Origin of the sequence: Kitasatospora sp. NPDC001261, assembly GCF_042896795.1 — a bacterium.
Classification (GTDB): domain Bacteria; phylum Actinomycetota; class Actinomycetes; order Streptomycetales; family Streptomycetaceae; genus Kitasatospora.
Map to the genome: position 1 here is coordinate 275663 of NZ_JBIAXP010000005.1, position 57671 is coordinate 333333.

Sequence of the window (57671 nt, forward strand, 5' to 3'; positions counted from 1 at the left end):
GAGGTCGTCCATGGTCATCGACCTGCGATCAGCCGAATCCCGGGACACCCACTTCTCACCGGGCTTCCCGTCCAACGTGGACCCGGAACCCCGGTCGACCAGCGGCTTCTCCCCCGACGATCCGCCCTTCGCCGAGCCGCCCGCCCCGTGTTCGCTCGGGAGGTCGTTGAGGGTCCTCACGTTGGAACTGCCGGGTCGCATCCCCGGTTCCGGGGCGCCACTCTTCGGCCCCGCCCCCTCCGGGGGGAGGTCGGCGATGGTCATCACCTTCCTGGCACCGAACGGCCGCGTCGAGGGCTTCTTCGACGCCACACCCTCCGACTTCCCGGTCGTCCCCTCCTGCTGGCCGTTCTGCCGGGTCTGCTCCGAGGTCGGCCGGTCCCCCTTGCCCGGGGCCGTGCTCTCGGAGGTGGTCTGCTTCGTCCCGTTGGTGCTGCCCTCGTGCTCCCGCGCCGAGGAGGCGGTCGACTGCCGGTTGCTGTTCTCCGGTGCCTGGGGCTCCAGTTCCCTCGTCAGGGGCTTCTGCCCCCCGGTCGACTGGTTGGTCCGCTCGTTGCCCTTGGGCGCGGAACCGGAGGAGCCGCCGGACTTCCCGTTGTCCCGCATCGGCTCCAGCGGGGTGTCGCGGGGGGTGGTGCCGCCTCCGGTGGCGGTCCGCTGGTTGTTCGCGGGCGCCTCCGCCCCCTCCTTGAGGGGCTGCTTCACGCCCTCGGGCCGGTTGTTGTTGCCCCCGGGGAGGCCGTCGTGGTTTCCGGGGGTCTTCGCGGAGAGCGAGTTGCGGTCCGTGGCCACAACGGCGTTGTCGCCCTCGACGCGGGCGGAGGCCGAGGACGGCCGGCCGTTGGCGCCGACGTCGCTGCCGGGCCGCGTTCCGCCGGGCTGCCGGTCGAAGGAGGCCTTGTAGGTCTGGTTGTCGACGGGCGTCTCGGACTGCGAGTGGCCGGGGGTCTGCTCGTTCGGGCCGGGCCGGGTGACGTTGCCGGTGCCGTTGCCGTTGCCGGTGCCGCGCGAACCGCCGTTCCCGCCCGTCTCGTTGACGGAGCGCGAGGTGGCGTCGGGCAGCGAGCCGTCCTTGCCGCCCAGCGGCCCGTGCGTCTCCTGGCCGCCGATCTGGCCGCCGGTGCTCTTCGGCGGGGCGACGTTGCCGATCCCGCCCGCCCCGGGCTCGTGCACTCCGGTCCCGGGCTTCACCTGACCGCCGGGGGTCGGCTGGTGGGTTCCCGACGGGTCGAGCTGGCCGGGCTCCCGGGTCACCGGCTCGGGGCCCCGGCCGGGCGTCGTGGTCCTGGGCGGGCCGGGCGGGGTGCTGCCGGGGGCCTCGTGGGGGATCCCGGTCTTGGGGGGCTCCACCCCGCCGGGGGCGACGGGCGAGCGTCCCGGCGGCACGCTGCCCGGTTCGGCGCCCAGCGGCTTGCCGCCGCCCGGGAACAGCTCCGGCGGCGGGACCTTGCCGATGCCGCCCGGGGTGACTCCGCCGATGGACCCCGGCCCTTCCGGAAGCGGCACGGAGCCGCGCCCCGGCAGCGGGACGTGCTCGGTGACCGGGGGCTTCACACCCGGCGGGTCGACCTTCGGCGGGGTCACGCCCTTGCCCCCGACCCCCTTGGGGCCGCCGCCGATCCCGACCTCCTTGGGTCCGCGCAGACCGGCCAGGCCCCCGAGGCCGCCGAAGACGGCCCCGAAGCCCATGCTCATGCCCTCGGCGGCCCAGTCGATCTCGAACGGGACGTCGTAGATCTTGTCGGCGATCAGCTGGGCCAGCAGGTCGGTGCCCAGCTGGAGCAGGCCGCCGGCCACGGCGCCGCCGATGAAGGCGCCGATGTTGAGGATGGTCTGCAGGCTCTCGCCGATCGTCCTCAGGATGTTGGTGATGAGGGTGATGAGGCCTTCGAGGAGCGGCGCGATCAGCCTGGCCAGCAGGCCCAGGCCGAAGGGGAGGACGAACCCGAGGATGGTGGCGATGATGCTGGCCAGCCCGGCCGCGTTGGCGGCCTTCTGCTCGGCGGCCATGATCTTCTCCAGCGCCCGGCCGTAGTCGTTGATGGCGTCGCCGATCTTCCAGCAGGTGGTGACCGCCGGGTCGAGCACGCTGTTGCCGACGAGGTTCCAGGCGTCGTGCGCGGCCACCATGCCGTCACCGGTCCACTGGAACTTGTCCATGGCCATGCTGGTGCCGTACCGGGCCGCGTACACCGTGTTGCCCAGCTCGATCCACTGGTTGCCCAGGGCGTAGATGTCGCTGATGCTGAAGCCGTTGTCGGCCATCGGGGATCCACCTCGAAGCAACTGCCGCGGAGAGCGCGGGCGGGAAGGTACGAACGGGCCGGGGGCTGCGAGAGCCCCCGGCCCGGTGGGAGGAGCCCGGCTGGTCAGGCCGGCTCCTCCTCGCGGAGCGCGACCTGGAGCAGCCTGGCCGGTCCGGAGCGCCGGACGAGGACGCCGCGGCCCGGGGGGCGCTGGGCCGCGCGCTGGTCGCCCAGCAGGACGCCCTCGCGCGGGTCGCCGGAGAGGATCAGGCCGCCGGTGCCGAGGTCCTTGAGCCGGGAGAGCAGCGGGTCGGACATCAGCGGGCGTCCGACCCCGGCCACCCGGCGGGCCAGCACCACGTGCAGGCCGATCTCACGGGCCTGGGTGACGTAGTCGGCGAGCCTGGCCAGCGGGGACTGGTGGCCGACCGCGACCAGGTCGTAGTCGTCCACCACCACGTACAGCTCGGGACCGTCCCACCAGTCCCGGGCGCGGAGCTGGGCGGCCGTGATGCCGGGCGGCGGCATCCGCTCGGCCAGCTTGGCGACCAGCTGGTCGACGTAGGCCTCGGCGGCGGCCGCGTCGCCCGCGTAGGCGCCGATGTAGTCCTCCGGCACCGCGTCCAGCAGGCTGCGCCGGTAGTCGATCACCATGAACCGGGACTCCCAGGCGGTGCTCCGGGCGGCCGTGGCGGCCATCCAGGTGCGCAGGAAGGCGGACTTGCCGCTGCCGGCGTCGCCGAACACCAGGAAGTGCGGGTCGCCCGGCCCCATCGCCAGGCCGACCGGCGCCAGGTCGCGCTCGCCGACGCCGATCGGCACCTCGTCCGCGGCGAATCCGGCCGTCCCCGCGGGGTCGAGGTCCTCGAGCAGCACCCGGTCGGGCAGCATCAGCACCGGCGGGGCGCCGGCGCCCGGCCAGGAGGCGGCGATCTTGCCGAGCGCGTCCTCCTGGGCCTCGGCCAGGCCGTCGGTACCCTCGCGGCCGTCCAGCCGGGGCAGCACGGCCTGGTACAGCACGCCGGGCGACACGATGCCGCGGCCCTGGATGTTGGGGACCTGCCGGCTCGCCTGGCGGCTGACCTCCGACTCGGTGGGCTCGTTCAGCCGCAGCTCCAGGCGCCCGGAGAAGCTGTCGCGCAGGTTCGGCCGGATGTCGGCCCAGCGGTTGGCGGTGACGATCACGTGCACGCCCACGCCCAGGCCGCGGGAGGCGATGTCCAGCACCGAGGCCTCGGCGCCCTCCAGTTCGGTGCGGATCGCGCCCCAGTTGTCCAGCAGCAGGAAGACGTCGGCGGCCCGGGTCCCGGCCGGCAGCCGGTCGGCCTTGCGCAGCGCCCGGAAGGCCGCCACCGAGTCGACGCCCAGCTCCCCGAAGAGCTGCTCGCGGGCGGCGACCAGGAGGCCGAGCTCGGCCAGCACCCGGCGGGCCCGCTGCTCGTCGCGGCGCCCGGCCACGGCGCCCACGTGCGGGGCGGCCTCCAGCGGGCCGAGGCTGCCGCCGCCGTAGTCCAGTCCGTAGAACTGCACCTCGTCGGGGGTGTGGGTGAGCATCGCGGACAGCACCGTGGTGCGCAGCAGGGTGCTCTTGCCGGTCTGCGGCGCGCCCACCAGGGCGAGGTTGCCGTGGACGCGTTCGAAGTCGAACTGGAGCGGCAGCTGCTGCTGCTGGAGGGGCAGGTCGAGCACGCCGACGGGGAAGGCGAGCCGGCCGGTGCCGGGCCACAGGCCGGCCTGGCGGCCGCGCCCCGGCTGCTCGGAGACCGGGCCGATCAGGCTGTCCAGCGGGATCGCGGCGGGCAGCGGGGCGAGCCAGACCTGGTGCACGGACTGCCCGAACCGGCAGACCTGGTCGACCGCCACCTCCATCTCGGTGGGGCCGGCGGGCAGGGCCGGCGGCTGGGACTCGGCGGGCTCCTCGGGCTCCTCCTGCGGCGCGGTGCGCAGCTCGAAGGGCACGACCGGGAGGCCGGCCGCGGCGCCGTCCTCGCCCGCGCCGGGCTCCTGGTACGGGCCGGAGATGTGGGCGACCCGGAAGCGCTGGTAGACCGACTCGTCCACCTTGAGGTAGGCGGAGCCGGGGATCGGGGGCAGCTGGTAGGCGTCGGGGGTGCCGATCACCGCGCGGCTCTCGGCGGCGCTGAAGGTGCGCAGGCAGACGCGGTACGACAGGTGCGACTCCAGGCCGCGCAGCCGGCCCTCCTCCAGCCGCTGGGTGGCCAGCAGCAGGTGCATGCCCAGGCTGCGGCCGACCCGGCCGATCTGGACGAACAGGTCGATGAAGTCGGAGCGCTGGGAGAGCAGTTCGCCGAACTCGTCGACCACGATCAGCAGGTAGGGCAGCGGCTCCAGCGGCTTGCCGTCCACGTCGCACTGCCCGGCCGCCTGGCGCAGCTGGTACTCGCGCAGCGAGTCGACGTTCCCGGCCGCGCGCAGCAGCCGCTGCCGGCGCTGCTGTTCGCCCTGGAGGGCGGCGCGGACCCGGTCCACCAGCGAGAGGTCGTCGGCGAGGTTGGTGATCAGGCCGGCCACGTGCGGCAGTCCGGTGACGCCGGCGAAGGTGGCGCCGCCCTTGAAGTCGACCAGCACCAGGCTGAGCAGCTCCGGGGAGTGGGTCATCGCCAGCCCGGTGACCATGGTGCGCAGCAGTTCGCTCTTGCCGGAGCCGGTGGCCCCGACGATCAGGCCGTGCGGGCCCATGCCGCCCTGGGCGGACTCCTTGAGGTCGAGCAGCACCGGGTCGCCCTCGCCGGACAGGCCGATCGGCAGGCGCAGCAGCCGCTCGTCGCCGGCCGGGATCCAGCTGACGGACGGGTCGAAGGCGGCCACGTCGGGGGTGCCGAGCATCTCGGGCAGGGTGATGGTGCGGGCCAGCAGCTGCTCGGGCTCCTCGGACAGGCTCAGCGGGGCCAGCGCCCGCGCGGTGAGCTCGCAGAGCTCCGGGGCGGGGGCGTCCGCGACGGCCCCCTCGACCCGGCTGTACAGCTCGGTGTTGCGGCCCTCCAGGACCAGCGAGCCGTCCTCGCCCACCCGGGCGCGCACCTCGGTGCGGGTGGGCTCGTCGCGCTCGGCGCCGACCAGGCAGATCACGGTGATGCCCAGGTCGGGCCCGGCCGATTCGAGCAGGGAGGTGGCCACCGGGCCGCGGGCCCAGGCGGCGGCCGGGTCGTACGGGTCGAGCAGGACGACGAGCCGTCGCATCACCGGGGCGGGGGCGCCCGCCAGGACGGGCCGGCGGGTGGTCCGCTCGGCCTGGGCGCGGGTGATCGCGCCCTCCAGGGCGTCGGCGAGCGCCTCGAACTCGGCGGCGACCAGCGGGACCACACCGGCCGGGCTCGGGGCGCCGGCCTCGTGGGTGTGCGGGAGCCACTTGGCCCACTCCCAGTCGGGGTCGCCGCCGGTGCAGACCACGACGGTGACGTCGTCGGGGGCGTGCAGCACCGCGAGCTGGCAGAGCAGCGAGCGGGCCAGCGCCCTGGTCCGGTCGGCGGGGCCGAGCAGGCTGAGCACGCCGGTCCTGACCAGGTCGACCAGGGCGGGCTGGCGGCCGACCGTACCGGCCTGGTCGACCACCCGCTGCGCGGCGGCGTGGGTCTGCTCGTCGTACTCCGCGAGCGGGTCGTTGCGGGTGCCGAGCTGGATCGGGGTGGCCAGCGGGCCCTGCCCCTGGCCCAGGCGCAGCTGGAGGAAGTCCTTGTCGGTGGCGCGCCGTTCCCAGACCCGGCGGCGGCGCTCGGCGAGCGCCCAGAGCCGCTCCGGCGAGGGGTGCAGCCAGCCGGCTGCCAGCCGCTGGCTGTCGGCGACCTGGCGGGCCGTCTTCTTGACGTCGGTCAGGTAGCGCAGGTAGCGCTCGCGCTGGCGGTCCTTGGTCTGCCGGGTCGCGCTGCGCATCTGGTGGCGGACGGCGAGGGTGGCGGCGATCGAGATCAGCACGAAGCCGACGCCCAGCGCGATCAGCAGCGGGTTGCGGTACATCACCATGTAGGCGGCCATGCTGATGCTGCTCATCAGCGGCAGCAGCAGGGAGAGCCAGGTGCTGGCCGAGGAGTTGGCGCCCTGCGGGGTCTGCGGCGGGGCGGGCAGCACCACGCGCTGGTCGGGCAGGGCCGGCGGCAGGGCGCGGGTGGGCCGGTGGAAGGGGATCCTGCTCACCTGGTTGTGCCTCTCGGTGCTCGACTGCGGCGGTGGTGCGGCGGGCCCTGGCGCGGGGGCGCGCCGGGGCCGGGGCGGGGGTCGGGCGGGGTCAGAAGATCTCGGCGACCACGGTGTTGCTCTTGTCGTTGACGAGGTCCTTCGGCGGCGGGTTGTAGGCGTTCGGGTCGCCGGAGCCCGTCGAGGGGGCGCCGATGGCGGCGGTGAGCGGCGCGAAGAGCTTGGTGACGATGAAGTCCTCGGCGTGGTCGTAGTTGGCGGCCGCGCTGCCCACGGCGATCATCAGCCGCTGGAAGACCCCGTCCGCGCCGTCGGGCTTGGCCTTGGTCTTGGTCCCGACCAGTTCCGCCATGCAGGCGTTCCACTGGTCGAAGATCGCTTTGGCCTGGTCCGCGGTCTGTCCCGCCCAGCCCAGCTTGAGGTCGGCGAGGGTCTGCTCGATCGTGACCAGGCTGTCCAGGATGTTGTTCAGGGAGGCCTCGACGGTGGCCTTGGCGGCCGCCATCTCGTGCAGCGGGATGGTGAGCTTGACCGTGTCGTAGTCGGGCGTGACCGGAGCGGGGGTGCCGGGGTTGGGTTCGACGCTCATCAGGCGCGCACGTTGTTGTAGTTGGCCAGTTCCATGTCGTGGTACATCCGGTAGGCCGACCGCATCCGCCTGGTCATCTCGTCGAGCAGGTTCTGCAGGTCGACCATGTCGTCCTTGTAGACCTTGGTGATGGCGGCGAAGGAGGTTCCGGCCGGGCCGATCCAGCCGGTCTCCAGGGGTGCCAGGGCCGTCGCGATCGCGTCGATCTCCCCCTTGATGTTCTCGCTCTCGGCGCCCAGCGTGCCGGACGCTTCGAGCAGTTGCTGCAGGTCGACCTTGAATTCCTGCAAGGTGTAGGCCACGGCAGGCGCTCCCCGGGGGCTCGTCGTTCGGCCGGTCCGCACCGGTCCGGCCCGGCCCGATCCGCGTACGGCTGGTCCACGTACGCACGTCGGCCCTGCGGAGTCTAGGCAGCGGCCGGACGGGCGGGACAGACCCGCTTTCTGTCCCCCCGGCGTCCCCGAACGGGGACCTCCCGCCCCGGGCGGCCGGTGGGCGAGGATGGCCCTGTTCACTGCCCGCTCCCTGCTCCGGAGGTCCGCGTGGTCGCCCCGATCAACTCCCCGATCTACGTCCCGTCGCCCGAGGACGGCGGCGGCGGAGACCCCAAGCCGGGCGGGGGCGCGGCCGACCCGACCCTGAAGATGCTGTGGGAGAACGGCTACGTCCCGGGCTTCAACGAGGGCTTCACGAACCCCGCCAACGCCCCGTCCGGGACCGGCCCGTCCGGGACCGCCCCCGCGCCGCCCAGCCACGCGTCCTTCTCGGTGGACCTGTCGACGGTCTACTCCGTCATCGTCAGCGGGGCGTCCACCACCTCCGGGGTGGTGGACGCCTACAACGCCCTGAAGGCCAAGGTGGACGCCGTGGTCGCCAGCGGCACCTTCTGGGGCCAGGAGTTCGCCCCCGTCGGGACCTGGTACGACAACTCGGGGATGGCCGGCGGGATGGGTCCGATCGCGCGGACGGGGCCCATCCCGGACAAGGGCGTCCAGAAGGCCGCCCAGAAGTTCGCGCCGATCATCAACCCCGAGCTGCAGACGGCGCTGCGCCAGGTGGCCGACGCCGTCGAGATCTACGGCGTCTACCTGGCCCGGCTGGACCTGGCGGGCCAGGCCTACGCGTCCGCCGACCACGGGTCGATCCTCCCGGAGGTCGCGCCGAGGCCGACGGCCTGACCGGTCGCCGGCGCCGTGCCCCGGGGCGGGGAGCCCCGGGGCGCCGTGCGCCGTGCGCCGGACCGCCGTGCCCCGGACCGCCGCGCCTCAGACCGCCGTGCTCAACTCCGGCAGGTCCTCCGGCAGGACGGTGGTCAGGTCCTCGGCCGTCGGGGCGTCGAGGTCGGCGATCCGCTGGGCGTGCCGCTCCGTGATCCACTGGAAGACCTGGCGGGCGGTGCGGCCGTTGCCGAAGCCCTCGTCGCGCGGCAGCTCCGTGAAGTACCCGGCCAGCGCGGCCAGGGTCGGCTCCGGCAGGTCGTAGCGGTGCTGCTCGGCCTGGTGGGCGACGATGTCGACCAGCTCCGGGCCGAGGTAGTCGTCGAAGGTCAGCGTACGGGTGAACCGGGAGGCCAGGCCCGGGTTGGCGTCGATGAAGCGCTGCATGTCCCCGGGGTAGCCGGCCACGATCACCACGACCTCGTCGCGGTGGTCCTCCATCAGCTTGACCAGCGTCGAGATGGCCTCCTGGCCGAAGTCGCCGCCCTGGCCGTGCGGCACCAGCGCGTAGGCCTCGTCGATGAAGAGCACCCCGCCCAGCGCCCGGCGGAACACCGCCGTGGTCTTGGGCGCGGTGTGCCCGACGTACTCGCCGACCAGGTCGCCGCGGTCCGCCTCGACCAGGTGGCCGCTGGAGAGCATGCCCAGCGCGTGCAGGATCCGCCCGTACAGCCGGGCCACGGTGGTCTTGCCGGTGCCCGGGTTCCCCGCGAAGACCACGTGGCGGCTGGTGGGCGGCGGCGGCAGGCCCAGCTCCTTGCGGCGCCGGACCAACTGCATCAGCTTGACCATGGTCTCGACGTCGCGCTTGACCCGCTCCAGGCCGACCAGCCGGTGCAACTCCGCGAGCAGGGCCGCCAGTTCGGCCTCGGCGCGGTCCCGCTCCTCCGTCCCGCCCGCCTCGCCGTCGCCCGCCGGGGCGCCGGCCCCCGCCGTCGCCCCGGCTGTCGCTCCGGCCGTCGTTCCCGGCAGCGACCAGGGCCGGGCGATCCCGGCCGGGGTGCCCGGGGCGACCGGCTCGCCGACGGCCGGCAGGGTGGCCTGCTCGACCCGCTCCGTCCGGCAGTCCTCCAGCACGGCGGCGGCCCGCTCGGCCAGCGCGACGTCCTCGGCGGTGTCGTGGACGAGGCAGCGGCGCAGCACCGGATCGGCGCCCGCGCCGACGTACAGGGCCGGGTAGCCGGTCTCGGACAGCGCGCAGTCCTCCAGCAGGCCGTGCGCGCCCTCGTCCAGGTACAGGCCGTTCTTGGCGGTGCGCGCGATCGTGCTGGCCCGCACCCGCGGGTCGGCGCCCGCCCGCACCACGATGCCGCTGCCCGCCGTGTCGGTGATCTCGCAGCCGTCCAGCACGGGGGTGCTCCGCTCGGCCGCGAGCAGGCCGGAGCCGCCGGTGTCGTGGATCCTAGTGCGGTTCAGCAGCACGCCGGTGCGCTCGCCGACCTCCACGCCCGCGCCCGCCGTGGCGGCGATCTCGCAGTCCTCCAGCAGCGGGCGGTGGCGGGTGTCCAGGCGTACGCCGACGCCGGTGGCCCGTACGGTGCAGCCGCGCAGCACCGCGTCGGCCCGCTCCTCCACCGAGACCCCGGCCATCCGGGCCTGCTCGACGGTGGTGCCCTCGGCGCTCAGCAGGGAGTTGCCGGTGACCCTGATGCCGTGCTCCGGCGTGCCGTGCAGGCGGCAGTCGGCCAGGTCGGCGGAGCCGCCCTCGCCCAGGTGCAGGCAGCTGAAGCCCGCGTCCGCCACCTCGCTGCCGTTCAGCGCCAGTTCGGCCTCGCCCGCCACGTACACGCCGTTGCCGGTGGCGCGCAGGAAGCCGCCGCCCTCGACCCGCGCCGAGGCGCTCTGGCCCAGGGCCAGCCCGGTGTCGCCGGTGTCGGTGGTGACGGTGTCGTACAGGCGCAGGCGGCTGCGGTCCACGGCCACGATCCCGGCCCCGCCGGTCCGCGAGACCCGGCAGTCCCGCAGCAGCACCCGGGCGTCCTCGTCGGCGAGGACGCCCACGGTGGCGGCGCCCGTGATCTCGCAGTCCGTCAGCACGGTGCCGCCCTCGGCCGGCTCGGCCGACCCGGCCGCGAGCGGCTCGTGGGTGTCGGCCGAGACGTGCAGGCCCGCCGCGTGGTTGCCGTGCAGGCGGCAGGCGCGCAGCACCGGGGCCGCCGCGTCGGCCACCCGGACGGCCGCGCCACCGCTGCCGGTCACCTCGCAGCCCTCGAACGAGCCGCCGCCGGTGCCGCCGACGTACAGGCCCTGGGCGCTGCTCGGGCCGATCCTGGTGCTCCGCACCTCGGGGACGGCGCCCTCGGCGACCAGCAGCCCGACGCCCTCGGTGTCGGCCACCGCGCAGCCCTCGACCACGGCCCGGCTGTCCCCGCCCAGGCGCAGGCCGACGCCGACCGCCCCGCGGACGGCGCAGTCGCGCAGCACCGGCGCGGCCCGCCCGGCCACCTCGACCCGGCCGCCGACCACCTCGCAGTGCTCCAGCACGGGTGCGCCGCCGCCGATCAGCACGGCCGGCTCCCGCGGGTCGGCGCCGCGCAGCAGCAGCCCCCGCACGGTGGGGCTGCCGCCGGCCACGGTGAGCGCGGGCCCGCGCGCCGGGGCGATCGTGACCGTCCCCGGCCCCTCGGCCGCCTCCAGGCTGACCCCGCGCTCCAGCAGCACGCTCTCCGCGTACTCGCCCGGCATCACCGAGACGACCCCGCCGTCGGCGGCCGTGCGCACCGCCGCGCCGATGCTGCGCTGGACGCCCCAGCCCCGCTGGGCGACCTTGACCCACGTCTTGCTCATGCGCGCACCCCTTCGGGGCCTGGTACCGCACCCACAGGGCTCAATTGCAGGTCGCCCGCATCTGGGCGACCGCCAGGTGGGCGTTGGTCTTCGTCTTCCCGTGCCAGTCCAGGCCCCGGCTGTCCAGCTTGATCATCAGCACCCCGGTCGTGGTCCTGAAGGTGCCGACGTCCTTCCACTCGCCGAGGTGGCCCCGCTGGTCGACGTCGAAGGCGTTCAGCATCCCGGAGGAGAGGCTGGACGACCCGTAGGCCTCGAAGTGCGCCGGCTCCCCGCCGACGTGCGTGATGTCACCGTCCTTGGGCGTGTACACCTGGACCTGGCAGGTGGCCGTGCGCAGGCCCGCCGCGCCCGGGGAGAAGGTCCACAGGGCGTAGTTGCTCCGGTCGTCCTCCTTCGCGTCGCCCGACATCGGCATCGCGTCGAACTGGCCCTTGCAGCCGTCCTGCGCCCAGCCGGCGCTGCCCACGCTGACCCAGCCGGCGCTGCCGTTGGAGTACCGGCCGGCCTCGGAGAAGCCCTGGAGGCTGTTGGACGGGCAGCCGTAGCCGGCCACCGCCGTGTAGGCGGCGGACTTGGCCGCCGCCAGGTTGGGCGCCGGGACCGCCGGGGCCGGCGCCGCGGGGGCGGGAGCGGCCGGGGCGGGAGCCGCCGGCGCCGGGGCCGCCTGGTTGTTCCGGGGCGCGAGCGGCGCGCCGCCGGCCGGGGCGGGCGCGTTGTCGCCCGAGGGCGCGGGCGCGTTGTCGCCGGGCGCGGGGGCCGGCCGGCCCTGCGGGTTGCCGCCCGAACCGCCGGAGCCGGTGTCGGTGTTCGCCAGGGGCGGGGCCGCGTTGCCCGGGGTGCCGGGCGCCGGCTGGCCGGAGCCGGTCGAGGCGCTCGGCGAGGGGGTGGCCGTCACCGGGTGCTCGGCGGCCGCCTTCGCCGGCCCGTGCTGACCGCCCTTGGCCAGCATGCCGACGCCGACCGCGCCCGCACCGACGACGAGCACGGTGAGGCCCACCGCCCAGGCGCGCGGCACCACCTTCGAAGGGCCGCCGTCCCCGCCCCGGACCTCCTTGACGAAGGCCGCCACCATGTTCCGCCGGTCCGTACCGTCCTGCTCGGCCTCAGCCATGATCAACCTCCACGGGCGCGGGCGGGCGCGCGGCCCCCCGACCGAATACGACATGTTCCGGTGCGGGCGCCCGGACGAACAGCCCGTGCCGCTCCGCACACTGATGGTTCGACGGAGCGTGCGCGAGCGGGCGCCGTCGCCGTCTCGCAACCGATCCGAACATCTCAGGCCCCGGCTGCGTAGAACGGAGTGACGGCACGTGACGCAGACCTCCCGACGCGGCTCAGCTGGCGCGACCGCACGGGAGACGGAGAGAGGGAAGGCCGGTTATGCCGACCATAGGCATCGTCGAGGACCACCGCATGACACGCATGGGGATCGAGCAGGTCCTGGCCCGCAGCCCCCGGCTGGAAGTGATCGCCTCGGTGGACACCGTGCACGACCTGGCCGAGAGCGGGCTCCGCCCCGACGTGGTGGTGCTGGACCCCACCCCCTACTCCGGCACGTCCGTCCTGCACGTGATCGGCGCCCTGAGCGCCACCAGCGCGGTCCTGGTCCTCTCCCCGTCGGCCGAGCCCAGGGACCTGCTGACCGCGCTCAAGGCCGGCGCGTACGGCTTCGTCACCAAGCACGCCGACGACACCGAGTTCCTGTCCGCCGTCGAGGCGGTCGCCCGCGGCAGCTTCTACCTGGCGGCGGGCCTGGGCGGCCACCTCCACTCCGAGCTGAGCCGTCGCAGCCCCGGCGAGAGCCAGGGCCTGGCCCGCCGCGAGGTGGAGACGCTGCGGCTGATCGCCCAGGGCTACACCCACGGCCAGATCGCCCGGCTGATGGCGCTCAGCGAAGCCACCGTCAACACCTACGTGAAGCGGATCCGGGCCAAGCTCAACGCCGGCAACAAGGCGGAGCTGACCCGCAAGGCGATCGAACTGGGCTACGTCGACGAGACCGGCCCCGAGCCGGCGGCCTCCCCCGGCCCGACGGCTCCCGCCGCGGTGGCGGACCCCCTCCGGTTCGGCGTCCCGGAGCAGTTGAGGGTCCACCAGCTCAGCGGGCGCTAGGCCCTCCGACCAGCCGTCCGACCGGCCGCCCGGGACCGGCCGGGGCAGGACCGGGCGGCAGGCCGTCCGGCTCACAGGTGGTGTCCGAACGCGGCGAGGTTCTGGAACACGCCGAACACCCCGAGCGCCAGCGGCACCGCGGCCACCCCGCAGAGCGTGCCCAGCACGTTCAGCGCCGGCGCCCGCGCGGCCTCGCGGGCCGCCGTACGGCGGAAGGACAGCGCCACCCCGGTGCCCGCCATCAGCACCCCGACCACGCAGAGCGCCACCGGGCCGACCCAGCCGGGAGCCGCCATCGCCTCGGGCGCGAACAGCAGGGTGGTGGCCAGGCCGACGGCGCCGGCCACCACCACGGGGGCCGCCTCGGCGAGCAGCCGGAAGGTTCCCGCCCGCAGCAGCGCGGCGACCGCCAGGCAGCCGGCCAGCGCCGGCGGGTAGCCGCCGTGCGCCGAGCCGAGCACGGCCAGCGCGACGGCCAGCAGCAGGGAGACCGCGGCGGTCCAGCAGAGCAGCAGGGTCCGTGCCCGGTGCACCATCACGCGGACCGCGCCGTCCTCCGACCCGCGCTCGGTGGGCCACAGCGCGGCCAGCTGGCCGGCCAGCCACGGCGCGATCAGCAGCATCCCGTAGCCGACCACGGCCACCGCGGCCGCGCCCTGGGCGAGGTCCGCGTGCACCGCCTCCAGCAGCCCCACCACGGCCGCCCCGGCCACGCCGAACAGCAGCACGGCGGCGGCGACCACCGAGGGCGCCGCCCAGAGCGCGGCCCCGGCGCCGACCATCGCCCCCAGCGCCGCCGCGGTGGCGTTGCCGTCCACGGGGTCGGGCAGGAACCAGCCGGCCACCGCCGCGCAGGGCACGGCGGCCAGCGCGATCGGCAGGCCCAGCCGGGACGGCAGGTCCAACGTGGAACGGCCCAGCAGCCAGCCGGTGATGACCAGGACGAACGCGGCGCCGACCGCCACCGGGCCGGCCACCGCCCCGGACCAGCCGCCGCGCGAGGCGGCCGTCACACAGGCGGCGGCCAGGCCGAGCGCGCCCAGGACCGTCGCGCAGACCGCGCGGGCGCGCGAGGTCCAGCGCAGGTCGCCGAAGGAGTCGGCGACGTCGGCGACCAGCTCGTCGACGTCGCGGACCAGCGGTTCCTCGAACTCGCCCTCGGCGGCATCCCGCAGGTACAGCAGCTGGCCGTCCTGCACCCCGGCCTCGCGCAGCGAGGAGACGGGGTGGAGCGTCGGCCCGCCCGGCACCGCCAGCGACCACGCCGCCGGCAGCGCCTCCAGCTCCTCCTGGCCGACCAGCCGGGCCAGCGTCGTGACGTATTCCGCGATCGGGGCGGCGGCGGGGACCGCGAGGTCCACCCGCTTGTGTTCGCCGACCACTGTCACTCGGCAGTGCCCGTCAGCCATGCGTAGCTCTCTTGCCCTCGTTCATGCGGAATGTCGTACGGATGACGGCCGACCGCGACGGCGGAGGCGGCCCCGGCCTCAGCGCCGGCCGGCGGTGTTGTTCCAGGTCTGCGAGTTGGCCCACTCGGCGCTGCTGTAGTTCGCCCAGTTGACGTTCATGGCGTGCGCGATCTGGCCGAGCACGCCGTCGGGGCCGAACAGCCCCTCGGCCGCGATGTTCCACTCGGCCTGGAGCCCCTGGTAGTAGCCGGAGGCCGCGCCCTGCCAGAGCTCCGGCAGCTGGTTCAGGTACATGGCCAGCTCGTGCAGCTGCTGGGCGATGTCGGCCGCCTGCGCGTTGAGGTAGGGGCCGGCGTGCTCCAGGTCCTGCTGGACGCTGATCGGGACGGCGTCGGAGAAACTCATCGCGGTGCTCCTGGGAGGGGGTGGGGAGGGACGCGGCGTCAGAACTTGGCGGCGGGCAGCGTCACCTTGCGGAGGTTGGCGAGGTTCGCCTGCTCCGACTCGACGTAGTTGACGTAGTTGCCGCGCAGCCCGGAGGCGATGTCGGTGAGCGCGTCGTGCATCATGCGCGCGTAGATGTCGTAGTCGGCCATCAGCACCTCGAAGGCGCCGTGCGCCGAGCCCTGCCAGCAGCCGCTCAGCCCCGCGACGTACGTCCGGAGCGTGGCGATCTTGGTGTCGATCTCGCCGGCCTGGTTGGTCACGTAGACGGACGCCGCGGAGACGTCGTCGGGCGTGACCTTGTAGCCGCTCATCGACGGACCGCCACTGCCCGTGGTGTTGCCCGGCGTCGTCATCCCTGGCCCCTTCGACGTCTGCTGACGGAGAGCGAGCGGCGGCCGGCCGCCACCCGTCGGGGCGCGGCCGCGAGCACCACGCCCGGATTGTCGCCGCCAGCCTCCCCCACCACCCCGGGACGCCTCCAGTCACCGTTTCGGATGTCCCTCGCCCCCGCCCCGCCCCCGCCCCGCCGCGGCCCCGCCCCCGCCCCGCCGCGGCCTCGCCCCCTCCCCGCCGCGGCCCCGGCCGGGAGCCCGGTCCCGGCCGGGGCGGCTCCCGGGAGCCCGCTCCCGGGTGCGCTCTCGTCCTGGGAACCGATGAACTCCCTTGCCCCTGAATGGTCTTCTTGCCGCAGGCCGGGAATCCCCGGCGCCAACCACCAGAGGGGACCCCCGTGTACGAGCACGCACCGCACCACCGCCTTCCGCTCCGCCGCCGCAACGGCCGGCACCGGGTGGCGGTAGCCGTGGCGGCGGCCGCCGCCGTGGCCGCCGGCGTTCTGGCACCGACCGCGGCGTTCGCGGGCGGCAGGCCCGACAGCGTCCAGTCGAGCCTGGACACCCTGGCCAAGGACGACGGCGTGCCCGCCGCGCTGGCCGCCGTCAAGGGCCGCGACGGCCGCACCCGCACCTACACCGCCGGCGTCGGCGACCTCGCCACCGGGGCCAAGGTCCCCACGGACGGCCAGATACGGATCGGCAGCAACACCAAGCCCTTCACCGCCGTCGTCGTCCTCCAGCTCGTTGCCGAAGGAAAGGTGGGCCTGGACTCGCCCGTCGAGACCTACCTGCCGGGCCTGCTGCGCGGCGACGGCATCGACGGACGCGGCATCACCGTCCGCCAGCTGCTCCAGCACACCAGCGGCCTGCCCGAGTACGTGGACAAGGGCGCCATCCTCGCCAACCCGAACCGGTACTACGAACCGCGTGAGCTCCTCGACGCGGCCCTGGCCCAGAAGGCCCACTTCGCCCCGGGTACGCGGTGGGAGTACAACAATACCAACTACCTGGTGGCCGGCCTGATCATCCAGAAGGTCACCGGGCGGCCGCTCGGCGAGGAGATCAACCGGCGCGTCGTCGACCGCATCGGCCTGCGCCACACCTACTTCCCCACCCCCGGCGACACCACCGTCCGCGAGGCCCACCCCAAGGGCTACCACCAGGAAGCCGACGGCTCGTTCCGCGAGTACACGGACCTGGACCCGTCCTGGGGCTGGGCGGCGGGCGCCGTCGTCTCCACCACGAGCGACCTCAGCCGCTTCTACGCCGCGCTCCTCGGCGGCCGGCTCCTGCCCGCGGCGCAGCTCGCCGAGATGCGCACCACCGTCCCCGCCGACTCGGTGGGTCCCGGCGTCCGCTACGGGCTGGGCCTGATGAGCAACCCGCTGTCCTGCGGCGGCCTGTACTGGGGCCACCTCGGGACCATCCCGGGCTACTTCAGCTCCGGGGGCGCCACCGACGACGGCCGCGCCGCCGGCGTCGCGGTGACCATGATCCCGGGCGACGCGGCCGAGCAGCACGTCAAGGCCGCGGTGGACACGGCCCTCTGCCGCTGACCCGGTCCGAGCGTCCGCACCGGCACGACCACGACCAGCGGGTTCCGCGCGCCTCGGCGCGCGGAACCCGCCCGCCCCGCCAATTCCCGCCTCCAGCAGAGGAGTTCCTCCATGAACGAGCACGTACAGCACAACCGAACCCATCGCGGACGCCGTGGCCGGCACCGGGTGGTGGCGGCCGTGGCGACCGTCACCGCCGTGGCCGCCGGCGTCCTGGCGCCGACCACGGCGTTCGCCGGCGGCAGGCCCGACACCGTCCAACAGAGCCTGGACGCCCTGGTCAAGGACGACGGCCTGCCCGCCGCACTGGCCGCCGTCAAGGGCCGCGACGGCCGCACCCGCAACTACACCGCCGGCGTCGGCGACCTCGCCACCGGGGCCAAGGTCCCCGTGGACGGGCAGATCCGCGCCGGCAGCAATACCAAGACCTTCACCGCCGTCGTCGTCCTCCAGCTCGTCGCCGAAGGAAAGGTGGGCCTGGACTCCCCCATCGAGACCTACCTGCCGGGCCTGCTGCGCGGCGACGGCATCGACGGACGCGAGATCACCGTCCGCCAACTGCTCCAGCACACCAGCGGCCTGCCCGACTACATGGACTCCCCCGAGCTCTCGGACTTCACCACGGTGCAGTACCGCTACTTCGAGCCCCGCGACCTCCTCGACGGCGCCCTCGCCCAGAAGGCCCTCTTCCCCGCGGGTACCGGCTGGGCGTACAGCAACACCAACTACATCGTCGCCGGGCTCCTCGTCCAGAAGATCACCGGCCGGCCCGTCGGCGAGGAGATCACCAAGCGCGTCATCGACCGCATCGGCCTGCGCCACACCTACTTCCCCGCCGTCGGTGACACCACCGTCCACGAGGCCCACCCCCACGGCTACCTCCCCAGCACACCGGGCGCGCCCCGGTTCGACTACACCGAGATGGACTCCTCGATGGCCTGGGCGACGGGGGCGATCGTCTCGACCAACACCGACCTCAACACGTTCTTCACCGCGCTCCTCGGCGGCCGGCTCCTGCCCCCGGCGCAGCTCGCCGAGATGCGCACCACCGTCCCCGCCGATCTGATCGGCCAGGGGATCCGCTACGGACTGGGCCTGCAGAGCAGGCCGCTCTCCTGCGGCGGCCTCGTCTGGGGCCACGGCGGCACCGCCCCCGGCTACCGGACCCGCGGCGGCGTCACCGAGGACGGTCGCGCCGCCACCATCACCGTCACCACCGTTCCGGGCGAGGTCGGCGCGCAGCACATGACGGACGCCCTGGACGCGGCCCTCTGCCGCTGACCCGGGCCTCGGGCCGGCCCCCTGCCCACGCCGGGGGCCGGCCCGACCCTGCTCGCTTCCGCCTGGTCCGACCCGCTTCAGCCCGACTCCAGCCCTGCTCGGCCCGCTTCAGCCGGCCGGGTTCGCGGACCGGGCCTCGACCAGACCGGACTCGTAGGCCGCGATCACCGCCTGGGCACGGTCGCGGACGCTCAGCTTGGCGAAGACGCTGGTGATGTAGTTCTTGACCGTGGAGACGCTGATGCCCATCGCCGAGGCGATCTCGGCGTTGTCGAGGCCGGTGGCCAGCAGGTGCCACACCTCGATCTCACGGGGCGTCAGTTCACCCGGAGCGGAGACCGGCACCGGCGCCGACACCGGCGGCCGCGGCAGCCGGGGCGAGGTGACGTAGGTGGAGATCAGCCGGGTGAGCAGGCGCGGCGCCACCACCGCCTCCCCGCCGTGCACCGTCCGCACGGCCGCCGAAAGCTCCTCCGGGGAGACGTCCTTGGGCAGGAACCCGGAGGCGCCGGCGCGCAGGGCGGCGACCACGTACTCGTCCATGTCGAAGGTGCTCAACGCCAGGACCCGGCACGCGGGCAGCTCCTGGGAGAGCCGCTCGGTCGCCTGGACCCCGTCGAGGACCGGCATCCGGATGTCCATCACCACGACGTCGGGCCGGTGCTGGTGCGCGAGGTCCACCGCCCGCTGCCCGTTGTCCGCCTCGGCCACCACCTCGAACGCCGGGTCGGGGGCCAGGATCAGCGCCAGGCCTCGCCGCACCAGCGGCTGGTCGTCCGCGATCAGCACCCTGATCCGTTCCGTGGTTCCCGTCATCCGAGCCGTTCCTCTCCGTCCGCCGGCGCCACCGGCAGACTGGCCACCACCCGGAAGCCACCACCGTCGATGCCCCCGGCCACCATGCTGCCGCCCTGCAGCGCGACGCGCTCGCGCATGCCCATCAGACCGTACCCGGTGCGGCCCGCCCGCGGTCCGGGCGCACCACCCGCCCCCACCAGGGCGTCCGCCGGGGAGTCGGGCGGCGCGGCGGTGCCGTTGTCGGACACCTCGACGGTGACCCGGTCCGGGTGGTAGGTCAGCCGGACCCTCGCCCGGGCGGCCCGGCCCGCGTGCTTGCGGGTGTTGGTGAGGGCCTCCTGGACGATCCGGAACACCGCCAGGCCGGCGCTCGGCGGCAGCGGGCGCTCCTCCCCCAGGACCGCGAAGTCGGTGGGCAGGCCAGCCCTGCGGGACTCCTCGACGAGCTGTCCGAGCTGCCCGACCCCGGGTTGCGGCGCGGACGGCGCCCCGCCCGGCGCCTTGCCCGGAGCCTTGCCCGGAGCCCGGTCCGCCCCGTCCGGCTCGTCGTCGGCCCGCAGCACGTCGAGCAGGTGGCGCATCTCGCGCAGCGCCATCCGGCCGGAGCCCTCCAGGGTGGCCAGGGCCTCGCGCACCACCTCGGTGTCACCGCCGAGGTTGGCCCTGGCACCGGCGGCCATCAGCTGCATGGTGGTGATGTGGTGGGCGACGATGTCGTGCAGCTCCCGCGCGATGCGGCGCCGTTCCTGCGCCACCGCGCGGTCGGCCAGCAGCCCGCGCCTGACCTCCGCCTCGTGCTGCCACCACGTCAGCCCCTCGGCCGTGACGACGACCAGCGCCGCGGCGACCACGTTGCCCGCCACGTCCCCCACCGCGGGCGGCAGCGGATACCCCCGGCCCACCAGCGGTACGGCGGCCGCCACGAGGCCGGCCGGCACGGCCACCGCGACGCCGCGGGACCGGGCCACGGCGAACAGCGCGACGCAGAGCGTGCCGGTGAAGTGCGGCGGCATCGACACACTCAGGTTCAGCGCCAGGCCGAGGACCAGCACCCCCGCCAGCGACGCCAGCGGGTGGCGGCGCCTGGTGAGCAGCGGCACGGCCGCCAGTACCAGCAGGACCAGCGCGGTCGCGGCGATCGGCGGTCTTCCGTCCGAGCCGCCGATCGTGTAGCCGAGGAGGTCCAGGACGGCCACCCCGACGGCCACCAGCGCGTCACCGGCCGTCCAGGGCAGGCCGGCGCCGCTCGGCTCCGGCGACGGCCGAAGTGGCAGTGGCAGTGGCAGCAGTGGCCCGTGGTGCGTCGACATGCTGTGGCGCTCCTCTCTACGGCCGGTCGGCCGCCCCGGGCCTCGCCGGTCCACCGAGACCGCCGCCCGTGAGCCGTCCCCTCGCGGCGGCCCGCGGCCCGGGGAGCGCTCCGGCGTCCCCGGTCGATCCTCCCAGCGGCCCCCGGCCCCGGGCAGGCTCCCGGGACCGATCCCGGACCGGGCCCCTGGTCCTGGCCGGGGCCGTACCCCGGGGCCCCGGTCCTGATCGCGTTCCCGCCCCCGGCGCCGCCGTCGTCGCCGTTACTGCCGGGCCGGGGCCTGCTCCCAGGCCTGCCCGCCCGCCGGGTAGGCGTACAGCGGCCGGTCCTTCACCGCGCTGGTGCGGAACGGGGTGCCGTGGCCGAGGTCGACGGGCAGCATCCCCTTCCGGTTGCCGCTGGTCCACTCCAGTTCCAGGTACCAGCTGACGTCGTGGGTGGTGGTCTCGGCGGTGACCTCGATGACCGCCGGTTCGCTCTGGGTCACGACCACCGGCAGGCTGCCGCTGCCGTCGGCCACGACCGGGACGGGGCGGGCCGCGTCCAGGTCGATGCGGTAGGAGCGGGCGCCGACTCCACCGGCGCAGCCCTCGCCCATGGAGTAGGCGTTCCAGGCGAGCGGGGCCGCGACCCGGGTGACCCGGACGTTGAGACCCGTCAGCAGCACGGTGTCCCAGCCAGTGCCCTGCACGGTGAGCTTGACCGACCGGGAGTGGCCCGGCACCGCGCCGACCTGGGAGGCCCAGCCCGCCGCCTCCGGCACGGCGGGCGGTCGGGGGACCTCGGACGGCGGGCGGTTGACGACGTACTGGTCGCACTTGGCGTCCCAGCCGGACGGGTGGACGGCGACGCTGATCGGTGCGCTGGTGCTCGGGTCCGCCCCGCCGGTCGCCCCGGACGGGCTCGCCCCGGCAGCGGCGACGGCGGCGGCGACGGCGGCCGCGGACAGCTGCGGGGACAGGGACGGGGCCGGGGATCCGGTGGACGACCCGGCGTCGGCGGCGCGGGCGGGGTCGGTCTCCCCGTCCGGACGGAGCCTCAGACCGGTGGCGACGACCCCGACGGCGACCAGCAGCGCGATGACCGTCACCGCGGCGAGGACGCCCCGGCGGCGGGTGCGCCGCCGGGGCGACACCGCGGGGGCGCGGTCCGGGACGGGCTCCGGTGCCGGGGCCGCCTCTGGTACCGCAGTCGCGGGCGGTGCGGGTGCCACCGGCTCAGGGGCGGCGGTCGGCCTGTTCCCACGCGTCGCACGGACGACGACCCACAGCCGGTACAGCTCGACGCGTTCCTGCGGCGTCGCCTCGCACACCCGCGAGAAGTGGTCCAGCGGGGCGAACTCCGTCGGCATCACATCGCCGTTGCAGTAGCGGTGCAGGGCCGACGTGCTCAGGTGCAGCCGCTTCGCCAGCGCTCCGTAACTGAGCCCCGACCGGCTCTTCAGCTCCTGCAGCAGCCGGGCGACCTCGTCCGTCTCCCTCAACTTCCCGATTCCCTTCGGCACTGTTCCTTCACCCGCCCCCGGCAGTCGGGCTCGGCACCGTCACGTCCCCCGCCCCGACCCCGCCGGGTGTGGCGCGGGCTCCGGCAGACAAGCACGCGGCACGCCGTCCCACGGTTCCGCCATCCCGCGAACGCGTCCCAGGAAGCTTACGTCTTCCCAGCTCAGAGCAGGTACGGGCGTCCCCGGGTCCCTGATCGCCGGCTCACCGTTGTGGCCGGGACGAGCGGGCGGACAAGCTGGCGACCAACACCGAGAAGGAGCACCTGTGAGCACTGTTCGGGCGGCCCGTTCCGCCATACGCACCACCGACCGTTTCAACCGCGGCGCGGTGGCACTGACGATGGGCGGGGTCCTGCTGATGACCGCGGCCTGCGGTGACGAGCAGGGCAAGGGCGGTGAAGCGGCCGGCCCGGCGGGCGCCTCCGCCACCGCCGCCCCCGGCGCCACCGGGGACGGGAACGCGAACACGACCACCTCGAAGACGTCCGCCGCCGTGCTGGACGTCGAGCCGAAGGACGGCGCCCGCGGCGTCGCGCCGAACGCCCTGCGGGTGTCCGTCTCCAAGGGCAGGCTCACCACCGTCGACGTGACCGACAAGGACGGCAAGCCCGTCCAGGGCTCGATCACCCCGGACGGCACCGGCTGGAAGCCCGCCGCCGCGCTCACCCCCGGCACGGCGTACACGGTGAACGCCCAGGCGGCGGACGCCGACGGCCTGGTGGCCGCGTCCACCTCCGCCTTCACCACGCTCACGCCCGAGAAGCAGGTGTCCACCAACGACAACATCGGCGACGGCCAGACGTACGGCGTGGGCATGATCGTCAAGGTGGACTTCAGCACGAAGGTCGTGAACAAGGACGCCGTCGCCAAGGCGATCACCTTCGAGACGGACAACGGCACCGAGGTGAAGGGGCACTGGTTCGACGACAACCGGCTGGACTTCCGCCCGGCCGACTACTGGAAGCCGGGCACCAGGGTGACCATCCACTACCGGCTGAAGAACGTCGAGGTCGCCCCGGGCGTGTGGGGCGACGTCGACAAGGACGAGCCGTTCAGCATCGGCCGCTCCCAGGTCTCCACCGCCGACGCCGCCACCCACCAGATGACGGTCGTCCGGGACGGCAAGAGCACCATCGTGCCCGCCACGCTCGGCGACGCGAAGCACCCGTCGTGGGGCGGCACCATGGTGATCATGTCCAAGGAGAAGGTCACCCACATGAACTCCCAGACCGTCGGCCTCGGCAACGAGTACGACATCCCCGCCGTCCCGCACGCGATGCGGCTGACCAGGAGCGGCACCTACCTCCACGGCAACTACTGGTACGAGGGCGACCCCTTCGGCAAGGCGAACACCAGCCACGGCTGCGTCGCGCTCAAAGACACCGAGGGCGGCAGCGACACCTCCAGCGCGGGGGCGTTCTTCAACAGCTCGCTGATCGGCGACGTCGTCACGATCGTGAACACCAAGGAGAAGACCGTCGCCCCCGACAACGGCCTGGGCGGCTGGAACCTCCCCTGGGCGAACTGGTAGCCCCCGGCGGCACCGACCGGCTCCGGAAGCCGACGGACTGCCACCGACCGCGACAGCGACAGCGGAGCCGCCGTGGAAGAGGCCCCGGGCCCCTCCTCACCACGGCGGCTCCACCACGCCCGGGTACGGCCTCGGGCAGGCGTCAGGCGTCAGGCGTCAGGCGTCAGGCGTCAGGCGTCAGGCGGGCATACCCGGCTCGGCGAGACCGCTCTCGTAGGCGATGATGACCAGTTGGGCCCGGTCGCGGACGTTCAGCTTGGCCAGAAGGCTGCTCACATGCGTCTTCACGGTGGGCAGGCTGATCACCAGCCGCTGGGCGATCTCGGCGTTCGACAGCCCGTTCGCGATCAGCACGAGCACCTCCTGCTCCCGCCTGGTGAGCCCGACGAGCCGCGGAGCCGGCCGCGCCGTCGGCCGGGTGCGGGAGACGGTCTCGATCAGGCGGCGTGTGACCGTGGGCGCCAGGACGGCCTCGCCGGTGGCGATGACGCGGATGCCGGCGACCAGGTCCGAGGGCGAGGCGTCCTTCAGCATGAATCCGCTCGCGCCCGCCTGGAGGGCCGGGTAGACGTACTCGTCCATGTCGAACATCGTCAGGGCCAGCACCCGTACGCCGGCCATGGTCTCGTCGGAGCAGATCTCCCGGGTGGCCGCGATGCCGTCCATGACAGGCATCCGCAGGTCCATCAGGACGACGTCGGGCCTGAGCTCCCGGGCGAGCTCCACCGCCCGGGCGCCGTCACCGGCCTCGCCGACAGTCTCCATCCCCGGTGTCGAGTCGACGAGGACACGGAAGCTCCCGCGCAACAGCGCCTGATCGTCCGCGATCAGCACCCGGACCGCCTCGGCCATCCCGCATTCCCCGCAAACTGCTCATCGAGCCTTGGAAGTCCGCGATTCTAGCAGCAGCGCCCGTTCCGTCCCCTCAACTGCCGTTGAGCATACGGCCTGTTGAGGGCGGTCCGGCCGGGGCTGAAGGACCCCGGCCGGCCGCGCCCGTCACGAGCCGTCGAGCACCAGCTCGCCCGTCCCGGCCTCCCCGACCGTCACCCCGGTGCCGTAGGGCTCCGCGAGCCGGACGACGTCGGCGAGGATCTCCCCGGCGACGACGGAGTCCGCCAGCCGGGGGCGGCCCCGGTGGTGGACCGGCCGGCCGAAGCCCAGGTCGACCGGGTGGAGGCGGGCGCCCACCAGGACGCCGTCGTCGAAGGTGAGCACCGGCACGAGCGACTGCCAGTACCGGCGATGCGGGGCGAACATCCGGCGGCCGTGGCCGCCGAGTTCGTCGAAGTACCGGCCCGGGGTGAGCTGCTCACCGGCGGAGACCTTCGCGTAGTCCTCGGCCGGCACCCGGTCGGCGAGTTCGATCTGGCTGACGATGTTCCCCAGGCTGTAGAAGATCGGCTTCCCCCGGTGGAGCTCCACTCCGCGCAGGTGGTGCGGGCCGTGCCCGACCACGATGTCGGCGCCCTCGTCGATCATCCGGTGGGCGAACTCGCGGAGGAACTCGCCGGGTGTCTCCGGCGTCAGTCCGGGCTCGTGGGAGTGCACGCTGACCAGGACGAGGTCCGCGCGGCGCCGGGCCTCGGCCACCCACCGGGAGATCCCGTCGAGGTCCGCCGGATCGCACCGGGTGGTGAAGCCCGGCGCGTCCGCGGTCTCGAAGCGGGTGCCGAACAGGTTGAGCCGGCCGGGCGAGGGCATGGCGGGATCGAAGCCGAGCAGGGTGCGCGCCTCGGCCCGCCGGTCCCGCAGCCCCGTATCGCCGTCGATCCCGCGCAGGACGTCCATCTGCGCCGGCGTCACCCGCAGCGTCGCGCTGTGCCGCAGCGGGCTCAGCCCGGGCCGGCCCGGCAGGTCCGGTGACGGGGCGGCCGCCTCCTGCCCGGGCAGGAACGTGGAGCTGCATGAGATCACGGCCAGGCTGCCGGCGGGACGGTCGACGTAGACCGGCCGGCGGGCGGCGGCGAGGTCGGCGCCGATCCCGGCGAACGGGACGCCCTTCGCGCGCAACAGGTCCACTGTGCCGAGCAGTCCGTCCGTGCCCAGGTCCAGCGCGTGGTTGTTGGCGCAGCCGAGCACCGTGAAGCCGGCCGCCGCGACCTCGTCGACCACGCCCTGGTCCGCGACCAGACAGCCGCCGCCCGCCGCGTTGTGCACCGGGTGCCCGCGTCCGGTGGCGGGGACGACCTCCAGGTTGGTGAAGGCGAAGTCCGCTGCGCGCAGGGTCTCGCGCAGCCCGGCGGCGGCCGGTTCGGAGCTGATCAGCGCTCCCCGGGTCGCCATGCAGTCCCCGGAGAGCGCCACGGTCAGCCGGGTCATCCGCGGGCCTCCGTCACCGCGCGGGTGAGGGTGGCGACCGCGTCAGCCCCGGTGACCTCGACGCGTTTGCCGTTCACCGTGACGGTCGGGGTCAGCGCGACCTTGCGGGACGCGGCGACGTCGGAGACGTACCGCACCCAGGGCGTGTACGTGCCGGCCCGGACGCACTCCTCGAAGGCGGCGCCGGTGATCCCGGCATCCTGCCCGGCCGCGATCAGCTGGGCCTCGCTCAGGCCCGGCCCGCGTTCGGCGGGCTGCCGGTCGAACAGCACCGCGGTGTACTCCTCGAACCTGCCCTGCTCGACGGCGCAGGCCGCGGCGGAGGCCGCCCGGGTCGAGTAGCCCGCGGGGCTGCTGCGGTTGTCGAGGAAGGTGACCGGGTGGTAGACGACGCTCACGTCGCCGCTCGCCTGGAGGGTCTTCAGCTCGCCGGCCAGCGCCTTCTCCGTGTTGCGGCACTCGGGGCAGAGGTAGTCGAGGTAGAGGTCGACGCGCACCTTGCCCCTGGAGGCGAGCAGCCCCGCCTTGTCGTCCGTCGCCTGGGCGGGGACGGTGCCCGGCACCTTGTCCGGCATGGTGTTGCTCGCCCGGACGAGGCCGACGCCCACCAGCGCGGCCCCGACCACCACGACCGCGGCCAGGAGCGACACCAGCAGGGTGCGCCGCCGGCGGTGCCGTTTCCGCACCATCTCCCGCACCATGGCGTCCGTTGCCTGCATGGCCTATCGCTCCTTCGTGTCCAGGACCCAGGGGTCCAGCGCGTAGCGGGTTCGCGGATTCCGGATCAGGAGGACGGCCGCGGCGAGCAGGACCAGGTCGCGCGCGATGTCGATGACATAGCCGCGCACGGCTCCGTCCGTCACGGTGCCTCCGCTGCTGAAGCAGCCGCAGTCGATGGACAGTCCCCGGGCCCAGACCGAGGTGATGGCCGCGATGTACACCACCATCAGCACGGCTGCGCCGGCCGCCACCACCCTGGTCGCCAGCCCCGCGAGCAGCAGCACGGCGAGCGAGACCTCGATGAACGGCAGTACGCCGCCGACGAGTTGGGCGGTGTCATCGGGCAGAATCCGGTACAGGACGACCGTGCGGCCGGCCTCCGTGAGGTCCTGGACCTTCAGCAGGCCCGCGTAGCCGAGGACCGCCGCCAGCAGGAGCCGGGCCGCGGTCCCCGTCCACTCCCATGCCCGTACGGCACGCGCCGGGTGCACTCCGGTTCCGTTCACGGTCCCGCTCACCGCGACCGCGCGAACCGGTGGGTGGCCACGCCGAGCGCGGCGGCGGTGATCGCCACCAGCAGCCCGAGTTCCGCGACCACGGGCGGGTGCCAGTGCCCGAGCATCAGCCGGGTCTGCTCCGAGGTGAGGATGTCGGGCCCGGGCAGGGTCCGGCGGACCGCGTCGACGCCGTAGGTGAGGGGGTTCAGTTTGACCACGGTGTCGAGCCAGCCCGGCAGCCCGTTCGGCGGGAACATCGCGCCGGAGAAGAACATCAGCGGCATCAGGCTCAGGTTCACCACGATCTGGAACGTCTCGACCTGTCGGATCGTGACCGCGGCGAGCAGCCCGATCGAGGTGAACATCAGCGAGACGAGCAGCGTCTCCAGCAGGACGACCAGCAGCATCGGCGTGTACCGGATGCTCGCGATGCCTCCGACCGACAGGAGCATGAGGCCGTAGACCGCGCCCGTGGTGGCCCCGCCGAACGCGAGGCCGAGCACGATGCTGGAGCGCGGGAACGGCGAGACGAGCATCTGCCGGAGCATGCCGAGCTTGCGGTCCCACACGAGCGAGATGCCCACGGCGACCGCCGGCGCCTGGACAGACATGATCAGCGTGCCGGGGAACAGGAAGGCCCGGTAGTCGTTCAGCTGGGCCTTGCCGAGGCTGGAGGACGCCGCGTCGAGGCCGGTGCCCAGGACGACGAGGAACAGCAGCGGCGTCACCAGACCCATGATCAGGCGCACCGGGTTGTGCCGCAGTCGCGTCATCTCCCGCCGCCAGAGCAGCGCGTACGGCCTGAGGGCGAATCCCCGGCGGCCGGCGGTCGGGCCGGCTGGGGCCGCCTTCCCGGCGGGAGCGTCCAGTACGGTGTCCAGACCGCTCATCGCATTCCCTCCCCGATATCGCTGAGTGTGCGGGTCTTCGTCCCGCTCTCCCGGATCTCGGACCCGGTGTGGTGCAGGAAGACGTCGTCCAGGGTCGGCGAGGTGGTGGTCACCGAGAGCACGGTCACCCCGAGTCCGGCGCACAGCCGCGGCACCAGGGTGGGGCCGTGGGGGACCCTCAGGCGCAGTCCGTCGGGCGCGGGCTCCGTCGTCAGGCCGAAGCGCTCGGAGAGCTGTTCCGCCGCGAGCGCGTCGTCCTCGGTGCGCAGCACGACGAGGTCGGACCCGATGATGGACTTCAGTTCCGCGGGCGACCCCTCGGTGACGACCTTGCCCTTGTCGAAGATCGCGATCCGGTCGCAGTGCTCCGCCTCCTCCAGCTGGTGCGTGGTGAAGAAGACGGTGATGCCCTGCTCCTGGCGCCGCCTGCCCAGGTACTCCCAGACGGCCGCGCGGGTCTGCGCGTCGAGGCCGGTGGTCGGCTCGTCGAGGAAGAGGACCCTGGGGGAGCCGAGCAGGCCCCGGGCGATCTCCAGGCGGCGGCGCAGACCGGTGGAGAACTGCCCCACGGGGACGTTGCTGCGTCCGGACAGTTCCATCATGTCGAGCATCTCGGCGATCATTCCGCGTGCCTCGCGACGGCCGAGCCCGCACAGGTCGGCCTGGAAGCGGAGGTTCTCGGCCGCGGTGAGGTCCTGGTCGAGCGTCGACTCCTGGAAGACGATGCCGATCCGGCGGCGCACCTCGGCGGGCCGGCTCACCACGTCGACACCGGCCACCTCCGCCCGGCCCGCCGTGGGCTTGAGGAGCGTGGTCAGCATGCTGATCGTGGTCGTCTTGCCGGCGCCGTTGGGCCCCAGGAAGCCGAACGTCGCGCCGTCGGGGACGGTCAGGTCGAGGCCGTTGACGGCCGCGTTCGTACCGTAGTAGGCGTAGAGGCCCTCGGCCCGGATCGCCGTCATCGGAGGTTTCTCCTCTCGGGGCGGCGCACGGCCAGCACGGTCTGGAACACGCCCATCTCACCCGGTTCGTCCACCGGCCGTCCGTCGATCTCGACCCAGGCGTGGGCGGCGAAAGGCTGGGTGCGGAACCCCGTGCACCAGTCCGCCCATCTGCCCCGGGCCCTGCACAACAGGACGGTGGCGACGGACCGTTGGAGGCAGCCGAGGCCGGCGCAGCGCGTGCTGACCGAGACGACCGACCGTCTGGCCCGCGCTGTCTCGGCGTACCCGGCGGGCCGGGTGCCCCGGCTGATCACGCGCAGCACCCGCTGGAGCCGGGCCGGAGGCAGCCTGACCAGCAGCCGGGCCGCGCCGGCCGCGCACCTGGGCGCGATCTGGCGGTGCAGCGGAAGTCGCGGGGCCTGTTCCGCGACGGCGGGGGTGGTCACCGCGAGACCTCCACGAGGTTGGCCGCGCTCAGTCCGTCGACGAGGTCCATCACGTCCTGGTGGGCCTGGTCCCGGCTCACGGGGGCGGCCTCGGACATGAGTACGGCGAGCGTGTCGGGGGAGTCCCCGTCGAGCAGCTTGCGCAGGATGGCGGAGCCGGTCGCGTTCAACTGCCAGTAGCGACCCCGGCGTCCGTCGAGCAGTACCGCCCCGGTCTCGATCGGGGTGAGGGTGACGTCGCGGGCAAGGCTCAGCTTCATCTGCGTTCTCCCGTGTCCTGGAGGTGGGGCCGAAGGTGCGTCCTGAGCCAGCTCTCGCAGGCCACGGTGGTCTCGATCGGCTGGATGTGATGGGCCATCGGCCCGGGGTTGAGCACCGCGGACCGGAACTTCGCCGGGTCGATGAGGCCGAGCCGGGCGAGCTGCGAGTCCTCGCAGAGTTCCAGGAGCCGGGCCCGGTTGCGGGCAATGCCCCGGAACGCCTCGGCGCTGAACTCGCCCTTGTCGCGGCGGTCGAGGATGTCCGCGGGTACGAGACCCCGGACTGCGTCGATCAGCAGCGGCTTGAACCGCCCGGTCGCCAGTCGCTCGTCGATCCGGGTGGACATCGCCGCCTCCAGGACGCGGTCGTCGAGGAAGGGGGCGTCCCAGACGATGCCGCTTGCGGCGACGACGGTGTTGACCTGACGGACCGTCTTGCCCTCGAAGGCGATCGAGGCGAGCGCCTGGTGCCGGGCCCGGTCCGCGTCGAGCGGCTCGGGGGTCTCCCGAGCGGCGTCGGTGAGCAGCTTCCGGACGGCCGCCGCGGCGTCCGGCGTGGCCCAGGCCGGCAGGCGGGGCGCGAACACCCAGCCGAAGTCGGGCTCGTCGAGCGGCGGGGGCGGGTCGCTGATCCGGGCGGCGACCCGGGCGAGGCTCTGGGCGAACGTCGACCGGTCCGTGAGCGCCCGCACGGTCCCGCCCAGGGACCAGCGGTTGGCGAGCCGGTAGCGATTGAGCAGCTTCAGGCCGTTGACCGGCTGGGCACGGGCCAGCGACCAGGCGCAGGCGGGCATCCTTCCGAACAGCTCGTCCCCTCCGAAGCCCGTCAGGTGCAGGGTCGCGCCCTCGCCGGTGGCCCGTGTCGCCAGGTCCCGGATGTGTGCGAGCCCGGAGGCCCAGGTCGACGGCCCTTCCGGGGCCAGGTCCGCGTAGTCGGCGGTGTAGCCGACGTCGAGCAGGTTCTCGGCGCGGTCCGAGGAGAGCATGTGGTGCTGGGCCGACGGGAGCATGGCGGCGGCCTTGCGCGCCCAGGCGGTGTCCTCGTTGGCGCCGTCGATCGGCATGACGTGGTACGTGACCAGGTCGGCGCCGGCCGCGTCGGCGAGGAAGCAGAGCGAGGTCGAGTCCAGGCCGCCGGACAGGTCGGCGCTGATCGTCCGGTCCGGACGGATCCGGGTGGCGACCGCCTCGGACAGCGCGGTGCGCACGGCTCGCGCGCCCTCCGCGAGCGGGAGGCGGGCCTCCGGCAGGTTCCACCAGCGGATCTGCCGCGACCGACCGGCCGCGTCCAGTTCGAGCCAGTGCCCGGTGGCGAGCGCGTCGACACCCCGGCGGACCGGGCGCAGGGACAGCGGCCACGGCGCTCCGCCGGGTGCCAGGAGGCGGGCGGCCAGCAGCGTCTCGTCGAGGCCCGCGCCGGTGAGGCGCAGCAGCGGCCCCACGGCGCCGGCCGCCACGGTCACCCCGTCCACCACGGCGGTGAAGACCTGGCGCACACCGGAGACCGAGCCCTGCACTCGGACCTTGCCGTCCATCGAGGCCATCAGGTGGACGAGGCCCGGCAGGCGGGACGCGACGGCGTCGATGTCGTGGAGGGAGCGCATCCGCCCGAGTGCGGCCGTGGTGGCCTGCTCGTCGAGCCGGGTGCGTCCCAGGAGCGCCAGGCGCCGTGGACCGGCCTGGAGCACCGTCATCTCGTCCTGCTGCCAGTCGCCCACGATCCAGGGCCGCCCCGACGCGTGGTCGATCCGGTGTGTCGCCCGCAGCCGCGCGGCCGCCTCGGCGCCGGCCGCGCTGTCCGGAAGAACTACGAATTCCATGTCGTCTCGCTCCCTGGGGTGGTGCCGGTGCGCCTGAGCGCACCGGCACCCCTTGTGATCAGAAGAAGCAGACGACGGCGTAGCCGCAGCCGACGAAGTCCTGGCAGCTGCCGATGCCGAGGCACTTGGTGAGCTCGTCGAAGTCGCCGACCTCGTGCAGTGCCGGGGGCTCGTAAATGGCGGACATGGTTCCTCCCAGATGGGGATCGTCCGGGCCGACCAGTTCGGCCCGTGACATGTCTGGGAATCTACGCAGCGTCATGTCCCACGGTCATGGGTCAGGTGCCTCACGACCGTCCCGCCGCCCGTCCCGTCAACCGTCCCAACGCCGGTGGCGCAGCCAGCCGGCCGCCAGTGCCACGACGGTCCACGCGAGGAGAACGGCGAACCCGGTGGGCGCGTCGTCCGAGCCGACCGTGAGCATCCGCATGCCGGCCCGGTCGGGGAGGTACCGGACCATCTCCTTGGTCGCGCCGATGGTGGACAGGATCTGGGAGCCGGCGAGCACCATCGGGAGCAGGACGGCCAGCGGGACGACGGCGCCGCGGGCCGTCGAGGCCACGCCCGCCGCGAACAGGCTCATCATCGTCAGATAGACCACGGCGCCGGCGAGGGCGCGGGGGACACCACTCGTGTCGATGCCGGCGCCGTGGGGACCGAGGGCGAACTGCGTGAGCAGGTAGCCGAGGACGGTGACGGGGATCGCGACGGCCACCGCGGCGGCGGCGGTGACGGCCGCCTTCGCCAGGTAGAGCTGACCGCGCCTGGGTACGGCGAGCAGCGAGACCCGCATCATGCCGGACGAGTACTCGCTCGAGACGAGGAGCACGGCGAACACGATCAGCGCCAGCTGGCCGTAGAGGACGCCGTCCATGCCGGTCTGCTCGGGGGTGAAGTCGGAGCGGAGCAGGGGGTTGTCCGACTCGATCGCCTTCCTCGCGGACCAGCCGCCCAGGGCGGAGAGGAGGAGGCTGGCGGGGGCGAACAGCAGCAGCGCGACGAACGTGCCGCGGACGCCGCGCAGTTTGGTGAACTCGGCCCGCATGGCCGCGGCCGTCTCAGACACGGGTGCTGCTCCCTTCGGGGCCGGTGAGCTTGAGGAAGGTGTCCTCGAGCGATCCCGTGTGGGTGCTCAGCTCTTCGAGCGGGAGGTCGCCTGCCGCGGCCAGCCGGTTGATCTCGGCCGCCGTCATGCCGTCGACCTCCAGGCTGCCGTCGTGCGCGAGGCTCAGCGAGGCGCCGTTCCGTTCCAGTTCCCGGTGCAGGCGCAGGGGTTCGGAGGTCCGCACCCGCACGTAGGTCCGTGCGTGGCGCCGGATGAACTCCTCCGTGCCGGTCTGGGTAAGCAGTCGTCCGCGGCCGATGACGACCAGGTCGTCCGCGACCACGGACATCTCGGCCATCAAGTGGCTGGAGACGAGGACGGTCCGGCCCTCGGCGGCCATCGAGCGCAGCAGGTCGCGCAGCCATCGGATGCCCTCGGCGTCCAGGCCGTTGACCGGCTCGTCGAGCACCAGGACGGGCGGGTCGCCGAGCAGGGCCGCGGCCAGGCCGAGCCGCTGTCCCATGCCGAGGGAGAACGTGCCGACCCGCCGCCGGGCCGCTCCGGTCAGGCCGACCGCCTCCAGGACCTCCGCGACCCGTCGCCGGTCGATCCGGTTGCTCTGCGCGATCCAGCGCAGATGGTCGGCGGCGGTCAGGCTGCGGTGCGCGACCGCCGTCTCCAGCAGGGCGCCGACCTGTCGGGCGGGGTACGTCAGTTCGTGATAGGGGCGGCCGCCGATGAGGGCGGTTCCGGCATCCGGGCGGGTGAGGCCGAGGATCATGCGCATCGTCGTGGACTTCCCGGCCCCGTTGGGGCCCAGGAATCCGGTGACGGCGCCCGGCCGCACCGTGAAGGTGAGGCCTGCCACGACGGTGGTCTCCCCGTACCGCTTGGTCAGGTTCTGGACTTCGATCACGGGACGAGTCTCGTCGGGCGGGCCGGCCGGCCGCATCGGTCCGGGGTCGGGATTCCGCGGCGGCCCGCACGGGCCGAACCCATACCTGCGGATGAGTCCGGCACCCGGGAACGGGTCGGGCTCAGTACGGCAGTGTCACCACGATCCGAAAGCCGCCGCCCGGCCGCGGCCCGGCGCCGAAGGTGCCGCTGTGCGCGGCGACCCGCTCCTTCATCCCGACCAGGCCCATCCCCCCGCCAGGCACGGTGGGCCGGTGCCCGGGCCCGGGGCCCTCGTCGGTGATGTCGATCGTCAACGTGCCCTGGACGGCCGCGATCCGGACCCGGCAGCGGGTGGGCGCGGCATGCTTGACGACGTTGGTCAGGGCCTCCTGGACGATCCGGAACACGGACAGCGCGACACCGTTCGGGGGCTCCTCCTCGTACTCGCTCCGCAGGTCGACGCGGACTCCGGCGGCCTCGGCCGTGCGCACCAGGGCCGGCAGGTCCGTCAGCCCCTGGACCGGCCGCAGGTCGCCGGCGCCGCCGTCCTGCTCGCGGCGCAGCACCTTGAGGGTGGCCCGCATGTCACGCAGCGCCCGGCGGCTGATGTCCTCGATCACCGCCAGGGCTTCCCGCGCCTCCTCGGGGCGGGTGGTGGCCACGTGGTTGGCGACGCTCGCCTTGATCGCGATCACGCCCACGCTGTGGGTGACGACGTCGTGGATGTCACGGGCGATGCGCAGGCGTTCCTCGGCCTTCGCCTGCTCGGCCGCGTGCTCGATGGCGCGCCGCAGGCTCTCCCGCCGTTCCCTGACCGCGGCCCCCGTCGCCCAGGTGGCGCCGAGGACGAGCACTCCGAGCACGACCTGTACGGCCCTGCTCCCGCCCTGGTACCCCTGCCCTCCCGACACCGTCATCAGGACCGCGCCGGCCGTGCACAGCCCGGCGACGAGGGCCACGGAAAGCCCCGGTCGCCCCCTCCTGGTGGTGGCCACCAGGTACAGGGCGTAGGCGGCGGCGAGGAAGGGGGTCGGCCCGACCCCGGCGACCAGCGCCACCCAGGCGGCGGTGAACGCGACCGCGAACACCGGGACCGGCCACAGCCTCCGTACGACCAGCGGCAGCGCGGTGCCCAGGGACAGCAGCCACACGGCGGTGGCGCCCACCTCGCCGCCGTCGGCCGGACGCAGCACCGACACCTGCGGGAGGATCACGAACCCGAGCGCGGCCAGCACGTCCAGTGTGATCAGGCGCCGACGAGGAGCATTACCCATGTGCCGAACGTAGGGGGCCGGTTCGAGGCGCGTCCAGTACGGGCGTGGATCAAGGTCGGCGTGTACCGCAATTCGCCCTGCGGGTGTACTGTCGCCCGCCGGCGACCAGGCCCATTGGTCCACACCATATGCCTGTCGACAATGCCCCCCCTGTCTCTGGATAAACATCCGTTCCTCGGGAAACAGTCGTCACCTCCCCGTTTCGGCCACCGTCCGCCGCGCCCGCACGGTGCCCGGCGCGGAGGGAGGGCAACCGGTGACGGGGCCGCGCCGGGCCCGTGGCCCCAGGGACTCCGGGCTCACCCGCGAGCCCAGGGGACCGCCGGCGTCCCCGCGCCACACCCGTCCGGCGAAGACATACCGGATGACCGGATAGTCACTCATCAAGCGGAACGATCCCTTGCAGTTAAGAGCGGAACTTGCGTTTCGATCATTCGTCTACCCATACTCGCTGGAGCACCGGACCGGCCTTTCTCCTGCAAAGAATGACGCACCGAAGAAAAACGAGCCGTACGACGTGCCAAACGGGGGACGTACAAATGGAGATCAACCTGTTCATCATCAGCGACAATCCGGTTTCACTCGCCGGACTGGAGACAATCATCGAACAGGATGGCAGATTCACACTCGTCGGCCGGGCCGTGGGCGTCCTCGACGGCATGCGATGTCTCGAGAACACCGAATTACAGCCGCACGTGGTCATCCTGGGTGAGCCGTCCTCGAAGAGGTCCATCTACGAGAACGCCCAGCAGATCGTCTCGACATACCGTCGCCACCAGACCAGGCCCAAAATGATGGTGGTGTCGCAGAACGACGACGACGACGCCGTCTTCACCGCCCTGCGGGTCGGGGTCAGCGGGTACCTCTCGCACATGAGGTCCTCCGAGGAACTCCTCCATTCCATCGAGATCGTGGCCAAGGGGGGCGCCGTCTTCAGCCGGACCATCGCCTCCCGGCTCAGCCTGCATTTCTCCACCGTGCGGATCCTGCCGGAGACGACCGGGTTGTCCGAACTGACCAGCAGGGAACTCGAGATCCTGGAACTGGTCGCCGGCGGACTGAGCAACCACCAGATCGCCCGTCGGATCTTCCTGGCGGAAAAGACCGTACGCAATTACGTCTCACGGATCTTCGCGAAACTGGAGGTGCACGACCGGGCCTCCGCCGCCGTGCTGGCCCGCGACGCCGGTCTCGGGAAGGAGACACGGGAAGTCCGCACCGCGTAGCACGAGTTCACCTCAGGCGTGGCATGACATAGCTCTGCCGAACGCGCCTGACCCGCAGGAAGAAGCTCCGGTTGGAGCGGGTGGCCGACGACGGCCCCGCCGAGCCGGGGCTTCGGCGTGCCATGCCCGAAATCAGCATTCCGGCCCCATCGGAACACAAGGAGTGAACGAGTCGTGTCCCCCACCGAGTTGCCCCTCGTCTGCCTTCCCTTCGCGGGCAGCGGAGCCGGGTTCTACCGCGCCTGGAACGTCGCACCGCCCGGCCTCAAGGTCGTACCCCTCCAACTTCCCGGCCGCGAGGAGCTGTTCCTGGAGGAGCCGTTCACCGACGCGTCGGAGGCCGCCGCCGCCCTCGCCCCACGAATACTGGAACTCGTGGGCGGCGAGGCACCGTTCGCGCTCTTCGGGCATAGCCTGGGTGCCGTCCTCGCGTACGAGCTGGCCCGCGAGCTGGGCGGACGCTCCGGACTCCGCCACCTCTTCGTGAGCGGATCCCCCGGCCCCGGCAGCGGGCGCGAGCGGCGGGCGACCGGGCTGGACGACGAGGAGTTCCTGGCCCGCGTCGGCGAGTTCGCCGGCTACCGGCACGCGGCCTTCGACGACCCCGACCTGCGGGAGCTGCTCCTGCCCCTGCTGCGCGCCGACGTGGCGATGCACGAGGACTACGTCCCCGCCTCCGACACCCCGCTGCCGCTCCCGGTCACCTCGCTGCGCGGCGCCGACGACGGGCTCGTCTCCCGGACGCAGGCCGAGGAGTGGCGGAGCACCACCGGGGCGTCCTTCGACTACCGGGAACTGCCCGGCAGTCACATGTACCTGGTCGACTCCCCGGAGGTGCTGCTGACCACGGTCGCGCAGGTACTCTCCGACGGCGGCGCCGCCCCGGCCGACGCCGACCGCGGAGGGTCGCCGTGCAGCTGAAGGGCAAGACGGCCGTGATCACGGGGGCGGCGCGCGGGCTCGGCCGCGCCTGTGCCGTCCGGTTCGCGGCGGAGGGCGCCGACCTGCTGCTGCTCGACATCGCCGACGACCTCCCCGGCGTGGGGTACCCCATGGGGTCGGCCGCCCAGCTCGCGCACACGGCCGACCTGTGCGCGCGGCACGGCGTCACGGTGCTCCCGGCCCACTGCGACGTGCGCGACCTCCGAAGGGTCACCTCGGTCGTGGCGGAGTGCCTCGACCGGTTCGGACGGCTGGACGTCCTGGTCAACGGCGCGGGGATCGCCGCGCCCTCCGGCCGCAGGGTCCACGAGATCACCGAGGACGAGTGGTCGCTCATGCTGGACGTCGACCTGTCGGGCGCCTGGCGGATGACCAAGGCCGTGGTCCCGGCGATGATCGAGCAGCGCTCGGGAAGCATCATCAACATCGCCTCGACGGCCGGTCTCGTGGGCTACCGGCACTTCGCCGGCTACGTCGCCGCCAAGCACGGCATGATCGGCCTGACCAAGGCGGCGGCACTGGACTACGCGCCGCACCGCGTCCGGGTGAACGCGCTCTGCCCCGGCTCCGTCCGGGACGACCCCCTGGTCGAGGGCCGGATGCTCTCCGAGATAGCGCGCTCGCTCGACGTCCGCGTCGACGAACACGAGGAGGTGTTCGTCCAGGCCCAGCCGATGAACGCCCTCATCGAGCCCCCGGACGTCGCCGGTGCGGCCCTCTGGCTGGCGGGCGACGACTCGCGCCAGGTGACCGGCAGTGTGCTCACGGTCGACGGCGGCTTCAGCGCCCGGTGACCGTGCCCGCCCGCCCCCTTCGGAGAGGGAGATCTGATGACCGTACGCACTCCTGCCTGCCACAGCCTGGTGGTACGCGCCCGGTACCCGGTCGACCGGGAACAGAGCCGGACGTTGTTCGAACAAGAGAGCAGGGAACGGCCGGAGCCGGCGGGGTCGAGGCTGTGGACCCTGCCGCTCGCGGTGGACTCCTCGACCGGCCCCGGGCACGCCCGCGTCCGCCAGGAGGCCGAGCGGCCCCTGCACCCCTGCGGACCCCCGTTGCGCGCCGTGCTCGTGGAGTACGCCGACGGGGTCGTCGACGCGGTCCTGGTGGCGCGGCGTTCGGTGCCCTACGGCGTGCTCGTGCGGCTGGCGGCGCTCCTCTTGGACGGTGAGCCCCTCGACGACCACCCGCTGCCCTCCCTCGACACACCGGACGCGCAGGACGCGCAAGACGGGTCGGACGGTGACACCACGCCGCTCACGGTGCCCTGGGGCCTGGGGGACCGCCAGGCGCCGGACCCCACCGCCGCCGGGACGGTCCCGCTGACGGACCGTCCGGAGTGGCCCGGGGAGGAGGCCCTGGTGGCCGCGGCGGCGCTGGCGCTGGCGCGCTACCAGGGCGGGCCGGAGGCGCGCATCGCGGTGTTCGACCGCGCGTTCCGGGCGGGCGGTCCCGCGGTGCGCTCCGTCCGGGTCGACGCGGACGGCACGGTCGCGGACCTCCTCGCGGCCGGCACCGGCACTCCGCTGCCCGGCGCTGCGGTCGCGAGCGTGGGCGTGGTCCTCGGTGACGCCGCCTCCGGCACGTCCTACACCCCGTTCCCGGGGTCGGGGCTCTCCCTGGTCCTCCATCTGGAGCGGCAGCCCGACGGCACCTGCGCCGCCCGCCTCCACCACGATCCGCGCACGGTGGCCCCGCCGACCGCGGAGTGGTTCGGACGGAGCGTCCTGCACCTGGCCCAGCGGCTGCGCACCCTGCCCGGGACGACTCCGACGGCGCGGCTGGGCCTGCTGGACCACGCCGCGGCCGAGGCCGTGACGCGGCTGGGCGGCTTCCGTCCCGCGGCCGACCCCGGCGAGCCCGCGCCCGCCGGGCCCGGGCCGGAGCGGCGGACGCCGTCGGAGACCATCGACGGGCGGATCGCGGAGCTGGCCCGGCAGCGGCCGGACGCCGTCGCGGTGACCGACGACGAGAGCAGTCTGACGTACGGCCAGCTGGACGACCGGGCGGAGCGGGTGGCCGCCGGGCTGCGCGCCCTCGGGGTGGGCGGCGCACGGGTGGGGGTGTGCCTGGAGCGGGACACCACGCTCGTCGCCACCCTGCTGGGCGTGCTGAAGGCGGGCTGCGCCTACGTCCCGATGGACGCCCGGTACCCCGAGGAGCGGCTGCGCTACACCGCGACCGACGCTCAGGTGCCGGTCGTCATCGGGGACCCGGCGCGCTTCCCCCGGATCGAGGGGGTGACCGTGGTCTCGCCCCAGGAACTGATGGACGCCCAGGAACCCCTGGGGACCGGGAAGACCGGCAACACCGACACGGCCGCCTACGTCATCTACACCTCGGGATCCACCGGCCGCCCCAAGGGGGTCGTGGTCCCCCACCGCAACGTGCTGGCCCTGGTCGGTGCCACGTCCGCGGACCTCGGGCTCGGACCGGACGACGTGTGGACGTTCTTCCACTCCAGCGCCTTCGACTTCTCCGTGTGGGAGATCTGGGGCTGCCTGCTCACCGGGGGCCGGCTGGTCGTCGTACCGCACTGGGCGGCCCGTGACCCGGACGAGTTCCACGAGCTGCTGGCCCGGCGGCGGGTGACCGTCCTCAGCCAGACCCCGTCCGCGTTCTCCCAGCTCATCGAGGCCGACACCCGGTCGGCCCCGGGCGCCGCACCGCTCGCCCTGCGGCTGGTCGTCTTCGGCGGCGAACCGCTGAACACGGCGATGCTGGGGCGGTGGTTCGCCCGTCACTCCCCCGCCCGGTGCCGGCTGGTCAACATGTACGGCATCACGGAGACGACCGTCCACGTCACCGCGCAGGAGGTGACCCCGCGCGAGGTCCTGGAGCGGTCCCGGTCCGTGGGCCGGGCGCTGCCCGGCTGGTGGGTGTCGGTCCGGGACGAGCACGGCCACGTCCTGCCGCCGGGGCCCGCCGGTGAGATCTACGTGGGTGGTGCCGGGGTGGCCGACGGCTATCTCGGCCGTCCCGAGCTGACGGCGGACCGTTTCGTCGACGACCCGGTGACCGGGGAGCGGGTGTACCGCAGCGGCGACCGGGGCCGGCTGAGGCCGGACGGCCGGCTCGACCACCTCGGCCGGCTGGACAACCAGGTGAAGGTGCGGGGCCACCGGATCGAGCTGGACGAGATCACCTCCGTCCTGGCCTCGGACCCCGGGGTCGCCGACGCGGCGGTCGTCTTCCGGGAGGGCGAGGCGGGGGACCCGGCCGGCGCCCGCATCGACGCCTACGTGGTGCTCCGGGACGGCGGTTCGGTGGACCAGGTCTGGCGGACGGCCCGGCGCGTGCTGCCGGACCACATGCTGCCGGCCGGCCTCACCGGGGTGTCCGGCATCCCGCTGACCCTCAACGGCAAGCCGGACCTCTCCCGGCTCCCGGCCCCGTCCACCGGCCCCACCCCGGCCCCGGCTCCGACCGCGGCACCGGCACCGGCACCGGTCACGGACCGGGACGGCGCCACGGCGGATCCGGAGGCGAAGGGCGACCTCGGGACCGAGATCCTCGCCGTGTGGTCCGGTCTGCTGGGCGTCGACGTGGAACCCGACGGCAACTTCTTCGAACTCGGCGGCAACTCCCTCCTGGTGGTCCGCATGCTGTCGGACCTGCGGCAACGGGGGCTGCCCAAGGTGACGCCGCGCGAGTTCTACGGGAACTCGACGGCGCGGTCCTTCGTGGAGCTGGTCCTCGGCCGTGTCGGGGAGACCCCATAACGGTCCCCACACCAGCGGTGTTCACACCAAGGGGGCGAAGAAGTACGTGACGCGGTGGGCGAAGAGGCCGGTGCCGTCCGTCCGGAAGAAGTCGGCGAACCGCAGGCTCACCGCGTCACCCCCCTTGAGCGTTCCGGTGAAGCTGCCGCGCACCGCGGCCTCCCGCCCGGACAGCAGCAGCTGGTCGACCGTGTGCCGGCCGTCGGCGATGACCCGCTCCCCCTGGTAGAAGGCGGTCAGTTCGCCCCGGCCGACCAGGGGTTGGTAGCCCGGCCGTTCGTAGGTCGCGTCGGCGGTGAAGAGTTCCACCAGTTCGTCGAAGCGGTTGGCGTCGACCAGTGAGTAGTAGCGGCGGACCGCGTCCTGGATCGGGGAGGCTCCGGTCATGACTGCATGCTCCCCGCCAGGCCGCGCGGCCGCATGTCGGTCCACCGCCGGTCGATGTACTCCAGGCAGGTGTCGCGGGTGTCCTCGGCGTGGGCGACCGCCCAGCCGTCGGGCACCGCGAGGGAGGCCGGCCACAGGGAGTGCTGCCCCTCGTCGTTGACGAGCACGAGGTAGCCGGCGTCCGGGTCCTCGAACGGGTTCGTCATGGGATGTCCTCATCTCTGCGTCTACGGAATCTCTGCGTCTACGGATCTACGGACTTCTGGAGCTGGTCTCCGGTCTCTCCCCGCGGGCCCGGGGAACCGTGGCCGCGGTTGCCCGGGCCCACGGTTCCCCGGCACTCGGGTCCCCGGCCCACGGTTCCCCGGCACGCCGCTCAGGAGAGCCGGCGCATCCTCTCGGCGAGGATCGGCCCGATCACCCGCAGCGCCTCCGGGCCGGCCATCGCGGCGTGGCCGCAGTCGACCGTGCGGTGGTCGAGCGGCCCGTCGATGTACGGGGCCCACATCTCCGGGGTGACCAGGTCGGACGGGTCCTTCCGGGTGGCCGCGAACACGACGGCCTCCGTCGCCACCGGCGTGTGCCGGTGGGCGGGGGTGATCCGGAGGTCGTTGGCCATGACCCGCAGGACGTCGGCGATCCGGTCCTCGGTGAAGTCGGCCACGGCCGCGTGGTGCTCACGGGCCAGCTCCGTGAACCGCGCGTGCGTGAGCGGTTCCCCGTCGCCGACGGGCACCCCGAACGCCGTCAGCAGCGTCCGGTACACCATGGACGTGTCGAGGGTCGCCTCCTCGGCGAGTTCCTCGGCGGTCCTGGGCCGCGCGGGCTGCGCGTCGAGGAGGACCAGGAACGGGACGTCGAACCCGCGCTCCCGCAGCCGGGCCGCCATGGCGTGGGCGACCACCCCGCCGAACGACCAGCCCAGCAACGGGAAGGGGCCCTCGGGACGCAGCCGGAGGAGCTCGGCGATGTAGTCGTCGGCGATCTCCTCAACGCTGCCCGGGAGGTCGTCCGGCTCGGACAGTCCGCGGGCCTGGATGCCGTAGACGGGCACCTCCGCGGGCAGGTGCCGCAGCAGTCCGGCGTACGACCAGCTCAGGCCGCCGCCCGGGTGGACGCAGAACAGCGGCACGCCCTCGGCGCGGGGCCGCAGGGGCAGGACGACACCGAAGGCGTCGGCCGAGCCGTCGTGGTCCGCGTCGAGGCGGCGGGCGAGCCCGGCCACGTCGGAGGTCTCGAACAGGGCGCGCAGCGGCAGCTCCACGCCCAGCACGTCCCGGACACGGTCGATCAGCCGGGTGGCGAGCAGGGAGTGGCCGCCCAGGTCGAAGAACCCGTCGTCCACGCCGACCCGCTCCACCCCGAGGACCTCGGCGAACAGCCCGGCCAGCACCGCCTCCTGGGGGGAGGCGGGCCCGCGGCCGGCGGCGCCCCGGTCCGGGGCCGGAAGGGCTCGGCGGTCGAGCTTGCCGTTCGGGGTCAGCGGCAGGGCGGGCAGGGTGAGCACAACCGACGGCACCATGTACTCGGGCAGCCGCAGGCGCAGGGCGTCCCGGAGGTCGCGGCGTTCGGCGAGGTGCGGCGCGTCGGCCGGCTCGTCGGGCACCACGTAGGCGACCAGCCGCTGGTCACCCTGTCGGTCCTCCCGCACCACCGCCACGGCGTGCGCCACGCCGGGCTGCTCCCGGAGCAGGACCTCGATCTCGCCCGGTTCGATCCGGAAGCCCCGGATCTTGACCTGCTGGTCGGCCCGGCCGGCGAACTCCAGCAGGCCGTCCCGGTTCCGGCGCACCAGGTCGCCGGTGCGGTACATGCGGGTGCCGGCCGGACCGTACGGGTCCGCCACGAAGCGCTGGGCGCTCAGCCCTGGCTGCCCCAGGTACCCGCGCGCCACGCCGGCACCGGCGATGTACAGCTCGCCCACCACGCCGGGCGGCACCAGGCCGAGGCGCTCGTCGAGGACGTGCACCCGCGTGTTGGCGATCGGCGTTCCGATGGGCGTGCGCTCCGGTGCCGCCCCGGGGGCGATGCCGGCCGCCGTGGACCAGATGGTGGTCTCGGTCGGTCCGTACAGGTTGACGACCTCGGCGGCGCGGGCGGCGAGGGTCCGCGCGAGGTCGGGCGGGAGCGCCTCGCCGCCCACCAGGACCCGGAGCCCGTCGAGGCACTCGGGCTGCTCGTCGGCGAGGGCCCGCCACAGCGTGGGGGTCGCCTGCATGACGGTGGCTCCGGTGGCCCGGAGCAGACCGGCGAGCGCGGCGGGCGTGCGGGCCGTGTCACGGTCGGCGAGCACCAGCGTGGCGCCGCTGGTCAGCGGCAGGCAGAGCTCCAGCACGGAGATGTCGAACCCGACGGTCGTCACACCCAGCCAGCGGTCCCCGGTGGTCAGCGGGAAGCGCGCGGCCATGTCGGCGAGGAAGTTCGACAGCGCCCCGTGCTCCACGACCACGCCCTTGGGCGCGCCCGTGGATCCGGAGGTGTAGAGGACGTACGCCGGGTCCGCGGTGACGGCGACCGGCGCCGGGTCGGTGTCCGGGCACAGCGCCAGGGCGGCCGCGGTGCCGGGGGCGTCGGTGACGACCGTCGCCGAGGACGGACGCTCCGCGAGGGCGTCCGCTCCGGCGCCCGTGGCGACGGCGTCGCTGGTGAGCAGGAGGGCGGGGGCGGCCTCGGTGAGGATGTGCGCCACCCGGGCGCTCGGGAACTCCGGGTCGACCGGCAGGTAGGCCGCGCCCGTCTTGAGGACGCCGAGGAGTGCGGCCACCAGGTCCGCCGACCGCTCGTACATCAGCGCCACCGTGTCGCCCGGTCGGACGCCCCGGGCGAGGAGCCAGTGGGCGATCCGGTTGGCCCGGGCGTTCAGCTGGGCATAGCTGAGCCGCGCGGCCCCGGCGACCAGGGCCGTGGCCTCGGGCGTCCGGGCCGCCTGCGCGGCGAACAGCTCCGGCACGGTCGTCGCCGGCACGTCCCGGCCGGTGTCGTTCCAGCCCGACAGCAGCTGGTGCCGCTCCTCGGGCGTGAGGATGTCGACCTGGGCCACCGGCAGCTCCGGCCGTGCGGCCAGCCCCTCCAGCAAGCGCACCCACCGGCCCAGGAACCCCTCGACGGTGGACCGGTCGAAGAGATCCGTCGCGAACTCCGCGACCCCGCGCACCCCGCCACCCGGCTCCTCGACCAGGCTGAGCGTGAGGTCGACCCGGGACACACCCGTACCCACCGGCTCCTCCGCCACCTCCAGGCCCGGCAGTTCGAAGCGGGCCTGCTCGGTGTTCTGCAAGGCCAGCATCACCTGGAACAGCGGATGCCGCGCCGCCGACCGCCGGGGATTCAACTCCTCCACCAGGTACTCGAACGGCACATCCTGATGCGCGAACGCGCCAAGACCGGCCTCACGCACCCGGCCCACCAACTCGGCGAACGACGGATCACCCGACACGTCCGTCCGCAGCACCAGCGTGTTCACGAAGAACCCGACCAGATCGTCCAGGGACCCGTCCGAACGCCCCGCCACCGGAGAGCCGATGGGGACGTCCTCCCCCGCACCCAGGCGGGACAGCAGCACGGCGAGACCCGCCTGCAGCACCATGAACAACGTCGCGTTCGACGACCGCGCGAGCTCGCCCAGTGCGCGGTGCAGGTCCGGCCCCAGCTCGAACGACGCCGTCCCTCCCGCGTACGAGGCCACCGCCGGCCGAGCCCGGTCGGCAGGCAGGCTCACCTCCTCCGGAAGTTCCGCCAACTGGCCGCGCCAGTAGGCGATCTGGCCGTCGCGCACCTCGTCCAGGACCTCGCGCTGCCACAGCGTGTAGTCCGCGTACTGCACCGGCAGCGGCTCCCACCCGGGCGCCACACCCTCCAGCCGGGCCGTGTACGCCTCCGCAAGATCACGCGCCAGCGGCGCCAACGACCAGCCGTCGCCCGCGATGTGGTGCAGCACGACGAGCAGGACGTGCTCCGACGGGCCCGAGGCGAACAACCACGCCCGGAGCGGGATCTCCGCCGCCAGGTCGAAGGCGTACCGGGCGGCCTCGGCCATCGCGTCGCGCAGTCCGTCGGCGTCGACCTCCACCGTCACCAGCGGGACCGGCGCCTCGGCCAGCACCCGCTGGCACGACTCGCCGTCCACTTCGGCGAACACCGTCCGCAGCGACTCGTGCCGGCCCACCACGTCGTCCAACGCGGCCGCCAACCCACCCCGGTCCAACGCGCCCGACAACCGCAGCCCCAAGGGCATGTTGTACGTCGCCGACGGACCCTCCAAGCGGTGCAGGAACCACAACCGCTGCTGCGCAAAGGACAACGGCAAACGCTCCGGCCGCACCCCCGCCGCCAACTCCGGGCGCACCACACCACCGGAGGACAACCGCTCCGCCAGCCCGGCCACCGTCGACGACTCGAACACCGCACGCAACGGCAGCTCCACACCCAGCACCGACCGCACCCGGCTCACCAGCCGGGCCGCCATCAACGAGTGACCGCCCAGGCCGAAGAACCCGTCGTCGATCCCGACCCGGTCGACCCCCAGCACCTCCGCGAACAGACCGCAGAGGATCTCCTCCTGCGGCGAGCGCGTCGTCCGCACCGCCCGCGGCGCGTGGTCGGGGTCGGGGTCGGGCAGGGCGGCCCGGTCGAGCGCACCGTCCGCCGTCAGCGGGAGGGCGGGGACGGGCATGACCACCGCGGGCAGCCGGTGGTCCGGCAGCCGGTGCTTCAGGTCCTCGTGCAGGCGCGACACGGAGAACTGGTTCATGACGAGCGGCACCACATAGGCCACCGACCGCGTCGCCTCGCCGTCCACCACCACGGCGGCCTCGGCGACGCCGGGCAGTGTCCGCAGGACGGCTTCGATCTCCAGGGCGGCGGCCAACGGGTCGGCGGGGCCGACGAGTTCCAGGTGCCCGTCGTCGGTCCGGCGGCGGGCCAGGTCACCCGTGCGGTACATCCGCGCGTCCGGCGTACCGAACGGGTCCGGCACCCAGCGCTCCGGGTCACTGCCGGCCAGGTCGCTCTCCGCGCCCCTGGCGTACAGCTCGCCCACGACACCCGGCGGCACGAGTCGGAGGTTCCGGTCCAGGACGTAGTCCAGCCGCGACAGTTCGCGGTGTTCGTCGGGGGTGAGGATGTCGGCCTGGCCGACCGGCAGCTCCGGCCGCGCGGTCAGCCCCTCCAGCAACCGCACCCAGCGGTCGAGGAGCACCTCGACGGTGGACCGGTCGAAGAGGTCCGTCGCGAACTCCGCGACACCCCGCATCCCGCCGCCGGGCTCCTCGGCGAGGCTGAGCGTGAGATCGACCCGGGACACACCCGTGCCCACCGGCTCCTCCGCCACCTCCAGACCCGGCAGCTCGAAGCGGGCCTGCTCGGTGTTCTGCAACGCCAGCATCACCTGGAACAACGGATGCCGAGCCGCCGACCGCCGGGGATTCAACTCCTCCACCAGGTACTCGAACGGCACATCCTGATGCGCCAAGGCACCCAGACCCGCCTCACGCACCCGGCCGACCAGCTCGGCGAACGACGGATCACCCGACACATCCGTCCGCAACACCAACGTGTTCACGAAGAACCCGACCAGATCGTCCAGCGCCTCGTCCGAACGCCCCGCCACCGGCGAACCGATGGGGACGTCCTCCCCCGCCCCCAGACGGGACAGCAACACCGCCAAGGCCGCCTGGAGCACCATGAACACCGTGGCGTCATGGGCACGCGCCACCTCGCCGACGGCACGGTGCAGAGCCGGATCGAGGACGAAGGACGTCATGTCACCGGCGTACGAGGCCACGGCCGGCCGGGCCCGGTCGGCAGGCGGGCTCACCTCCTCGGGAAGATCCGCCAACTGACCACTCCAGTAGGCGATCTGGCCGTCGAGAACGTCGTCCAGGACCTCGCGCTGCCACAGCGTGTAGTCCGCGTACTGCACCGGCAGCGGCTCCCACCCCGGCGCCGCACCCTCCAGCCGGGCCGCATAGGCCTCGGCCAGGTCACGCGCCAGCGGCGCCATGGACCACCCGTCACCCGCGATGTGGTGCAGCACCACGAGCAGGACGTGCTCCGACGGACCGGTACCGAACAGCCAGGACCGGATGGGCAGTTCAGTCGAAAGGTCGAAGGCGTACCGCGCGGCCTCGCCCAACTCCCGGCGCAAAACTGCCGGTTCGACCTCGGACACCTCGAACGGCACCCGCACGCCGTTCAGCACCCGCTGGCACGGCTCGCCGTCCACTTCGGCGAACACCGTCCGCAGCGACTCGTGCCGGCCCACCACGTCGTCCAACGCGGCCGCCAACGCACCCCGGTCCAACGCGCCCGACAACCGCAGCCCCAAGGGCATGTTGTACGTCGCCGACGGCCCCTCCAACCGGTGCAGGAACCACAACCGCTGCTGAGCGAACGACAACGGCAACCGCTCCGGCCGCACCCCCGCCACCAACTCCGGCCGCACCGCACCACCGGAAGACAACCGCTCGACCAGCCCGGCCACCGTCGACGACTCGAACACCGCACGCAACGGCAGCTCCACACCCAGCACCGACCGCACCCGACTCACCAGCCGCGTCGCCAGCAGCGAATGCCCGCCCAGGTCGAAGAAGTCGTCGTCGATCCCGACCCGTTCGACCCCCAGCACCTCCGCGAACACCTCGCACAGCGCCGCCTCACGCGCCGAACGGGGCCCCCGGCCCCCCTCCGACACCGACCCGCCGAAGTCGGGCACCGGCAACGCCGCCCGGTCCACCTTCCCGCTCGGCGTCAGGGGAAGCCGGTCCAGGGGGACGACGGCCGCCGGGACCATGTGGTCCGGCAAGGTGGCCCGCAGGTGCTCCCGGAGCTGCCGGGTGTCGATCCCGGCGCCCTCCTCCGGCACCGCGTAGGCCACCAGGGTGTTCTCCCGGGCGACGACCAGGACCTGGCGAACCGCCGGATGGGTGGTGAGAGTCGCCTCGATCTCGGCCGGCTCGATCCGGAAGCCCCGGATCTTGACCTGCTGGTCGGCCCGGCCAAGGAACTGGAGGACGCCGTCGGCCGTCCAGCGGGCGAGGTCTCCCGTGCGGTACATGCGTTCGCCGGGTGCGCCGAAGGGGTTCGCCACGAACCGCTCGGCCGTCACCCCCGGCCGCCGCAGGTAGCCGTCGGCCAACTGGACTCCGGCAATGTACAACTCGCCGGGGGCGCCGGGAGCCACCGGTCGCAGCGCCGCGTCGAGCACGTACAGGCGGGTGTTCCAGACCGGCCGGCCGATGGGTACGACCCCCGGGTCGGCGACGCTGTGCCAGGAGGTGACGTCCACCGCGGCCTCGGTCGGGCCGTAGAGGTTGTGCAGTTCCGCCTGGGGCAGCGTGTCGTGGAACCGCGCGGCCAGGTCCGCCGGGAGCGCCTCCCCGCTGCACATCACCCGGGTCAGGCCGGTGCAGCGGGCGGTGGACTCGTCGGCGAGGAACGCTTCCAGCATGGACGGCACGAAGTGGACGGTGGTGACGGCCTCCGTCTGGATCAGCCGGCTCAGGTACGCCGGGTCCCGGTGGCCTCCGGGCTCCGCGACCACGAGCGTGGCGCCGGTGACGAGCGGCCAGAAGAACTCCCAGACGGAGACGTCGAAGCTCGACGGGGTCTTCTGGAGGACCCGGTCGTCGGGGCCGAGCCCGTACTCGTCCTGCATCCACAGGAGCCGGTTGACGATGGCCCGCTGCGGGACGACAACGCCCTTGGGGCGCCCGGTGGAGCCCGAGGTGTAGATCACGTAGGCGGGAAGGCCGGGGTGCTGTTCGACGGCCGGCCCGGTGGCGTCACCGCCGTCCCCGTCGAGCAGCCCGCTGATCAGGTCGAGGTCGTCGACCACGTACGCGGGCTCCGCGTCACGGCACATGAACGCGGTGCGCTCCGCCGGGTAGTCCAGGTCCAGCGGCAGGTACGCGGCACCGGCCTTGTGCGTGGCCAGGAGCACGGCGACCAGTTCGACCGACCTCGGCAGCGCCACGGCCACCGTGTCGCCCGGTCGGACGCCCTGGGCGAGGAGCCAGTGGGCGATCCGGTTGGCCCGGGCGTTCAGCTGCGCGTAGCTCAGCCTTTCGGCCCCGGCGACCAGGGCCGTGGCCTCGGGCGTCCGGGCCGCCTGCGCGGCGAACAGCTCCGGCACGGTCGTCGCCGGCACGTCCCGGCCGGTGTCGTTCCAGCCCCACAGCAGCTGGTGCCGCTCCTCGGGGGTGAGGATGTCGGCCTGGCCGACCGACAGTTCCGGCCGCGCCGCCAGCCCCTGCAACAAGCGCACCCACCGGTCGAGGAACAGCTCGACGGTGGACCGGTCGAACAGGTCCGTCGCGAACTCGGCGATTCCCCGCATCCCGCCGCCGGGCTCCTCGGCGAGGCTGAGCGTGAGGTCCATCCGGGACACGCCCGTGCCCACCGGCTCCGCCACCACCTCCAGACCCGGCAGCTCGAAGCGGGCCTGCTCGGTGTTCTGCAACGCCAGCATCACCTGGAACAACGGATGCCGCGCCGCCGACCGCCGGGGATTCAACTCCTCCACCAGGTACTCGAACGGCACATCCTGATGCGCCAGCGCACCCAGACCCGCCTCACGCACCCGACCCACCAACTCGGCGAACGACGGATCACCCGACACATCCGTCCGCAGCACCAACGTGTTCACGAAGAACCCGACCAGATCGTCCAGCGCCTCGTCCGAACGCCCCGCCACCGGCGAACCGATGGGGACGTCCTCCCCCGCACCCAGACGGGACAGCAACACGGCGAGACCCGCCTGCAACACCATGAACAACGTGGCGTTCGACGACCGCGCGAGCTCGCCCAGTGCGCGGTGCAGGTCCGGGTCGAGGGCGAAGGTGGTCACGTCACCCGTGTACGAGGCGACTGCCGGCCGCACGCGGTCGGCGGCCAGGCTCACCTCCTGCGGGAGCTCCTCCAACTGGCCGCGCCAGTAGGCGATCTGGCCGTCGAGAACGTCGTCCAGGACCTCGCGCTGCCACAGCGTGTAGTCCGCGTACTGCACCGGCAGCGGCTCCCACCCCGGCGCCGCACCCTCCAGCCGGGCCGTGTACGCCTCGGCCAGATCACGGGCCAGCGGCGCCATGGACCAGCCGTCACCCGCGATGTGGTGCAGCACGATGAGCAGGACGTGCTCCGACTGTCCGGTACTGAACAGCCATGTCCGAATGGGCAGTTCAACCGAAAGGTCGAAGGCGTACCGCGCCGCACCCGCCAACGCCCCACCCAGACCGCCGGGTTCGACCTCGGACACCTCGAACGGCACCCGCACGCCGGTCAGCACCCGCTGGCACGGCTCGCCGTCCACCTCCGCGAACACCGTCCGCAGCGACTCGTGCCGGCCCACCACGTCATCCAACGCGGCCGCCAACGCACCCCGGTCCAGCACGCCCGACAACCGCAGCCCCAAGGGCATGTTGTACGTCGCCGACGGCCCCTCCAACCGGTGCAGGAACCACAACCGCTGCTGAGCGAACGACAACGGCAACCGCTCCGGCCGCACCCCCGCCACCAGCTCCGGCCGCGCCACCGCACCCGAAGCCAGCCGCTCGACCAGCCCCGCCACCGTCGGCGACTCGAACACCGCACGCAGCGGCAGCTCCGCAGCCAGCCGTTCACGGACACGGCCCATCAACCGCATCACCAGCAGCGAATGGCCGCCCAGGTCGAAGAAGTCGTCGTCGATCCCGACCCGTTCGACTCCCAGCACCTCCGCGAACACCTCGCACAGCGCCGCCTCACGCGCTGAACGGGGCCCCCGGCCGCCCTCCGACACCAGGGCGCCGAAGTCGGGCGCCGGCAACGCGGCCCGGTCCACCTTCCCGTTCGGCGTCAGGGGTATGGCGGGGACGGCCGTGACCAGGGCGGGGACCATGTACTCCGGGAGCCGCCCGCGCAGTTCCCCGGCGATCGCGGACGGGTCGAACCCGGTGCCGGGCTCGGTCACCACGTAGGCGACCAGACGGACATCGCCCTCCCGGACGGTGTGGACGACGACGGTGGCGTGCGCCACTCCGGCGCAGCGCCGCAGCCCCGACTCGACCTCGCCCGGTTCGATCCGGAAGCCCCGGATCTTGACCTGGTGGTCGGCCCGGCCGGCGAACTCCAGCAGGCCGTCCCGGTTCCAGCGGGCGAGGTCGCCCGTGCGGTACATGCGGGTGCCGGCCGGGCCGTACGGGTCCGCCACGAAGCGCTGGGCGCTGAGCCCCGGCTGCCCCAGGTACCCGCGCGCCATACCGGTGCCGGCGACGTACAGCTCGCCCACCACGCCGGGCGGCACCAGGCCGAGGCGCTCGTCGAGGACGTACACCTGCTTGCCGGTGACCGGCCGGCCGATCGGCAGGGACGGCTCGGGGTCGTGGCCGGGCACCATCGCGTGCAGGGTGGCGAAGGTGGTGGTCTCACCCGGTCCGTAGCCGTTGACCACGGTGAGGTCCGGGCAGGCCGCCATGACGCGCCGCACCGGGCCCTGCGGGACGACCTCGCCGCCGGTGAAGACCTGGCGCATGGACGCGAAGCAGTCGGGGTGGTCCTCGGCCATCGCCTTGAACAGTCCCGCGGTGATCCACATGGAGGTGATGCCGTGGTCGCGGACGATGTCGCGCAGATGCGGTCCGTCGAGCGGCACGTCGGGGGCGATGACGACCCGGCCGCCGAGCAGGAGGGGCATCCACAGCTCGAACGGCAGGGCGTCCCAGGCGGTCGGCGAGTGGAGGAGCACCCGTCCGGGGTACCCGCCGACCACGGGGTCGTCGGCCAGGGAGGTGATGTCGGCGTGGGTGAGCCCGATGCCCTTCGGGGTGCCGGTGGATCCGGACGTGTAGATGACGCAGGCCAGCTGGTCGGGGTCGGGGGCCCCGCCGCGGTCGCCGGCGGACGGGGCGGACGGGGACGTGGACGGGACGTGTGCGGCGTCGTCCTGGACGAGCAGCACCTGGTCCCCGGGCACGAAGGCCGGGACGCGGGTCGGCGAGTCGGCCAGCAGCAGGTTGACGTCGTTGTCCGCCCACATCCTGCGGACCTGGCTCTCCGGGTAGCGCGCGTCGAGCGACAGGTACATTCCGCCGGCCTTGACCACGGCCAGCACCGCGACCACGAAGCCGATCGACCGCGGCATTGCGATGGCCACCAGGCGTTCCGCGCCGACCCCACGGCCGATCAGCTCGTGGGCGAGGCGGTCGGCCCGCTCGTCGAGCTGGGCGTACGTGAGCCGGGCGCCGTCGGCGACGACCGCGACGGCGTCGGGGACCCGCTCGACCTGCGCCCGGAACGCCGTGACCAGGCTGCGCGCGGGCAGGTCCGTGTCGTTCCGGCCCGGCAGCAGCTGCCGGCGCTCCTCGGGGGTGAGGATGTCGACCTGGGCCACCGGCAGTTCCGGCCGCGCGGTCAGCCCCTCCAGCAACCGCACCCAGCGGTCGAGGAGCACCTCGACGGTGGACCGGTCGAAGAGGTCCGTCGCGAACTCGGCGACCCCGCGCATCCCGCCGTCAGGGTCCTCGGCGAGGCTGAGGGTGAGGTCGACCCGGGACACGCCCGTGCCCACCGGCTCCGCCACAACCTCCAGACCCGGCAGCTCGAAGCGGGCCTGCTCGGTGTTCTGCAAGGCCAGCATCACCTGGAACAGCGGATGCCGCGCCGCCGACCGCCGGGGATTCAACTCCTCCACCAGGTACTCGAACGGCACGTCCTGGTGCGCCAGGGCGCCCAGACCGGCCTCGCGCACCCGACCGACCAGCTCGGCGAACGAGGGCTCTCCCGACACGTCCGTCCGCAGCACCAACGTGTTCACGAAGAACCCGACCAGATCGTCCAGCGCCTCGTCCGAACGCCCCGCCACCGGCGAACCGATGGGGACGTCCTCCCCCGCACCCAGACGGGACAGCAACACCGCCAAGGCCGCCTGGAGCACCACGAACACCGTGGCGTCATGGGCCCGCGCCACCTCGCCGACGGCACGGTGCAGAGCCGGGCTCAGCCCGAACAACGCCGTCTCTCCCGCGTACGAGGCCAGGGCCGGCCGAGCCCGGTCGGCGGGCGGACTCACCTCCTCCGGCAGGCCAGCCAACTGACCGCGCCAATACGCGAGTTCATCCTCCCGTACACCGTCCAGCAGCTCGCGCTGCCACAGCGTGTAGTCCGCGTACTGCACCGGCAGCGGCTCCCACCCCGGCGCCGCACCCTCCAGCCGGGCCGCATAGGCCTCGGCCAGATCACGGGCCAGCGGCACCATGGACCACCCGTCGCCCGCGATGTGGTGCAGCACCACGAGCAGGACGTGCTCCAACGGGCCGGTACCGAACAGCCAGGACCGGATGGGCACTTCGGCCGCCAGGTCGAAGGCGTACCGCGCCGCGCCCGCCAACGCCGCATCCAGAGCTGCGGGTTCGACCTCGGACACCTCGAACGGCACCCGCACGCCGGTCAGCACCCGCTGGTACGACGCGCCGTCCACCTCCGCGAACACCGTCCGCAGCGACTCGTGCCGGCCCACCACGTCGTCCAGCGCGGCGGCCAACGCACCCCGGTCCAGCACACCCGACAACCGCAGCGCGAGCGGCATGTTGTACGTCGCCGACGGACCCTCCAGCCGGTGCAGGAACCACAGCCGCTGCTGGGCGAACGACAGCGGCAACCGCTCCGGCCGCTCCCCCGCCACCAGCTCCGGCCGCACCGCACCGCCGGAGGACAACCGCTCGACCAGCCCGGCCACCGTCGGAGTCTCGAACACCGCGCGCAACGGCAGTTCCACGCCCAGCACCGACCGCACCCGGCTCACCAGCCGCGTCGCCAGCAGCGAATGCCCGCCCAGGTCGAAGAAGTCGTCGTCGATCCCGGCCCGGTCGACTCCCAGCACCTCCGCGAACAGGCCGCAGAGGATCTCCTCCCGCGGTGTACGGGGCCCGCGTGCCGACCGCGACGCGTAGTCGGGAGCCGGGAGGGCCCGCCGGTCGAGCTTGCCGCTGGAGGTGAGCGGCAGCGCGTCGAGAGCGATGACGGCGGACGGCACCATGTACTCGGGCAGCCGTTGCCGCAGGGCGTCCCGCAGCCCGGCCAGGACGCGTCCGGTCGTCCGGGAGCCCAGGGGGTTGTTCACCAGGGCCGACAGGGGCTTGTCCTGGGTGTACGCCGGTCGGTGCACGTCCGTGTAGACGGCGTCCGCGCGCCCGCCGGGAACGAGTACGGCGTCGAGGGCGTCCGGCGCGCCGGGCGCCCAGGTGGTCAGCACCTGGCAGCCGTGCCGCTCGCCCCACTCGTGCAGGGCCTCGGGGTCGACGGCCTCGGGCGTGTGCCCGTCGGCCCGCCCCGTGCTCAGCCGGGCGCGGAGCCGCTGCGGCGACGCCTCGTGCGCGAGTTCCTCCGCCGCCGCGACCTCTCCGGTCAGCCGGCTGTTGACGAGGCCGGTGACCCGGACCGGCCCGGCCCCGGAGGTGAGGGCGTCCAGGCCCGCCAGGTCCTGGAGGCTCGTGAGATCGCGGCCCCAGACGAGTTCCGGCACGTTCGCGAGGGACTCGGCCCGGGCGGTCCCGTCCGCCTTGTGCAGGACGACCTCGTAGCGGTGCCTGGTCAGCTCGTTGTGGTGGGCGCCGCGCTTGAGCCGGATGTCGACGCCGGCCACCGCCTCGGGGTGGCGCCGCGCCCAGACGGTGAAGAAGTCCGGGTCGATGACCAGTTCCTTCTCCATGATCACCGCGTGTTCCACGGCCGCCCTGAGCTGCTCGCCGGTGCCGTCCTCCGCCGCGTGGCCGAGGTGGATCCCGGTCTGGAAGGCGCGCAGCGAGCCGCGGTGGCGGACGTCGCCCACGACGATGCGCCCGCCGGGGGCGAGCCGGCCGAGCGCGCCGTCCAGGACCCGGGCCAGGTAGTCGGCGTCGGGGAAGTACTGGATGATCGAGTTGAGGACGACGGTGTCGAAGTACTCGGCCGGGATGTCGTCCACGACGTCGGCGGGCCGGCACAGCAGCCGTACCCGGTCGGCGAGTCCGGCCGTCTCGCACTGGGCGGTGAGGCGTTCGATCACGGGCGCGGAGAAGTCCGTCGCCCAGTAGGTCTCGGCCCGGGGGGCCAGCGGGCCGAAGAGCAGGCCGGAGCCCACGCCGATCTCCAGGACGCGCCGGGGCGGGCGTTCCGTGATGCGCCGCACCGCGGCGTCGCGCCAGTCGCGCATCTCGTCGAGCGGGATCGGCTCACCGGTGTAGGAGCTGTTCCAGCCGGTGAAGTCCTGGCCGAACCCGGGCGTCTCCGCCCCGGCGCCGCCGTAGACGTCGTCGTAGATCTCGCGCCACTCGTCCACCTGGTCGTCCTCGGCGCCCTCGCCCTCGGGCACGATGTACGCGACGAGCCGCGGGTCGCCCTCGCGGTCCTCGCGGACCACCACCACGGCCTGGGCGACGCCGGACTGCTCGCGCAGGACGGCCTCGATCTCGCCGGGTTCGATCCGGAAGCCGCGGACCTTGACCTGCTGGTCGGCCCGGCCCAGGTACTCGAGTTGCCCCTCCGCCGTCCAGCGCACGACGTCGCCCGTGCGGTACATGCGGGTGCCGGCCGGGCCGAACGGATCGGCCACGAAGCGCTGGGCGCTGAGCCCGGGCCGGTCGAGGTAGCCGCGGGCCAGGCCCGCGCCCGCCAGGTACAGCTCGCCGGGCACGCCCGGCGGCACCGGCCGCAGGCGTTCGTCCAGGACCCGGACCCGGGTGTTGTCGACGGGGCGTCCGATCGGTACGTCACCGCCGGTGAGCGGCTCGCTGATGGCCGCGACGACCGTGGACTCGGTCGGGCCGTAGGCGTTGACCATGCGGCGTCCCGGCGACCAGGTCCGCACCAGGTCGGCGCCGCACGCCTCGGCTCCCACGATCAGGGTGCGGAACCCGGTGAGCGCCTCGGCGGATCCGGCCGGCAGGGTGCCGAGCACGGACGGCGGGACGAGCGCGTGGGTGATCCGGCGGTCGGCCAGGACGTCGGCCAGTTCGGCGCCGACGAGGCGGTCCCGGCCGCCCAGGACGAGGGCAGCGCCGGCCGCGAAGGCCATGGTCAGTTCGAGGACGGCCGCGTCGAAGCCGGGCGACGACAGCTGGAGCACCCGGGAGTCGGGGGTGACCGCGCACTGTCGCAGCAGGGTGCTCGCCAGGCTCCCGAGGCCCTGGTGGGTGACGACGACGCCCTTGGGCACGCCGGTGGAGCCGGAGGTGTGGATGACGTAGGCCGGGTGGCCGGGGTGCGGCGGTGCGGCGGGCTCCGGGTCGTGGTCGGGGCAGCCGGCCAGGGCGGCGGCCGTCCCTGGGTCGTCGGTGGCCACGGTCTCGGTGCCGTCGTGCAGGGTGCCGATCGTGTCGGCGAGCGCCCGGGTGGTCAGGATCAGCTCCGGGGCGGCGTCGGCCAGGATGTGGCCGACCCGCTCGGCGAGGTACTCGGGGTCGAGGGGGACGTAGGCGGCGCCCGCCTTGAGGACGCCGAGGACGGCCGCGATCTGCTCGGGCGAGCGCTCGTAGAGGACGGCCACGTGCTGCTCGGCGCCGATGCCCCGGGCGCGCAGCCAGTGGGCGATCCGGTTGGCGCGGGCGTCCAGTTCCCGGTAGGTCAGTTCGACGTCCTCGCAGACCAGGGCCGTCGCGTCGGGGGTGCGGGCGGCCTGGGCGGCGAACAACGCCGGCAGGCTCGACCCAGTGGTGTCGCGGGTGGGGCCGGCATTCCACCCGGTGATCCGCGCGTGCTCCCGCGGGGTGAGGATGTCCGCCGCGCCGATGGGGGCCGCGGGGTCGTGGAGCAGGGCGCGCATGAACGCGGTCCACCGGTGGATCAGGGCGTCGACGGTGGAGGCGTCGAAGAGCTCCGTGGCGTACTCGACGTACGCGTCGATGCCGGCGGGTTCGCCGTTCGCGCCGTGGCTCTCCGTCAGGCTGAAGAAGAGGTCGAAGCGGGAGGTCCCGGTGCCGACGAGTTCCGGGCGGACGTCGAGTCCGGGCATCCGGAACCGGGCCTGCTCGTTGTTCTGCAGGGTCAGGGCCACCTGGAACAGCGGGTGGTGGGCGGTCGAACGGTGCGGGTTGATCTCCTCCACCAGGGACTCGAAGGGGACGTCCTGGTGGGCGTAGGCGGCGAGGCTGGTCTCCCGTACCCGGGTGACGAGTTCGGCGAACGACGGGTCGCCCGAGGTGTCCGTGCGCAGGACCAGCATGTTGACGAAGAAGCCCACCAGCCGGTCGAGCGCCTCGTCGGTCCGGCCGGCGATGCCGCTGCCGAGCGGGATGTCGGTGCCGGCGCCGAGCCGGGTCAGCAGGGCGGCGAGAGCGGCTTGCAGGACCATGAAGACGGTGGCGTCGTGGGCGCGGGCCAGTTCGCTCAGCGCGCGGTGCAGGTCCGGGTCGAGCGCGAAGGGGGTCACGTCTCCGGCGTACGAGGCCACGGCGGGCCGCGCCCGGTCGGCGGGGGCGCTCACCTCCGTCGGGAGGTCGGCCAACTCCTCGCGCCAGTAGTCCACTTGGCGGCCGAAGAGGCTGTCGGGATCGTCCGCCCCACCCAGGAGGTCCCGCTGCCAGAGGGTGTAGTCCGCGTACTGCACCGGCAGCGGCTCCCACCCCGGCGCCGCACCCTCCAGCCGGGCCGCGTAGGCCTCGGCCAGGTCGCGGGCCAGCGGCACCATGGACCACCCGTCGCCCGCGATGTGGTGCAGCACGACGAGCAGGACGTGTTCGGTCGGGCCGGTGCTGAACAGCCAGGACCGGATGGGCACTTCGGTCGCCAGGTCGAAGGCGTACCGGGCAGACTCGTCCAACTCCCCGCGCAGGTTGGCGGTTTCGACCCTCCGTGCCTCCAGGGGCACGCGGAATTCGGCCAGCACCCGCTGGCACGGCTCGCCGTCCACCTCCTCGAACACCGTCCGCAGCGACTCGTGCCGGCCCACCACGTCGTTCAGCGCGGCCGCCAGCGCCACCGGGTCCGGCTCCCCCGACATCCACAGCGCGAGCGGCACGTTGTACGTCGCCGACGGGCCCTCCAACTTGTGCTGG

The 57671-nt window shown here is 73.6% G+C and carries 36 protein-coding genes and 1 pseudogene (1 of these 37 cut by a window edge); 9 read left to right on the forward strand and 28 right to left on the reverse strand.

Annotated elements, in window-relative coordinates; genetic code table 11:
- The 4 genes and pseudogenes from ACFY4B_RS09175 to ACFY4B_RS09190 form a co-directional block, all read right to left on the reverse strand.
- Positions 1-2265: pseudogene (locus ACFY4B_RS09175) on the reverse strand (hypothetical protein); the annotation flags it as partial.
- Positions 2266-2369: 104 nt separating this feature from the next.
- Positions 2370-6398 (reverse strand): type VII secretion protein EccCa, encoded by a 4029-nt coding sequence (gene eccCa, locus ACFY4B_RS09180; protein ID WP_375874427.1) that lies wholly within the window; start codon positions 6396-6398, stop codon positions 2370-2372.
- A gap of 91 nt (positions 6399-6489) precedes the next feature.
- Positions 6490-6987: a WXG100 family type VII secretion target gene (locus ACFY4B_RS09185; RefSeq protein WP_387967014.1), complete on the reverse strand. Its 498-nt coding sequence runs from the start codon at positions 6985-6987 to the stop codon at positions 6490-6492.
- Positions 6987-7289, reverse strand: a complete 303-nt coding sequence (locus ACFY4B_RS09190; protein ID WP_049655551.1) for a WXG100 family type VII secretion target — start codon at positions 7287-7289, stop codon at positions 6987-6989. The genes ACFY4B_RS09185 and ACFY4B_RS09190 overlap by 1 nt, the downstream gene beginning before the upstream one ends.
- Before the next feature lie 240 nt (positions 7290-7529).
- Between ACFY4B_RS09190 and ACFY4B_RS09195 the strand changes: the two genes are divergently transcribed.
- Complete coding sequence (locus tag ACFY4B_RS09195) at positions 7530-8165, forward strand: hypothetical protein (RefSeq protein WP_049655550.1); 636 nt, start codon at positions 7530-7532, stop codon at positions 8163-8165.
- 87 nt (positions 8166-8252) lie between these two features.
- On the opposite strand, the gene ACFY4B_RS09200 is transcribed toward ACFY4B_RS09195, so the two are convergent.
- Both ACFY4B_RS09200 and ACFY4B_RS09205 read right to left on the reverse strand, forming a co-directional pair.
- Entirely contained in the window at positions 8253-10991 is a 2739-nt protein-coding gene (locus tag ACFY4B_RS09200) for a right-handed parallel beta-helix repeat-containing protein (protein WP_387967015.1), read from the reverse strand.
- Positions 10992-11031: 40 nt separating this feature from the next.
- On the reverse strand, positions 11032-12105 hold the full coding sequence (locus ACFY4B_RS09205) for a hypothetical protein (protein WP_387967016.1): 1074 nt from the start codon (positions 12103-12105) through the stop codon (positions 11032-11034).
- 269 nt (positions 12106-12374) lie between these two features.
- Between ACFY4B_RS09205 and ACFY4B_RS09210 the strand changes: the two genes are divergently transcribed.
- Positions 12375-13106 carry a response regulator transcription factor gene (locus tag ACFY4B_RS09210; RefSeq protein ID WP_049660980.1) on the forward strand — a complete coding sequence of 244 codons (732 nt, stop codon included), beginning with the start codon at positions 12375-12377 and terminating at the stop codon, positions 13104-13106.
- Positions 13107-13177: 71 nt separating this feature from the next.
- On the opposite strand, the gene ACFY4B_RS09215 is transcribed toward ACFY4B_RS09210, so the two are convergent.
- The 3 genes from ACFY4B_RS09215 to ACFY4B_RS09225 form a co-directional block, all read right to left on the reverse strand.
- Positions 13178-14515 carry an EsaB/YukD family protein gene (locus ACFY4B_RS09215; RefSeq protein ID WP_387967017.1) on the reverse strand — a complete coding sequence of 446 codons (1338 nt, stop codon included), beginning with the start codon at positions 14513-14515 and terminating at the stop codon, positions 13178-13180.
- A gap of 78 nt (positions 14516-14593) precedes the next feature.
- Positions 14594-14920 carry a WXG100 family type VII secretion target gene (locus ACFY4B_RS09220; RefSeq protein ID WP_049657206.1) on the reverse strand — a complete coding sequence of 109 codons (327 nt, stop codon included), beginning with the start codon at positions 14918-14920 and terminating at the stop codon, positions 14594-14596.
- A 38-nt stretch (positions 14921-14958) separates the two neighbouring features.
- Positions 14959-15315, reverse strand: coding sequence for a WXG100 family type VII secretion target (locus ACFY4B_RS09225; RefSeq protein WP_387826791.1), 357 nt, complete (start codon positions 15313-15315; stop codon positions 14959-14961).
- A gap of 377 nt (positions 15316-15692) precedes the next feature.
- Between ACFY4B_RS09225 and ACFY4B_RS09230 the strand changes: the two genes are divergently transcribed.
- Together ACFY4B_RS09230 and ACFY4B_RS09235 are read left to right on the forward strand one after the other, a co-directional pair.
- Positions 15693-16853, forward strand: a complete 1161-nt coding sequence (locus ACFY4B_RS09230) for a serine hydrolase domain-containing protein (RefSeq protein WP_387967018.1) — start codon at positions 15693-15695, stop codon at positions 16851-16853.
- 111 nt (positions 16854-16964) lie between these two features.
- The gene (locus ACFY4B_RS09235; protein WP_387967019.1) at positions 16965-18134 is read left to right on the forward strand and encodes a serine hydrolase domain-containing protein; all 1170 of its coding nucleotides are present in this window, start codon (positions 16965-16967) and stop codon (positions 18132-18134) included.
- A 108-nt stretch (positions 18135-18242) separates the two neighbouring features.
- On the opposite strand, the gene ACFY4B_RS09240 is transcribed toward ACFY4B_RS09235, so the two are convergent.
- From ACFY4B_RS09240 to ACFY4B_RS09250, 3 genes are all read right to left on the reverse strand, one after another.
- A complete protein-coding gene (locus ACFY4B_RS09240; RefSeq protein ID WP_380779599.1) occupies positions 18243-18950 on the reverse strand; it encodes a response regulator in 708 nt (235 codons plus the stop codon).
- The gene (locus ACFY4B_RS09245) at positions 18947-20242 is read right to left on the reverse strand and encodes a sensor histidine kinase (protein ID WP_387967020.1); all 1296 of its coding nucleotides are present in this window, start codon (positions 20240-20242) and stop codon (positions 18947-18949) included. Before ACFY4B_RS09245 ends, ACFY4B_RS09240 begins: the two co-directional genes overlap by 4 nt.
- Before the next feature lie 261 nt (positions 20243-20503).
- Positions 20504-21724 (reverse strand): helix-turn-helix domain-containing protein, encoded by a 1221-nt coding sequence (locus tag ACFY4B_RS09250; RefSeq protein ID WP_387967021.1) that lies wholly within the window; start codon positions 21722-21724, stop codon positions 20504-20506.
- Between the two features lie 286 nt (positions 21725-22010).
- On the opposite strand from ACFY4B_RS09250, the gene ACFY4B_RS09255 reads away from it, so the two are divergent.
- Positions 22011-23276 (forward strand): Ig-like domain-containing protein, encoded by a 1266-nt coding sequence (locus tag ACFY4B_RS09255; RefSeq protein WP_387967022.1) that lies wholly within the window; start codon positions 22011-22013, stop codon positions 23274-23276.
- A 177-nt stretch (positions 23277-23453) separates the two neighbouring features.
- On the opposite strand, the gene ACFY4B_RS09260 is transcribed toward ACFY4B_RS09255, so the two are convergent.
- The 13 genes from ACFY4B_RS09260 to ACFY4B_RS09320 form a co-directional block, all read right to left on the reverse strand.
- Entirely contained in the window at positions 23454-24128 is a 675-nt protein-coding gene (locus ACFY4B_RS09260) for a response regulator transcription factor (protein WP_049649020.1), read from the reverse strand.
- 147 nt (positions 24129-24275) lie between these two features.
- Positions 24276-25598, reverse strand: coding sequence for a lasso peptide C-terminal Trp epimerase (gene mslH, locus ACFY4B_RS09265; RefSeq protein WP_074004738.1), 1323 nt, complete (start codon positions 25596-25598; stop codon positions 24276-24278).
- Positions 25595-26317: a thioredoxin domain-containing protein gene (locus ACFY4B_RS09270; RefSeq protein ID WP_074004737.1), complete on the reverse strand. Its 723-nt coding sequence runs from the start codon at positions 26315-26317 to the stop codon at positions 25595-25597. The genes mslH and ACFY4B_RS09270 overlap by 4 nt, the downstream gene beginning before the upstream one ends.
- Positions 26318-26320: 3 nt before the next feature.
- On the reverse strand, positions 26321-26824 hold the full coding sequence (locus ACFY4B_RS09275; RefSeq protein ID WP_074004787.1) for a MauE/DoxX family redox-associated membrane protein: 504 nt from the start codon (positions 26822-26824) through the stop codon (positions 26321-26323).
- A gap of 8 nt (positions 26825-26832) precedes the next feature.
- Positions 26833-27705 carry an ABC transporter permease gene (locus tag ACFY4B_RS09280; RefSeq protein WP_074004736.1) on the reverse strand — a complete coding sequence of 291 codons (873 nt, stop codon included), beginning with the start codon at positions 27703-27705 and terminating at the stop codon, positions 26833-26835.
- Positions 27702-28667 carry an ATP-binding cassette domain-containing protein gene (locus ACFY4B_RS09285; RefSeq protein WP_117490377.1) on the reverse strand — a complete coding sequence of 322 codons (966 nt, stop codon included), beginning with the start codon at positions 28665-28667 and terminating at the stop codon, positions 27702-27704. Before ACFY4B_RS09285 ends, ACFY4B_RS09280 begins: the two co-directional genes overlap by 4 nt.
- Positions 28664-29095 carry a lasso peptide biosynthesis B2 protein gene (locus ACFY4B_RS09290; RefSeq protein WP_074004734.1) on the reverse strand — a complete coding sequence of 144 codons (432 nt, stop codon included), beginning with the start codon at positions 29093-29095 and terminating at the stop codon, positions 28664-28666. The genes ACFY4B_RS09285 and ACFY4B_RS09290 overlap by 4 nt, the downstream gene beginning before the upstream one ends.
- Entirely contained in the window at positions 29092-29355 is a 264-nt protein-coding gene (locus tag ACFY4B_RS09295; protein WP_074004733.1) for a lasso peptide biosynthesis PqqD family chaperone, read from the reverse strand. Before ACFY4B_RS09295 ends, ACFY4B_RS09290 begins: the two co-directional genes overlap by 4 nt.
- Positions 29352-31175 (reverse strand): lasso peptide isopeptide bond-forming cyclase, encoded by a 1824-nt coding sequence (locus ACFY4B_RS09300; protein WP_387967023.1) that lies wholly within the window; start codon positions 31173-31175, stop codon positions 29352-29354. Before ACFY4B_RS09300 ends, ACFY4B_RS09295 begins: the two co-directional genes overlap by 4 nt.
- A gap of 58 nt (positions 31176-31233) precedes the next feature.
- Entirely contained in the window at positions 31234-31362 is a 129-nt protein-coding gene (locus tag ACFY4B_RS09305) for an aborycin family tricyclic lasso peptide (RefSeq protein WP_103079659.1), read from the reverse strand.
- 126 nt (positions 31363-31488) lie between these two features.
- The gene (locus tag ACFY4B_RS09310) at positions 31489-32241 is read right to left on the reverse strand and encodes an ABC transporter permease (RefSeq protein ID WP_387967024.1); all 753 of its coding nucleotides are present in this window, start codon (positions 32239-32241) and stop codon (positions 31489-31491) included.
- Positions 32234-33136, reverse strand: coding sequence for an ABC transporter ATP-binding protein (locus tag ACFY4B_RS09315; RefSeq protein ID WP_049649023.1), 903 nt, complete (start codon positions 33134-33136; stop codon positions 32234-32236). Before ACFY4B_RS09315 ends, ACFY4B_RS09310 begins: the two co-directional genes overlap by 8 nt.
- A 121-nt stretch (positions 33137-33257) precedes the next feature.
- The gene (locus ACFY4B_RS09320; RefSeq protein WP_387967025.1) at positions 33258-34391 is read right to left on the reverse strand and encodes a sensor histidine kinase; all 1134 of its coding nucleotides are present in this window, start codon (positions 34389-34391) and stop codon (positions 33258-33260) included.
- 539 nt (positions 34392-34930) lie between these two features.
- Here ACFY4B_RS09320 and ACFY4B_RS09325 point away from each other — a divergent pair.
- From ACFY4B_RS09325 to ACFY4B_RS09340, 4 genes are all read left to right on the forward strand, one after another.
- A complete protein-coding gene (locus ACFY4B_RS09325) occupies positions 34931-35617 on the forward strand; it encodes a DNA-binding response regulator (protein ID WP_387967026.1) in 687 nt (228 codons plus the stop codon).
- Between the two features lie 174 nt (positions 35618-35791).
- Positions 35792-36538 (forward strand): thioesterase II family protein, encoded by a 747-nt coding sequence (locus ACFY4B_RS09330; protein ID WP_387967027.1) that lies wholly within the window; start codon positions 35792-35794, stop codon positions 36536-36538.
- Positions 36529-37353, forward strand: coding sequence for an SDR family oxidoreductase (locus ACFY4B_RS09335; protein ID WP_049649015.1), 825 nt, complete (start codon positions 36529-36531; stop codon positions 37351-37353). The genes ACFY4B_RS09330 and ACFY4B_RS09335 overlap by 10 nt, the downstream gene beginning before the upstream one ends.
- A gap of 36 nt (positions 37354-37389) precedes the next feature.
- Positions 37390-40281: an amino acid adenylation domain-containing protein gene (locus tag ACFY4B_RS09340; protein ID WP_387967028.1), complete on the forward strand. Its 2892-nt coding sequence runs from the start codon at positions 37390-37392 to the stop codon at positions 40279-40281.
- Positions 40282-40302: 21 nt separating this feature from the next.
- Here ACFY4B_RS09340 and ACFY4B_RS09345 read toward each other — a convergent pair whose 3' ends face one another.
- The 3 genes from ACFY4B_RS09345 to ACFY4B_RS09355 form a co-directional block, all read right to left on the reverse strand.
- Complete coding sequence (locus ACFY4B_RS09345; protein ID WP_380742496.1) at positions 40303-40668, reverse strand: nuclear transport factor 2 family protein; 366 nt, start codon at positions 40666-40668, stop codon at positions 40303-40305.
- Entirely contained in the window at positions 40665-40874 is a 210-nt protein-coding gene (locus ACFY4B_RS09350; protein ID WP_380780484.1) for an MbtH family protein, read from the reverse strand. The genes ACFY4B_RS09345 and ACFY4B_RS09350 overlap by 4 nt, the downstream gene beginning before the upstream one ends.
- Positions 40875-41044: 170 nt before the next feature.
- Positions 41045-57671, reverse strand: partial view of an amino acid adenylation domain-containing protein gene (locus ACFY4B_RS09355; protein ID WP_387967030.1) — the 3' portion only. Its footprint extends 5417 nt past the window's final position; 16627 of the gene's 22044 nt are visible here — the last part of the coding sequence; the start codon falls outside the window, past its right edge — the gene reads right to left on this strand; its stop codon occupies positions 41045-41047.

What these genes read in the sequence shown, in the direction of transcription:
- ACFY4B_RS09260 (WP_049649020.1), bottom strand. Translation starts at nt 24,128, where the DNA reads ATGGCCGAGGCGGTCCGGGTGCTGATCGCGGACGATCAGGCGCTGTTG.
- ACFY4B_RS09210 (WP_049660980.1), top strand. Translation starts at nt 12,375, where the DNA reads ATGCCGACCATAGGCATCGTCGAGGACCACCGCATGACACGCATGGGG.
- ACFY4B_RS09325 (WP_387967026.1), top strand. Translation starts at nt 34,931, where the DNA reads ATGGAGATCAACCTGTTCATCATCAGCGACAATCCGGTTTCACTCGCC.
- ACFY4B_RS09280 (WP_074004736.1), bottom strand. Translation starts at nt 27,705, where the DNA reads ATGAGCGGTCTGGACACCGTACTGGACGCTCCCGCCGGGAAGGCGGCC.
- ACFY4B_RS09345 (WP_380742496.1), bottom strand. Translation starts at nt 40,668, where the DNA reads ATGACCGGAGCCTCCCCGATCCAGGACGCGGTCCGCCGCTACTACTCA.
- ACFY4B_RS09185 (WP_387967014.1), bottom strand. Translation starts at nt 6,987, where the DNA reads ATGAGCGTCGAACCCAACCCCGGCACCCCCGCTCCGGTCACGCCCGAC.
- ACFY4B_RS09270 (WP_074004737.1), bottom strand. Translation starts at nt 26,317, where the DNA reads ATGCAGGCAACGGACGCCATGGTGCGGGAGATGGTGCGGAAACGGCAC.
- ACFY4B_RS09205 (WP_387967016.1), bottom strand. Translation starts at nt 12,105, where the DNA reads ATGGCTGAGGCCGAGCAGGACGGTACGGACCGGCGGAACATGGTGGCG.
- ACFY4B_RS09235 (WP_387967019.1), top strand. Translation starts at nt 16,965, where the DNA reads ATGAACGAGCACGTACAGCACAACCGAACCCATCGCGGACGCCGTGGC.
- ACFY4B_RS09240 (WP_380779599.1), bottom strand. Translation starts at nt 18,950, where the DNA reads ATGACGGGAACCACGGAACGGATCAGGGTGCTGATCGCGGACGACCAG.
- ACFY4B_RS09220 (WP_049657206.1), bottom strand. Translation starts at nt 14,920, where the DNA reads ATGAGTTTCTCCGACGCCGTCCCGATCAGCGTCCAGCAGGACCTGGAG.
- ACFY4B_RS09340 (WP_387967028.1), top strand. Translation starts at nt 37,390, where the DNA reads ATGACCGTACGCACTCCTGCCTGCCACAGCCTGGTGGTACGCGCCCGG.
- ACFY4B_RS09215 (WP_387967017.1), bottom strand. Translation starts at nt 14,515, where the DNA reads ATGGCTGACGGGCACTGCCGAGTGACAGTGGTCGGCGAACACAAGCGG.
- ACFY4B_RS09305 (WP_103079659.1), bottom strand. Translation starts at nt 31,362, where the DNA reads ATGTCCGCCATTTACGAGCCCCCGGCACTGCACGAGGTCGGCGACTTC.
- ACFY4B_RS09245 (WP_387967020.1), bottom strand. Translation starts at nt 20,242, where the DNA reads ATGTCGACGCACCACGGGCCACTGCTGCCACTGCCACTGCCACTTCGG.
- ACFY4B_RS09285 (WP_117490377.1), bottom strand. Translation starts at nt 28,667, where the DNA reads ATGACGGCGATCCGGGCCGAGGGCCTCTACGCCTACTACGGTACGAAC.
- ACFY4B_RS09320 (WP_387967025.1), bottom strand. Translation starts at nt 34,391, where the DNA reads ATGGGTAATGCTCCTCGTCGGCGCCTGATCACACTGGACGTGCTGGCC.
- ACFY4B_RS09295 (WP_074004733.1), bottom strand. Translation starts at nt 29,355, where the DNA reads ATGAAGCTGAGCCTTGCCCGCGACGTCACCCTCACCCCGATCGAGACC.
- ACFY4B_RS09225 (WP_387826791.1), bottom strand. Translation starts at nt 15,315, where the DNA reads ATGACGACGCCGGGCAACACCACGGGCAGTGGCGGTCCGTCGATGAGC.
- ACFY4B_RS09300 (WP_387967023.1), bottom strand. Translation starts at nt 31,175, where the DNA reads ATGGAATTCGTAGTTCTTCCGGACAGCGCGGCCGGCGCCGAGGCGGCC.
- mslH (WP_074004738.1), bottom strand. Translation starts at nt 25,598, where the DNA reads ATGACCCGGCTGACCGTGGCGCTCTCCGGGGACTGCATGGCGACCCGG.
- ACFY4B_RS09350 (WP_380780484.1), bottom strand. Translation starts at nt 40,874, where the DNA reads ATGACGAACCCGTTCGAGGACCCGGACGCCGGCTACCTCGTGCTCGTC.
- ACFY4B_RS09200 (WP_387967015.1), bottom strand. Translation starts at nt 10,991, where the DNA reads ATGAGCAAGACGTGGGTCAAGGTCGCCCAGCGGGGCTGGGGCGTCCAG.